Annotated in this window: 42 protein-coding genes, 1 tRNA gene and 2 pseudogenes; 19 read left to right on the forward strand and 26 right to left on the reverse strand. The window is 59.9% G+C overall.

Features of this window, described 5'->3' with window-relative positions; genetic code table 11:
• The 3 genes from BJ928_RS34060 to BJ928_RS34070 form a co-directional block, all read right to left on the reverse strand.
• Positions 1–7869, reverse strand: a 7869-nt coding sequence (locus BJ928_RS34060) for a YDG domain-containing protein (protein ID WP_245432702.1), incomplete at its 3' end; no start/stop codon positions are given.
• A gap of 10 nt (positions 7870–7879) precedes the next feature.
• Complete coding sequence (locus BJ928_RS34065) at positions 7880–9631, reverse strand: ShlB/FhaC/HecB family hemolysin secretion/activation protein (RefSeq protein WP_047636358.1); 1752 nt, start codon at positions 9629–9631, stop codon at positions 7880–7882.
• A gap of 254 nt (positions 9632–9885) precedes the next feature.
• The gene (locus BJ928_RS34070; protein ID WP_245432704.1) at positions 9886–10758 is read right to left on the reverse strand and encodes a hypothetical protein; all 873 of its coding nucleotides are present in this window, start codon (positions 10756–10758) and stop codon (positions 9886–9888) included.
• Between the two features lie 402 nt (positions 10759–11160).
• Here BJ928_RS34070 and BJ928_RS34075 point away from each other — a divergent pair, with 402 nt between their 5' ends.
• Together BJ928_RS34075 and BJ928_RS34080 are read left to right on the forward strand one after the other, a co-directional pair.
• The gene (locus BJ928_RS34075) at positions 11161–12468 is read left to right on the forward strand and encodes an MFS transporter (protein WP_063769485.1); all 1308 of its coding nucleotides are present in this window, start codon (positions 11161–11163) and stop codon (positions 12466–12468) included.
• A gap of 195 nt (positions 12469–12663) precedes the next feature.
• Positions 12664–13260: a TetR/AcrR family transcriptional regulator gene (locus tag BJ928_RS34080; protein WP_047636354.1), complete on the forward strand. Its 597-nt coding sequence runs from the start codon at positions 12664–12666 to the stop codon at positions 13258–13260.
• 354 nt (positions 13261–13614) lie between these two features.
• Here BJ928_RS34080 and BJ928_RS34085 read toward each other — a convergent pair whose 3' ends face one another.
• The 3 genes from BJ928_RS34085 to BJ928_RS34095 are packed head-to-tail and all read right to left on the reverse strand — an operon-like array spanning position 13615 to position 14572.
• Positions 13615–13827 (reverse strand): hypothetical protein, encoded by a 213-nt coding sequence (locus tag BJ928_RS34085; protein ID WP_245432706.1) that lies wholly within the window; start codon positions 13825–13827, stop codon positions 13615–13617.
• Positions 13824–14273 carry a type II toxin-antitoxin system VapC family toxin gene (locus BJ928_RS34090; RefSeq protein ID WP_047636353.1) on the reverse strand — a complete coding sequence of 150 codons (450 nt, stop codon included), beginning with the start codon at positions 14271–14273 and terminating at the stop codon, positions 13824–13826. The genes BJ928_RS34085 and BJ928_RS34090 overlap by 4 nt, the downstream gene beginning before the upstream one ends.
• Positions 14270–14572: a hypothetical protein gene (locus BJ928_RS34095; protein WP_047636351.1), complete on the reverse strand. Its 303-nt coding sequence runs from the start codon at positions 14570–14572 to the stop codon at positions 14270–14272. Before BJ928_RS34095 ends, BJ928_RS34090 begins: the two co-directional genes overlap by 4 nt.
• 59 nt (positions 14573–14631) lie before the next feature.
• On the opposite strand from BJ928_RS34095, the gene BJ928_RS39030 reads away from it, so the two are divergent.
• From BJ928_RS39030 to BJ928_RS34105, 5 genes and pseudogenes are all read left to right on the forward strand, one after another.
• Positions 14632–15081 carry a hypothetical protein gene (locus BJ928_RS39030; RefSeq protein WP_183079495.1) on the forward strand — a complete coding sequence of 150 codons (450 nt, stop codon included), beginning with the start codon at positions 14632–14634 and terminating at the stop codon, positions 15079–15081.
• Entirely contained in the window at positions 15078–15182 is a 105-nt protein-coding gene (locus tag BJ928_RS39565; RefSeq protein WP_245432708.1) for a recombinase family protein, read from the forward strand. Before BJ928_RS39030 ends, BJ928_RS39565 begins: the two co-directional genes overlap by 4 nt.
• Before the next feature lie 15 nt (positions 15183–15197).
• Positions 15198–15920: pseudogene (locus tag BJ928_RS39855) on the forward strand (recombinase family protein); the annotation flags it as partial.
• 57 nt (positions 15921–15977) lie between these two features.
• Entirely contained in the window at positions 15978–16859 is an 882-nt protein-coding gene (locus tag BJ928_RS34100) for a zinc ribbon domain-containing protein (protein WP_348628282.1), read from the forward strand.
• Positions 16860–17021: 162 nt separating this feature from the next.
• Positions 17022–17990 (forward strand): glutathione S-transferase C-terminal domain-containing protein, encoded by a 969-nt coding sequence (locus tag BJ928_RS34105; protein ID WP_047636348.1) that lies wholly within the window; start codon positions 17022–17024, stop codon positions 17988–17990.
• A gap of 27 nt (positions 17991–18017) precedes the next feature.
• On the opposite strand, the gene BJ928_RS34110 is transcribed toward BJ928_RS34105, so the two are convergent.
• The gene (locus BJ928_RS34110; protein ID WP_047636374.1) at positions 18018–18875 is read right to left on the reverse strand and encodes a LysR family transcriptional regulator; all 858 of its coding nucleotides are present in this window, start codon (positions 18873–18875) and stop codon (positions 18018–18020) included.
• A gap of 134 nt (positions 18876–19009) precedes the next feature.
• On the opposite strand from BJ928_RS34110, the gene BJ928_RS34115 reads away from it, so the two are divergent.
• From BJ928_RS34115 to BJ928_RS34130, 3 genes are all read left to right on the forward strand, one after another.
• Entirely contained in the window at positions 19010–20455 is a 1446-nt protein-coding gene (locus BJ928_RS34115) for an MFS transporter (protein WP_052227996.1), read from the forward strand.
• 88 nt (positions 20456–20543) lie between these two features.
• On the forward strand, positions 20544–22019 hold the full coding sequence (locus tag BJ928_RS34120; protein WP_052227995.1) for an MFS transporter: 1476 nt from the start codon (positions 20544–20546) through the stop codon (positions 22017–22019).
• Between the two features lie 455 nt (positions 22020–22474).
• Positions 22475–23404 carry a LysR family transcriptional regulator gene (locus BJ928_RS34130; RefSeq protein WP_047636346.1) on the forward strand — a complete coding sequence of 310 codons (930 nt, stop codon included), beginning with the start codon at positions 22475–22477 and terminating at the stop codon, positions 23402–23404.
• Here the strand turns inward: BJ928_RS34130 and BJ928_RS34135 are convergent.
• Genes BJ928_RS34135 through trbB form a run of 11 tightly spaced genes read right to left on the reverse strand, consistent with a single transcriptional unit; the run spans position 23368 to position 33137 of the window.
• Positions 23368–23628 (reverse strand): DUF2274 domain-containing protein, encoded by a 261-nt coding sequence (locus tag BJ928_RS34135; protein ID WP_047636345.1) that lies wholly within the window; start codon positions 23626–23628, stop codon positions 23368–23370. The two genes, BJ928_RS34130 and BJ928_RS34135, sit on opposite strands and share 37 nt — an antisense overlap.
• A complete protein-coding gene (locus BJ928_RS34140) occupies positions 23625–24833 on the reverse strand; it encodes a TrbI/VirB10 family protein (RefSeq protein WP_047636344.1) in 1209 nt (402 codons plus the stop codon). Before BJ928_RS34140 ends, BJ928_RS34135 begins: the two co-directional genes overlap by 4 nt.
• Positions 24830–25903, reverse strand: a complete 1074-nt coding sequence (gene trbG / locus BJ928_RS34145; RefSeq protein ID WP_047636342.1) for a P-type conjugative transfer protein TrbG — start codon at positions 25901–25903, stop codon at positions 24830–24832. The genes BJ928_RS34140 and trbG overlap by 4 nt, the downstream gene beginning before the upstream one ends.
• On the reverse strand, positions 25900–26583 hold the full coding sequence (gene trbF / locus BJ928_RS34150) for a conjugal transfer protein TrbF (protein ID WP_047636341.1): 684 nt from the start codon (positions 26581–26583) through the stop codon (positions 25900–25902). The genes trbG and trbF overlap by 4 nt, the downstream gene beginning before the upstream one ends.
• A gap of 3 nt (positions 26584–26586) precedes the next feature.
• Positions 26587–27900: a P-type conjugative transfer protein TrbL gene (gene trbL, locus BJ928_RS34155; protein WP_047636340.1), complete on the reverse strand. Its 1314-nt coding sequence runs from the start codon at positions 27898–27900 to the stop codon at positions 26587–26589.
• Positions 27897–28217, reverse strand: a complete 321-nt coding sequence (gene trbK-alt, locus BJ928_RS34160; RefSeq protein ID WP_047636339.1) for a putative entry exclusion protein TrbK-alt — start codon at positions 28215–28217, stop codon at positions 27897–27899. Before trbK-alt ends, trbL begins: the two co-directional genes overlap by 4 nt.
• A gap of 11 nt (positions 28218–28228) precedes the next feature.
• On the reverse strand, positions 28229–28966 hold the full coding sequence (gene trbJ / locus BJ928_RS34165) for a P-type conjugative transfer protein TrbJ (RefSeq protein ID WP_047636338.1): 738 nt from the start codon (positions 28964–28966) through the stop codon (positions 28229–28231).
• Positions 28963–31401 carry a conjugal transfer protein TrbE gene (gene trbE, locus BJ928_RS34170; protein WP_047636337.1) on the reverse strand — a complete coding sequence of 813 codons (2439 nt, stop codon included), beginning with the start codon at positions 31399–31401 and terminating at the stop codon, positions 28963–28965. The genes trbJ and trbE overlap by 4 nt, the downstream gene beginning before the upstream one ends.
• Positions 31402–31408: 7 nt before the next feature.
• Positions 31409–31684, reverse strand: coding sequence for a VirB3 family type IV secretion system protein (locus tag BJ928_RS34175; RefSeq protein ID WP_047636334.1), 276 nt, complete (start codon positions 31682–31684; stop codon positions 31409–31411).
• Complete coding sequence (locus BJ928_RS34180; protein ID WP_047636332.1) at positions 31684–32016, reverse strand: TrbC/VirB2 family protein; 333 nt, start codon at positions 32014–32016, stop codon at positions 31684–31686. The genes BJ928_RS34175 and BJ928_RS34180 overlap by 1 nt, the downstream gene beginning before the upstream one ends.
• Positions 32013–33137 (reverse strand): P-type conjugative transfer ATPase TrbB, encoded by a 1125-nt coding sequence (gene trbB / locus BJ928_RS34185; RefSeq protein WP_245432710.1) that lies wholly within the window; start codon positions 33135–33137, stop codon positions 32013–32015. The genes BJ928_RS34180 and trbB overlap by 4 nt, the downstream gene beginning before the upstream one ends.
• On the opposite strand from trbB, the gene BJ928_RS34190 reads away from it, so the two are divergent.
• A complete protein-coding gene (locus BJ928_RS34190) occupies positions 33081–34175 on the forward strand; it encodes a hypothetical protein (RefSeq protein ID WP_147413969.1) in 1095 nt (364 codons plus the stop codon). The genes trbB and BJ928_RS34190 overlap by 57 nt on opposite strands.
• 15 nt (positions 34176–34190) lie before the next feature.
• On the opposite strand, the gene BJ928_RS34195 is transcribed toward BJ928_RS34190, so the two are convergent.
• From BJ928_RS34195 to BJ928_RS34205, 3 genes are read right to left on the reverse strand one after another with little or no spacing between them, the layout of a single operon-like run.
• Positions 34191–35132: a restriction endonuclease gene (locus tag BJ928_RS34195; protein WP_047636330.1), complete on the reverse strand. Its 942-nt coding sequence runs from the start codon at positions 35130–35132 to the stop codon at positions 34191–34193.
• Positions 35129–35578 (reverse strand): type II toxin-antitoxin system VapC family toxin, encoded by a 450-nt coding sequence (locus BJ928_RS34200; protein ID WP_047636329.1) that lies wholly within the window; start codon positions 35576–35578, stop codon positions 35129–35131. Before BJ928_RS34200 ends, BJ928_RS34195 begins: the two co-directional genes overlap by 4 nt.
• Positions 35575–35877, reverse strand: a complete 303-nt coding sequence (locus BJ928_RS34205) for a hypothetical protein (RefSeq protein ID WP_047636328.1) — start codon at positions 35875–35877, stop codon at positions 35575–35577. The genes BJ928_RS34200 and BJ928_RS34205 overlap by 4 nt, the downstream gene beginning before the upstream one ends.
• 556 nt (positions 35878–36433) lie before the next feature.
• Here BJ928_RS34205 and BJ928_RS34215 point away from each other — a divergent pair.
• Positions 36434–38371 carry a recombinase family protein gene (locus BJ928_RS34215; RefSeq protein ID WP_082012017.1) on the forward strand — a complete coding sequence of 646 codons (1938 nt, stop codon included), beginning with the start codon at positions 36434–36436 and terminating at the stop codon, positions 38369–38371.
• Between the two features lie 99 nt (positions 38372–38470).
• The gene (locus BJ928_RS39570; protein ID WP_052227994.1) at positions 38471–38923 is read left to right on the forward strand and encodes a hypothetical protein; all 453 of its coding nucleotides are present in this window, start codon (positions 38471–38473) and stop codon (positions 38921–38923) included.
• On the opposite strand, the pseudogene BJ928_RS39575 reads toward BJ928_RS39570, so the two are convergent.
• Positions 38804–39856: pseudogene (locus BJ928_RS39575) on the reverse strand (recombinase family protein); the annotation flags it as partial. The gene BJ928_RS39570 and the pseudogene BJ928_RS39575 overlap by 120 nt on opposite strands.
• Positions 39857–39867: 11 nt before the next feature.
• Positions 39868–40080, reverse strand: a complete 213-nt coding sequence (locus tag BJ928_RS34225; RefSeq protein WP_047636327.1) for a hypothetical protein — start codon at positions 40078–40080, stop codon at positions 39868–39870.
• 561 nt (positions 40081–40641) lie between these two features.
• Here BJ928_RS34225 and BJ928_RS34235 point away from each other — a divergent pair.
• The 3 genes from BJ928_RS34235 (at position 40642) to BJ928_RS34245 (ending at position 44284) form a co-directional block, all read left to right on the forward strand.
• Positions 40642–41544 carry an HNH endonuclease gene (locus tag BJ928_RS34235; protein ID WP_047636326.1) on the forward strand — a complete coding sequence of 301 codons (903 nt, stop codon included), beginning with the start codon at positions 40642–40644 and terminating at the stop codon, positions 41542–41544.
• A 380-nt stretch (positions 41545–41924) separates the two neighbouring features.
• Positions 41925–42791, forward strand: coding sequence for a restriction endonuclease (locus BJ928_RS34240; protein WP_047636325.1), 867 nt, complete (start codon positions 41925–41927; stop codon positions 42789–42791).
• Positions 42788–44284: an RNA-directed DNA polymerase gene (locus BJ928_RS34245; RefSeq protein ID WP_047636324.1), complete on the forward strand. Its 1497-nt coding sequence runs from the start codon at positions 42788–42790 to the stop codon at positions 44282–44284. Before BJ928_RS34240 ends, BJ928_RS34245 begins: the two co-directional genes overlap by 4 nt.
• A 1276-nt stretch (positions 44285–45560) precedes the next feature.
• Here the strand turns inward: BJ928_RS34245 and BJ928_RS34250 are convergent.
• On the reverse strand, positions 45561–45752 hold the full coding sequence (locus tag BJ928_RS34250; RefSeq protein WP_047636362.1) for a hypothetical protein: 192 nt from the start codon (positions 45750–45752) through the stop codon (positions 45561–45563).
• 800 nt (positions 45753–46552) lie between these two features.
• On the opposite strand from BJ928_RS34250, the gene BJ928_RS34260 reads away from it, so the two are divergent.
• The 3 genes from BJ928_RS34260 (at position 46553) to BJ928_RS34270 (ending at position 52315) form a co-directional block, all read left to right on the forward strand.
• Complete coding sequence (locus tag BJ928_RS34260; RefSeq protein ID WP_047636323.1) at positions 46553–50350, forward strand: hypothetical protein; 3798 nt, start codon at positions 46553–46555, stop codon at positions 50348–50350.
• A 599-nt stretch (positions 50351–50949) separates the two neighbouring features.
• Positions 50950–51273 (forward strand): helix-turn-helix transcriptional regulator, encoded by a 324-nt coding sequence (locus BJ928_RS34265; RefSeq protein WP_197070155.1) that lies wholly within the window; start codon positions 50950–50952, stop codon positions 51271–51273.
• Complete coding sequence (locus BJ928_RS34270) at positions 51263–52315, forward strand: reverse transcriptase family protein (RefSeq protein ID WP_082012015.1); 1053 nt, start codon at positions 51263–51265, stop codon at positions 52313–52315. Before BJ928_RS34265 ends, BJ928_RS34270 begins: the two co-directional genes overlap by 11 nt.
• A 223-nt stretch (positions 52316–52538) precedes the next feature.
• Here the strand turns inward: BJ928_RS34270 and BJ928_RS34275 are convergent.
• A tRNA-Met gene (locus BJ928_RS34275) sits at positions 52539–52615 on the reverse strand.
• The coding region (locus BJ928_RS39185) for a hypothetical protein (RefSeq protein WP_210211184.1) at positions 52593–52865 on the reverse strand (273 nt) is incomplete at its 5' end. The genes BJ928_RS34275 and BJ928_RS39185, both read right to left, overlap by 23 nt.

Here is a 52865-nt window from a genome sequence, read left to right on the forward strand (position 1 = left end):
GGAGAGCATGTCGCCATTGACAAGGCTCGAGGTTGTATAAGTCAGCGCTGGGTTTGCATTGCCATAGGTCTTCGACTTCGCATCCGCCGTTACCGTTAGCGCACGCGGAGTGACCGTCAGATTAGCCGCATTGTAGGTGATCGCGTAATTGGCGTTACCAAGGCTGCCGAGAGTGATCCCGTAGCTGCCAACATTCGAATACTGCCCCGCCGAAGTCGATAGCGAACCGGAGAGCGTGTCGTTATTCACGAGGCCCGAGGTCGCGTAGCTCAGCGCCGGGTTTGCGTCGCCATAGATCTTCGACTTCGCATCCGCCGCTACCGTCAGCGCACGCGGAGTGACCGTCAGATTGGCCGCATTATAGGTGATCGCGTAATTGGCGTTGCCGAGGCTGCCGAGAGTGATCCCGTAGCCGCCCACGCCGGAATATTGTCCTGCTGAAGTCACAAGCGATCCGGAGAGCGTGTCGTTGTTGACCAAGCCTGAGGTTGTATAGGTCAGCGCCGGGTTGGCATCACCGTAGGTCTTCGATTTCGCATCCGCCGTCACTGTCAGTGCCCGCGGGGTGATTGCCAGGTCGGCACCCGTATAGCTGATGTCGTAGTTCGAGTTAGCAAGCGTGCCGAGCGTGATGCCGTAGTTGCCGATCCCCGACGCCGTCGTCGCGGAGGTAGCCAACGCTCCCGAGAGCGTATCGCCTGCGACGAGGCCGCTCCCGCCGACGGTATAGGTGAAGCCCGGATTGGCATCGCCATAGGTACGGTGTGCGCCGTCGGTCGTGACCGTGATGGCGCGCTTGGCGATGTCGGCAAGTGTCGTGGCCGTGTTGTAAGCAAGCGTATAGTTGCCGGCATCCGCCCCGCCGAGCGACAGGCCGGAGATGGTGACCGTCTTGCCCGTGCCGGCGTTCTTGTCGGAAAAGGCGCCGCTGAAGCCGTTGCCTAGCGAAAGCGTGTCCCCCGGCACCATGCCGCTGAAGACGGCGCCCGCTGTGTTCAGCGTCGCATCCTTCGTACCGTCATAGATCTTGCCGTTGGCGATGATCCCGCCGATCGATGAGATCATAGCCCTGGCGATATCGACCGTATCCGTGCCGCCCGCCAGCGTGTAGTTTGAGGCAAGGCCGCCATTCGTGCCATCGCCCAGAGCCAGTGACGCAAGCGTCACGCCCTTGCCCGAGCCGGCATTCTTGTCGGCCATGGTGCCGGTGCCGGACAGAGTCAGCGTTTCGCCGCCGGCCAGGTTCGACAGCGTGAAGATCGAGGCCTCGAGATCCGTCGAACCGTTATAGGTGCGGCTGCCCGAGAGGTTGACGACACGCTGGCCGATATCGGCGAGCGTCGTGGCCGTATTCGTATCCAGCCTGTAGTTCTGCGCGTCGGCTCCGCCAAGCGTCAGTCCGGAGATGCCGATCGTTTTGCCGGTACCGGCATTGGCATTGGAAAAGGCGCCGAGCGCGGTGCCGACCGTCAGGCTATCGCCTGCGATCATGCCATTGAAGACGGCGCCTGCAGTGTTCAACGCCACATTGGTCGTGCCGTCATAGGTCTTGTTGCCGGCGGTGATGCCGGTGATCGCAGAGATGATGGCAGGGGTTATGGTGCCGTAGCTGGTCGTGTTGGCGATGCCAAGTTGGTAATTGTTGGCGTCGGCGCCGCTTATGTAAAGTCCATCGACGGCGACCGTCTTGGACATGCCGGCATTCTTGTCGGAGAAGTTGGCGCTCGTGTAGCCAACTTGCATGTCATCGCCGTTGATCGGTATCGTGTAGATATTGACGGTGGCTGCGGTCGTCCCGTCATAGGTCTTGGTGTTGACGCTGGTGCCGCCGAAGAACACATAGGCCTTGGTGATGTCGGCCGTGGTCGTCGCCGTATCGGAGGCAAGCGTATAGTTGCCGTTGTCCGCGCCGCCGAGCGTTAAGTCGGAGATGTTAACCGTCTTGACCGAACCGGCATTCTTGTCGGAGAAGGTGCCGGTCGCGGTCGCAACCGTTAGCGTGTCGCCGGCGACGATGCCGGTGAAGCCCGCACCCGCGGTGTTCAGTACGGCAGTCGTGTTGCCATTATAGGTCTTGTTGTTCGCCGTGATGCCGGTGATGTCAGAGATTGTCGCCTTGGCGATATCGGCCGTGGTCGTCGCCGCATCGGAGGCAAGCGCATAATTGCCGACATCCGCGCCGCCGAGCGTCAAGCCGGAGATGGTGACCGTCTTGCCGGCGCCGGCATTTTTGTCGGAGAACGTGCCGGTCGCGGTCGCAACCGTTAGCGTGTCGCCGGCGACGATGCCGGTGAAGCCCGCACCCGCGGTGTTCAGTACGGCAGTCGTGTTGCCATTATAGGTCTTGTTGTTCGCCGTGATGCCGGTGATGTCAGAGATCGTCGCCTTGGTGATATCGGCCGTGGTCGTCGCCGTATCCAGGGCAAGCGTATAGTTGCCGGCATCCGTACCGTTGAGCAGGAGGCCCGAGATCGTCACAGTCTTGCCGGTGCCGGCATTCCTGTCAGAGAAGGCGCCGGTGACGCCATTGCCGAGGGTCAAGCTGTCGCCCGCCGCCATGCCATTGAAGACCACACCGGAAGTGTTCAGCGTCGCGTTCGCATTGCCGTCATAGATCTTGTTGCCGGCCGTGATGCCTGAGATCGACGAGATCGTCGCTTTGGCAATGTCGACCGTGTCGGTGCCGCCGATCAGCGTATAGTTCGAGGCAAGGCCGCCATCACCATTGATGCTGTTACCCAGAGCCAGCGTGCCGAGCGACAGCACCTTGCCGGTGCCGACATTCTTGTCGGCCATGGAGCCCCCGCCGATCAGCGTCAGCGTCTCGCCATTGGCGAGATTGCTGAGCGAGAGACCTGGGGCTGCGACATTGGTTGTGCCGTTATAGGTGCTACTGCCCGAAAGGTTCAGCACGCGCTGCGAAATCGTCAGCGTGCCGCCATAATCGACATAGGCCGTGCGGGAGCCGTTCTCCGTCACCGAGACGATATCGGGGTCGGAATAGTTGTAGGTTCCGGCATTGGTCCTGCCCGTAATCGCGCTGCCCCAGGCAAGCGAGACATTGCCTGTGCCGAGGCCCGACAGCGTCGCGCCGGCGATCGTGGAATTGGCGTCGCCATAGATACGGCTGCCGTTGCCGATCTTGACATAGTCGTCATAGAACCCGCTGCTGAGCGAGCGCAGCATCATATAACCACCATTGGCGCCCGTCGTCGACTTGCCCCAGACGCTGGCGAAATCCCATCCGGCAGTGATGAAGGTGAAGGGGTCCAGCATCTCAGCCGTCGTCAGGCCGGTGATATTGCCGGATTGATTGTTGCCGTCCGAACCGATGCCGGTTGTGGTCCCGCTCGTCGATGTGTCCCAATAGGCGTGGCTGATCGTGCCGACATTTTGGCCGGCGAGACCGCCGACATTGCTGCTTCCGCTGACAGCACCCGTCGCATAGGCGTTGCTGATCGTGCCCCGGTTATAGCCGACGAGGCCGCCGATGGAGCTGAGCCCGCCGACCACACCGACCGCGCCCGTCGCATAGGCGTTGCTGATCGTGCCGCCGTTATAGCCGGCGATGCCGCCGATGGAGCTGCCCCCGTTGACCGTACCCGTGGCATAGGCATTGCTGATCGTACCGACATTTTGGCCGGCGATGCCGCCGACGGTGTTGTTCCCGCCGACCGCACCCGTCGCATAGGCGTTGCTGATCGTGCCGTCGTTTTCCCCGGCGATGCCGCCGACATAGGAGGCACCGTTGGCGATGCCCGTCGCATAGACGTTGCTGACCGTGCCCAGGTTCTGGCCGACGAGCCAGCCGACGTGGCTGTCCCCGCTGACCTCGCCGCCGGTGAATCCGATGTCGCGGATGGTGCCCATGGAATAGCCGATGAGACCCTCATACGCATCTGAGCCGCCAGCAATCGTCAGGTTCGCGACCGTGTGGCCGAGGCCCTCGAACGTGCCGGAGAAAAAACCGTCTTGCGAAATTCTGACAAAGTCGCCCGTGTTGAAGCCGGTCGCGTCGAGATTGCCGGCGAGCGCGTAATTAACGTCGGGGTTCATCAGGACGAAGAGCGCCAAATCCGAGTTGTTGTAGAGCAACTTATAGGCTTGCCCGTTGATCGCGAGCGTGCCGCCTTGGCTTGACGTCGCCGCCGAGCCATCGGCGTTGGCGAAGGTAACACCGCCCTTGAAGCCCGCCGGCGTCAGGCCGAACGAGAGATCGGTGACGGACGGCGTCGTCGTGTTCTGGTCGAAGCCCAGCCCAACGCCGCCTGCACCCTTGACTGTAATGGGCGCATTCACCGTCAGAGCGCCGGCGGCCACAAGCCCGACGCTGCCGCCGTTTTCGATGGTGATGGCATTCGCGACCGTGACCGGCGCGCCGGCGGCGGTCGTCCCTACGAAGAGCGTGTTGGCCGTATCGACCGCTTGATCGATGGTGAAGCTGGCACCGGTTGCGATGAACCCTTGGCCCGTGATGGCGTTGATGGCCGCGCTTGCCGTTGCATCGCCGCCGGCGGCGGTGATGGCGCTGGCCCGCGCGCTGCTTAAAGTGGCGCCGGCCTCGGCGGATGACAGCGTCGTCGCCGAGGTCGCAACGGTCAACGCATTGCCAAAGAGATTGAGGCCGGATTGGTTGGCCGCGCTTGTCGCCGTCATGAGCGTCGCGGAATTGGCCGCGCCGGTCGTTGCATTGGCGCTGGTATAGGCGACGAGCGAATTGCCCGCTGTGATCGAGCCCGCCGCGCCGAAGATGTAATAATAGCCGTTCGCGCCCGTCGTGGCCGAGCCGAAGCTCGTGCCATTGGCAAACGCCGTCACGGAGATAGCGCCATTGAGGCCCAAGCTCGCCGGCGTCCTGCTACCATTGAAGACGCCCGCCGGCGTCAGGCCTACAGTCGTATAAGCACTGCCCGAGATCGCCTGCACCCCGTTCGGGAAGAAGCTGGTGAGATAGGGGTAAAGGCCCGATGTCACGGTGAACGCGCCGCCGAGGCGGGAAGCGGACGAGCCGTCCTGGAACTGCGCCGTCGTCAGGCCGGTCGCGCCCGAGGGGTCGGAGGTCTGGTTCGTGGTGTTGAAGCCCGTGGTGTTGATGTCGTAATAGGAATTGGTGACCGTGGCACCAGAACTCGAATAGCCCGCGAGGCCGCCAAGGCCGAAATAGGCGCTCCCGCTGACCGCACCCGTGGCATAGGCGTTGGTGATCGAGCCGCGGTTGTCGCCCACGAGGCCGCCAACGCCGGCGACATAGGCGTTCCCGATGGCCGCACCCGTGGCATAGGCGTTGGTGATCGAGCCGCCGTTGTAGCCCACGAGGCCGCCAACGTCGGAGTCACCATTGTGCGCGGTGGTCACGCGGGCCGCACCCGTGGCATAGGCGTTGCTGATCGAGCCGTTGTTGTAGCCCACGAGGCCGCCGACGTAGCCGTTAAACCCGCTGACCGCACCCGTCGCATAGGCGATGCTGATCGTGCCGTCGTTTTGCCCGACGAGGCCGCCGCCGCGCTCGCCGACCCCGCTGACCGCGCCCGTCGCATAGGCGTTGCTGATCGAGCCGGTGTTGTAGCCCACCAGGCCGCCGAAAGTGTCGGACGAGGTAGCGATATTGACGGACGGTCTAACCGCACCCGTCGCATAGGCGTTGCGGATCGAGCCGTCGTTTTCGCCGACGAGGCCACCGGCATATTCGTTCCCAATGACCGCACCCGTGGCATAGGCGTTGCTGATCGAGCCACCGGATTGATATCCGACGAGGCCGCCGACGTAGCTCAACCCACCGACCGTGGCTCCGGTGACGCCGATATCGCGGATGGTGCCGGTGGAATCGCCGATGAGACCGACATAATAGCTTCCGCCAGCCATATTGTCTGCGCTACCCGTGATCGTCAGGTTCGCGACCCTGTGGCCGAGGCCCTCGAACGTGCCGGAGAAAACACCCAGAACATAAATGTCGGAATTGCCGCCCGCGATGACGCCGGTCGTATAGCTGTTGCCGGTCGCGTCGAGATTTTGGGCGAGCGCGTAATTGCCGGCGAGGTTCAGCGCGCCATTGGTGCCGTCGAGATCGCTCATCGAATAGAGCAGCGTATAGGCCTGCCCGTTGATCTTCAGCACGCCGCCCTGATCGCTCGTCGCAGCCGTGCCATCGGCATTGACGTAGGTCAGCGATCCGGTGAAGCCGGAATTGGCCAGGCCGAAATCATAATCGCTCGCCTCGATATCGACGGTGCCCGCGCCTTTGACCGTCACCGGCGCGGCAAAGTGGACGATGCCGCCGGAGGAAAGCGCCAGCCCACCCGCGCCGAGCGTGACGGGGGCGTTGATGTTGATATCCGAGGCCGCATTCAGCGTCAGCGTCGAGCCGGAGGTCCAGGCAATCGGCGCGGCCACCGTGATGGTGCCCGCCTGCGGATTGGCCGCATCCGACGACGAGCCGGTTGTCACCATGACATTTGCGGTGGCGAGTGCATTGGTGAGCGTATTGACATTGATGATGCTGCCATTGCCTGACGCGGTGAAGCCAGAGGAATTGCTGTCGGTCGCCGTCGAGATGGTGACGTTGTAGGGATCGAGCAGCAGATTGCCGAAGGAACCGTGGGCGGCTGTCAGGTCCGTCAGGCCGGCATAGGAGAGCCGCGCCTTGCCCGAGACCTCGACCTCGCCGCCATTGCCCGAAAGCGCGCCACCCTTCGCCGTGATCGTGCCGGCAAAGTTCGTCAGGTCGTCCGACCATAAGACGACATTGCCGCCACTGCCCGTGGTGACTGCATTGGCATTGATGACGGTATGGGCGTCGACATCAAGCGTCTCGGCATGCTGCAGCAGGCCCTTCCCCTGACGGTTGCCGCCGATATTGACCGTGCCGCCGCCGGTCTTGCCGGACGCGTTCACCTTGGCGGAGGCAAGCTTGATCGACCGGCCCGTCACGGTGACTTTGCCGCCCTTACCGGCGGCATTGCCGGCATCGAGCGTGCCCGAAACCGCCACTTCGCCGTCGCCGCCGGTGAGCGTGATATCGCCGCTCTTGCCGGAAACGCCGTTGGCCTCGATCGTGCCCGACATGTTGACCGCCTGCCGCGCCATATCCTTGGCTGCAGCGGCGGTGAGCTGCACCGCGCCGCCTCTGGCAGAAATCTTGCCGCTGTTGTCGACCAGCGCCCTACTGCCGCCCGCCTTGGTCGGTACCGCCACCTGCAGGAAGCCGTCGCCGGACAGATCAAGCGTTGCCTGTTCGCCGGATCCCAAGGCTGCCTTACCCATCGGCACGGTGATGACACCGGCATTGGCGACCGTGCCACCGATCAGCGCCATGTAGCCGCCGCGATTGATGGTGATCGCACCGGCGTTCGTCACCGGGGCAGAGGCGCCATTACCAGTAAAGCTCCTCTTGGCGCTCATGAAGTCGTCATCGGAGATGCCGAGTGTCGAGGCGACGAAGGCGCCTGCCTTGACCGTGCCTGAACTGGTGATCGCAATACCGTTCGGATTGATCAGATAGACCTGGCCATTAGCAGTGATCTGGCCTGATATGGTCGAGCTTGTCTCACCGGTCACGCGATTGAGGATGGCCGCATTGGCATCGGGCTGGACGAAGGTGACGCGATTGGCCTTGCCGACATTGAAGCTCTGCCAATTGACGACGGCGCTGCCGCTCGTCTGGTTGATGGTCAAGGCGCCGGCCGACGGCGTCCCGATCGTGGCACTACCCGCTGCCACCTGCCCGCCTGAAGGCAGTGACTGAGCCGGCGCCACCGTCGCGTGGGCAAGCGCCGTCGACGCCAGAAGCGCGACGAGCCGGACCTTGTGCGTCCGGGTTCTGTGCGAAAGCACTCCATTGCTGAACGTCCGACGGTTCGTCTGTGGGGTCATCGCTGCTATCCTAAAACTGAAACGCCGCCGAGACGGTGAAGCGGTTGTCGTTAGAGCCATCGCCGAAGTGCTCGACACGGCCGTATTCAAGATTGACGTTGGTGCTGTTGAAGCTCGCCTGCTCGGCCGCAGCCAGCCACAGGCCGAGGCCATAGGCCGCGCCGCGCGAGAAGCCACTCTCCAGCGCCGTCGGCTGGTAGAGCTTGGCGCCGCCATAGGCGCCGAACAGGTAAGGCGAAACCACCACGCCGCCGCCCGTAGTCGTTCCATCCGGCAGACCGGTTCCCTGCTGCGCCGGGAATTCCGGCCAGCCGAACGGCAAGGTGAAGCTGGCAATGAAAGGGAACTGCGCCTCGGCGCGCAGCACGAAGCCTGAATCGCCCTGCATCGAGCCGGTTGGGAAGTTCGACAGGCCTGAGGAGGAGACGAGGCCGATCTGCTCGGAATTGAGCAGCGGTTGGCCGAAGGAGGTCTGCGCCTTCGCGCGGAGATCGAAGACCAGATGCTCGGCGATCGGCTGGCGATAGCCGAGATTGACCTCGACCTTCTGGAAATCGGCATCCGCGCCTTGGCGTGATAAGGGCGTGCCGCTGCCATCGGCATCGGCCGCGCTGCGTGCCCCAAGCCCATTGATGCCGAAAGACCCAGTCAGGCCGGCGCTGACAAGGGCATCGCCGGATACATACCAGGAAAGATCCGCGCCTGTGCGCAGGATGCGCAGCCGATCCTTCGACAGTGCGACACCGCCGCCATTGAGAAACTGAAGTTCTTCGTCCTGCGCATCGAAGCCGCCATTGAGGTTAAGCGTGAACTCGCGTGAGCGGATCAGCGGGTAGGCAAGCCGGGCCGAATAGCGCGTGAAGTCCGACATGAACTGCAGACCGAATGTGCTCGCCTCCGGCGTCGTGCGCGACGCGGTGGCTTCAAGGTTCAGCGTCAGCCCGTCGATGCCGATCGGCAGGGTTACACCCCCGGCCAAAGACCGGTTGCGCGGCGCGCCGGTGAAATAGCCTTCGTCACCGCCGAAACGCGGCGCACCAGAGGCTCTCAGATAGAAGAGCTCGCCGAAGCCGAACACGGAATTGAAGTCCAGACCGACGCCGGTGTTGTATTTGCCGAGCGCGTCGGTGGAATTGTTGTCGCCCGAGACGAAGCCCGTGACTGGCTTGTAGCGCGCCTCGATCGTCAGCACGCTGCCGCCGGGCTTCGTGCCGCGCGACAGCGTCGAACGCAGCACCGTGCCCGGCAGGTCGCCGGCCAAAAGCAGCCGACGCTCGATCTCATCGTTGGACATCCCCTTCTCGCCCACCAGCGGCGAGAGCATCTTGGCAATGCGTTCGCGGATATTCTCGGGAAGATGCGAGGTGTCGATGCTTTCGACGAAGCCATTGATGACGACGATGCGCAAGGTCGCGCCATCGATCAGGCGCTGTGCCGGCAACACCACACGCACCAGGCCGTATCCCTTGGCGCCGTAGGCCCGCTCGAGCTGACCCGCCGCCTCGAAGAGGGCGGCTGCCGTCACAGGGCTGCCAGTCAGGTTCTTCTTCAGGCGCGCTTCATCCTCGGCAAAGCCTGGAAGCCCGCCTTCGACCTTGACGGCCTTCAGTCGGACGGTGAGCTTCTCCGCCCCCTTGGGGGCGACAGGACCGGACGCTTCGGGAATGACGATGCCGCTGTTCTGCTTCTGCAACTGCGGTTCGAAGCTCTGCGGCGTCACCTGCGAGGCCGTCTGCGCAAAGGCAAGACATGCCGGCGCCATCACTGCAACGCTCGCGGCCAGTCCCAAGGATCGGAAAAAACGGTATCCGAAAGTCAAAATGAACCTCAATCTCAGCATACGCGGTCGTGTTGGAAGAAACTCCGCAAGGAATGGTCGAAAATTGCCAGCACAACCCCTTCCCGCAGCAGGACTAATAAAGTTGGCTACAGAGGTCAGCATCCATTTTTGACTTGGGAGATCTTGAGGACTTTCCGCTGGCAATTGTCGGCAGGTGCCAAGGAAGACAGGCCGTCTTATTCGCAATTGCGGGCTCCTTGAGAAATCGCCGCCCCACCGCTTAAAGCGTTGGCGAGCGCGCCATCGAGGATGATCAGCTTTTGCGCCTGAAACGCCGCATATTCCTCGTAAAAGCCGCGCGAAATCCACATCGGCGAATGTCCCGGCCGCCCAGCCCAGCCAAGTCCTCCAATCGCCTGAGCTTCCGAGATCTTGCGGCTGGTATGCGCGCCAGAAAGACCGGTCGCTCGCGCCAGATATGCAATGGAGCTGACATCCGTAAGATATCGCTCCGGCTGCGGGAAGCTTTGCCTATCGACGCCTGCGATCAGCCGATCCATCACCCAGCCACCCGAATCGATCCAGCTGAAGATCCTGTAGAGCGGTCCTGGCGTGCGCACTTCGGGAGTGAAGAACAGAGCATTCGCCACGACCGGCTGGATCGACGGAAGCAGGCTCTCCCATCGCGTGGAGAATTGCACATATCTTTGTCCGTCATCGAGCAGATCGAGCGCCTGGAAATGCAGATTGTACCAGAGCGCCAGGAGAGACAGGGAATCAGGCGATGGTTTGGCCCGCCCACGATGGCCAGCGACCTGACTATCGATCGCCTGAATGACGCCATACTTCATCGATTCATCAAAGAAGGTATAGGCTGTATTGCGGCTCGCGAGACCAAGGAAGGTTGCCAGAAGGCCAAGACTTCTACGGCTAAGACCCGGCTCTACTTCGCCGATGGGGTTAAAAAAGTGGGCGACTGCGGCATGGCTTAGGAGCCAACGCTGCTGTGTTGCAAACAGCGCTGCGGCACGCGGCGATTGCTTATGAGCCTCGAACATCGCCGAAGCCAGGAAAAAGACGACAGATGGGAAGGCAGCGCGTGAAATCATATCGCTCACACCGCCCCGCAATCGATCGTTTGCTTCCTCGCCTTCAACAGATGGAAATGCGTCCGGAAATTCTATCATCTGTCCCAAGAATGCGATCTCCGGCTAGCGAATCCGCCAACGAAACCATCCGAAGTCCTCGTCAGATCGTTCCGGTCCACTTGCTGACTAGGAGCGCTGCGTCGACCCGCAATTCTTTGGCGAAGTCTAAAAACTTCTCACATTTTAAAAATATGAGAAATAAATGCCGGATCACCCGTCACTTGTCAACGAGAATGTTTCTCATATTATTGCGATCTGAGAAATCGACCGGTGTCGAATGGTGCTCGCGCGCTGAGGCGGAGAATTCTAAAGCGCGCTTCACGTCGTCGCCAAACCACCGGATTGCCGAGAGGACCTGAGCGAATGCCCTTACCAAGACCGATTAATCCGTCGTACACCTTGGGCGTTCTGACCATCGCTTCCACCTTGTCTTATCTCGACCGGCAAATACTTGGTCTCCTGGTGGAGCCGCTGAGACAGGACCTTCATCTGACAGATCTGCAGATCGGCCTGCTGCAGGGTTTCACCTTCGCCATTGTGCTGGCAACCGCTGGATTGCCGCTGGGCCGCTGGGTTGATACCGGAAACCGTGTGCGGATTGCCGCAATAGGAATCGCGCTCTGGAGCATCATGACAGCCGCTTGCGGCTTCGCAGGCAGTTTCGGAGCTCTTTTGCTGTGCCGGACAGGTGTCGCATTGGGGGAAGCAGCCCTCACACCCGCCGCCTATTCCCTGATCAGCGATTTGTTCCCCACCCGGCGACGCGGACTTGCAATAAGCATTTACAGCACCGGCGCATTCATCGGAGCCGGTCTATCGCTTGTTTTGGCAGCGACGGTTCTTCATGAATTGTCGAGCGCAGGGAACATCTTCGTTCTGCCGGGCATGCAGCACATATGGCAGATGGTATTCGTCTTCATCGGACTGCCTGGCATCGTTGTCGCCCTTTGGGCTGCAAGCCTTAAGGAACCCCGCAAGCATTCCGGAACTGTTCCAGCCCCAGTACCGGGCATGGCCGAGATCCGCGCCTATTTTTTGAATAATCGAGTAGAACTCGCGAGCCTTTATTTCTGCCTGGCCTTTGCAGCGACCCAAGCCTATAGCTACAGCGCATGGATCCCCACCGTGTTGATCCGCACCTTTCATATGCCGTTAGTCGCCATCGGCTTTAGCCTCGGACCACTCTTGATTGCCTCGAGTGTATCGGGGCTGATCTTTGGCGCGGTACTCGGCGATAGCCTGGTTCGACGTGGTATTGCGGCGGCTCGCCCCATCCTTATGTGCGGCGCTGCCCTGGCTGCATCGCTGTTCGCTGCGGCAGTACCCTTTGCTTCGACCCTCAACGCCGCGCTTACCTTGATATCTATCGCAACATTTTTTTCCACAGTCATCGTTGCGAACGGTCCTCCTGCGCTTCAGGACATCACACCGTCCCGTATGCGTGGCATCTCGAGCGCTGTCGGCATCCTGATTGTGACACTCATCGGCATGGGCGTCGGCCCCACAGTGGTCGGGTTTGTCAGCCAGAACATCATCGGCGATCCAAACAAGATTGGCGTCGCACTCAGCATCGTATCGAGTGCCGCTCTCGTCGTCTCGTCGGCTTTGGCGTTGGTGGCCATCTTCAACTACAAGCTCGAATCGGACAACACAGCGGCACGCGCGGTATGAAAATCGCGTCTATCGGGACAAAGCCACGTTTGAAGATCAGGATTGTCAGGCTGCTGTCCCGGTTCGCGCCACGAGAACTTTGCATGACGATCAGCAATCCTCAGAGTGACCGTGTACCGAATGCATGCCATTTTTGCTCGATGTTCACGCCGCATCTTATAGATTGACCCGAGAGAATCGTTGAAAGCGCGTTGCATGTCGGCTTACGAAGTCCTGGTTTCCAATATTACCCAGAGTTTTCTCGATCATGGCTATGAAGCCATGACAATGAGCAAACTGGCAAAATATTGCAATATTACGCGCCGGGGCCTCTATCATCACTTCAGCAGCAAGGAAGAAGCCTTTCAGGCAATGGTTCGCCAAAACAACCAACGGACCCGACAAGGCAGTCTTAGCGAAGGCACAAAGCTGTTTTCGGCTGGCGCCGATGTGCTTGATATCGTCACAGCGGTACTGGATGTTCGATATGGCGATACGAGAAGAAAATTGGTGCTTTCACCCTTCGCGCTCGAAGTCAACGACTACGCGTTTCGCCTATGCCGTCCGGAGATGGTCGAAGCTGCAACCGTTTTCCAAGCCGATTTCGCCGCATTGCTCAAACAGCTCATGGCAAACGGCCAACTGACACTTCGGCCTTCGATATCGGTCGAAACTTTGGTGCAACTTCTCTGTGACGGTGCTCGGGGAACCAACCAAAGCTTTTTCGCACCTTCGCCAGAGGAAATCACCGCACGCTACCGGCAGATGAGCCAAGCAATCCTGTTAGGCTGTGCCGAGCCAGTTAAGCTGTGACGGGCTCATGGAAATTCGCAGGGTATATGTTCCGAGCATCTTTGCTCTTGAAAAGAATCGAACCTGCGTCCCATCAATGCTAAGAGCTAAACGAATGAAGTACATGTACTTCGGCTGAATTCGCTTGGATATCCTTTCATCGTCTTTGCTGGTGGGGTGCGCGCGTAACGCGACATTGCCATTTGCCGAACTTTGCAAGGCAAGCCAGCGCTAACGCGTGCCCACGGAGAACTCGCCCTTCGACATGAAGGATCGCCTAAAAGAGTGAGGCTAGCGCTGGTCTGACGGAAGCGATAGCAGCCCGAAATCATGATCGACGAAATTGCAGAAGAGGCCGCTGAAGACGAGCTCCGTCTACTGCGAACTGGGATCTACCGTTCGTTCGTCCGGGTGTTCGTCGAACGGACGTGTGCCGACAATATCCCGCCCTTGGTCGCTTCCCGTCTGGCCGAACCAAGCCAGATCAGTCCAGCCATCGCAAAGATGGTAGGCGAACACGAGGCGTTCGAACTCGCTGCCGCTGAAATCCTCGAAATGAATCGGGCGGACCGTGCGCGCTATCGTCACTTACCCACCTCCCAGCTCTCAGAGCTACGGAGCGGGTTGATAATCTGAACGTCCTCGAAATCCTTTTCATTGTCGGTCACGACGATGCAGTCGTTGGCTTCGGCGACGGCGGCAATGATTGTGTCTAGCGCGCTTCGCGAACGGCCCTTGGCTTTACCGTTGGCCATCAGCCGCGCCCAGATCAAACCCGCCTTGTCGTCGAACGATAGGATGCGGCCAGCGAACAGCGCTTGCGGCCCTTCTGAGCCGAGGAACCAAGTTTCAAGGCTGCTACGCTTCTTGCCTTTCGGCTTCTCCAAGATGCCTCGATGGATTTCGGCGACGGTAAGCGAAGCAATGAAAAGGTCGTCGTCCTTCTGCGCGCCCATCCAAGCCAGCAGCGAGCCCGACGGTTCCGGCTTTATGATGTTGCTGATGATATTGGTGTCGAGGAGATAGCGCGTCACAGATCGATCTTACGCCCATCTTCTCGCGGCCGGCTGAGGTCGAGATCGGCGCCTACCATAGGTGAGCGACGCAGCGCGGCGAGAATACCGCCCGCTTTCGGAGGCTCGCCTGCCACGGCCTGCTGTATCGTCCGGCGAAGTTGCCCAGCTTCCGGACCTTCCTCCGTCAATTTCCGGGCAAGGGATCGGAGCAGATCGCGATCGGCGTCGAGCGCCTGAATCTCGAACCGCGCGATGCCACGCTCAGTCAGCCGGGACCGATAATTCTCAAGGGCTCTCTTCTGCGCGCTGTTGCTCATCGCGTGCCTCCATGCTATATCCAGATATATAGCCGTGTTTTCTTTGGAGTGCAAGGCTGATGGAATTGGTATCGGTCCCTGCAAATGAAGACGGTCCGTCCCACGGATTTGGGGTGCTGGCCATTGCCATCATGACAAGACGTCCCTCTTTCAAGGAAGGCGATGACAAAAATACTATTGCTACGATGGCCATCGACCCGCGCACCGCCGCTACGCTGTCCACCGCCTGCATCCGCTCCGGCGCGAAGCAAGCCATTGATTTAAAATACGTTTTTGCCTTGCCAACGAGCTGTCGCTTGGCATCATTGTCTCGAAGCGGGGTGTTCCGCGCGAGGACGTGGTCGCCGACGCGGCCCGCGAACCGGCTGTGCCTGCGTCCTCGAAGCCAGATCCTCGCCTCGTCAATCTGGTCCGTCTGCTGGCCCGGCAGGCCGCACGTGACTTCGTTCAAGCCGAAACAGACAGCCGGACGCGAGACCGCCTCCCGGAGTAAGGAGGTCGCCTCGTGAAGGTCGCGCTCTACGCCCGCTGCTCATCGGACAATCAGCGAGACGCCTCGATCGAGGATCAGTTGCGGCTCTGCCGCCTGCATGCCGAGAAGCAAGGCTGAACGGTCGTCGACAGCTATACCGACCGCGCGATCTCCGGTGCGTCGCTCCCGCGTCCCGGCATTCAAGAGCTGATCTGCGACGCGACGCGCGGCAAATTCGTCGTCGTGCTTGCGGAAGCGATGGATCGCCTGAGCCGCGATCAGGAAGACATCGCCGGACTGCTCAAGCGCATGGCTTTCGCCGGCGTGCGTATCGTCACGCTATCCGAAGGCGACGTGACGCATCTGCATGTCGGTCTCAAAGGCACGATGAACGCGCTCTTCCTGAAGGACCTGGCCGACAAGACACGCCGCGGGCTGCGCGGCCGCGTCGAGGACGGCAAGTCCGGTGGCGGGCTGTGCTTCGGCTACGACGTGGTGAAGCAGTTCGCGGCAAATGGCGAGCCGATCCGTGGCGATCGGACAATTAACGAGGCGGAAGCCGCCGTCGTGCGCCGTATCTTCGCGGACTACATTGCCGGCAAGTCGTCGCGCTCGATTGCCTTTGAGTTGAACAAGCAAGGCGTGCCAGGGCCGCAAGGCGCCGAGTGGGGACCGTCGACGATTCATGGCAATCCGAAGCGCGGCGTCGGCATCCTCAACAACGAACTCTATGTCGGCCGCCTCGTCTGGAACCGGCTTCGCTATCTGAAAGACCCGGACACGGGAAAGCGGGTCTCGCCTCTTAATCCTCAATCCGAGTGGGTGATTCAGGATGTGCCGGAGATGCGCATCGTTGATCAGGAAGTCTGGGATGCGGCGAAGGCACGCCAGCAGTCGCTCGCCTATGAGACGTCTGAGCCCGGCGAGAATGCGTTGAATGAACGGCGGCGCCCGAAGCACCTGTTCGCCGGCCTCGTGAAGTGCGGCTGCTGTGGCGGCGGCTATACGATGATCTCGAAAGATCTGCTCGGCTGTGCGACGTCGCGGAACAAAGGCACCTGCGACAACCGCCTGAATATCCGGCGAGACGCGCTGGAAGCCTCGGTGCTGAGCGGCTTGCGGACGCATCTCATGGAGCCCGAACTCTTTAAGGAATTCTGCGACGAGTTCACCCGCGAGGTGAACCGGCTGCGGATTGAGCGCAGCGCCGACATCATCAGTCAGCGCAAAGAGTTGGAGCGCGTCCAGCGGGACTTGGATAGAGCGATCCAAGCCATCCTGGATGGTGTGCCTGGCGCTCAGCTCAAGGACAAGATCGGTGGTCTTGAAGCTCGAAAGGCCGAATCGACAGAGCTGCTGGCAAACGCTGAGGAGCCACCGCCCCTTTTGCATCCGAACATGGCGGAGATCTACCGCCAGCGGATCGCGGCGGTCTATGAGAGCCTGCAGAGCGAGGACGGCAAGGCCGAGGCGGCTGAGGTGTTTCGGACGCTGGTCGATCAGGTAACGCTCGTGCCCGACGAGACCGAACTGGCGATTGTGCTGCGCGACGACCTGGCGGCGATCCTGCGGTTCGCCGCGAACAAGACAAACCCCGACGTCCTTTCGGAAGCCGGGGTTTTGGGTGCCTTGCTTTCACAAGAATCGTTGGTTGCGGGGAGGCGCAACACCCGATCCCGGCGAAATGGGTCTGAACATGCAAAAACCTCCGCGGCGGGGCCAGCGGAGGTTTCGCAAGAATCGTTGGTTGCGGGGGCTCGCAACACCCGATTCTTACGATTGGTCGAGAGAGCAGTTCCCAAGCTCGCCGCTTAGCACTCACGACCTAGAGTACGGCCATATCACTCTGATATCTCAGAAATAACAGTTGCCCAGCTTCAACATTGAACGCGAGCGAGCGACATTGTGCTTTGAAGTCAGTGCTGGCGGTAATCCAAATCGTCCGCGCTTGGCGCCGCTCTAAGTGATGGAAGTTCCATGAAGCTCATGATCGATGGCATCTGGCGAGGTGATATCGCCCCCCCTGCGGAATTGGCGGCCAAACGCATGATCCATGACGGAAGTTTTCGCTACAGGATCACCAACGATGGTTCATCGGCGTTTCCGGCGGAGCCGGGCCGCTATCACCTCTTTGTCTCCTATGCCTGTCCCTTCGCCCATCGCACCCTAATCGTGCGAGCGCTGAAACGGCTTGATGACATCGTGCCCGTGTCCATCCTGCATCCGATCTGGGACACGCCCGACGGTTGGGCATTCGGTGATACCCAGCTTTCGACGCCGGGCGGCGCAGGCAGCGGTTTCCGCTTCCTCCACGAAGCCTACCGGGCAGCCAATCCCGCCTTCACTGGAAAGATCACCGTTCCTGTTCTGTGGGACGAACGCACGCGACAGATCGTCAACAATGAGTCCATCGAGATCGCGGAGATGCTGAACGATGGGTTCGACGCGGCCAGCGCTGACCAAACGGTCGATCTCTATCCATCAGTGCTCCGGCGCGCGATCGACACTATGAATGCGCGGATCGCGCAGAGTCTGTCCAGAGGCGTCTACGCGGTCGGACAGGCCAGGAACCAGATCGAATATAATGCGACCATGAATGAACTTTTCGGCTTTCTCGACGAGATCGAAACGCTTCTTGCTGACGGTCGAGCATTTCTCTTCGGAGACCAGCCGACCCTTGCGGATGTGCTGATCTTCACGCCGCTCGTTCGCTTCGACGGCGTCTACAATCCGCTGTTTCGCGCCAGCCGAAAGCGCCTTGTCGATTATCGCTACCTCGCCGAACTCACCCAGCGCATCTACGACCTGCCGGGTGTTGCCGGCACAGTGCGGTTCGATCACATCCTGACGCATTACTATGATGGCGATTGGGCCGTCGCCACCCGACGCGGCATCGCACCGGAGCCGCCGATGATCGATTTCCGCAATGTCGGCGCTTGCGGCTGAGAGCGACGATCTATTCGAGATCAACGTTCACGAAGACGGCGCGCGGTGTTCGCGAAAGGCAGCGGCCAGTGTTCGCAAGGCGCCGCGTGAACGTGCGTCCGACAAACTGGAGTGAAGCACGATCTCGGATGAAGGAAGCGCGGGAAGTCCGAGCCGTTCTCCAACCTCGACAATGCCGACCGGCACGACACGATGCGCCAGCGCGGCAACCGCGAGACCGGCCGACACGGCGGCGATGACAGCCGTCATGCCGCCGCCCATGAAGACCTCGATCCAATTCACGCCGGCGGAGTCAAGAGTTCGGGTGGCGATATTGCGGACACCGCATGAGGCCGCCAGCGACGCCAGCCGAAGCGCTTCGCCCTCGCGATGCACGAAGCCCGGTGATGCAAACCAGCCGAAGCGCTCCTGCGCCAGAACCTCGCCATCGCGGCGATCGTCCTCGCGGCGAACGATCGTCGCATCGAGCACACCGCGATCGAAGGAATCCAGCAGGTTGCGTGACGCCTCGATCTGCACCTCGATCAACAAAGCGGGGTCGTAGGCATGCAAGCGGGCCAACAGGATGGGGAGTTCGGGGCCAGCCACCTGATCGGCGATGCCGAGGGTGAAGCGGCGCGGCGCCGAAGCGAGGCCGGCGACGGCGCGCTCATGCGCCGCGATGAATTCGCGCGCGACGCCCAGGAAGGCAGCGCCACGCGCCGACAGGCGCACCAGCCGCGGAGTCCGCTCGATCAGCTTTTCGCCCAGCCGATCCTCCAGCCGCTTCAGCTTCACGCTGATTGCAGCCTGGGACGTATCAAGCGCCTCGGCCGCGCGGGTGAAGCTCTGAAAATCAGCCACCAGAACGAACGCCTGCACGGCATCGACATCCAGGCTCGCCATGACAATCATACCAAAATGTTATCTCTAATATAGATAAACATCCTATTATCGTATGGTCAAGCTCTCCCTATGTTGGTCATCACACAATGTGGGGATCGGATCGGCGCTATCGCGCGATCGATCGGAGGGAATTGATGACGACGCAAACCGACGACCGTGCAGATCAGACGATCCCTGCCGCCGAGATTGATATGCGCGGGTGGTTCGCCCTGCCGGTCCTGCTCGCGGGCGCGTTCCTGCCGCCGCTCGACTTCACCATCGTCAATCTGGCGCTGCCGGCGATCCGGCAGGATCTCGGCGCGACGTCGAGCGATGTGCAGTTCGTGATCTCCGCCTATGCCGCCACCTACGCCGTGTTTCTCATCACGGGCGGACGCCTCGGCGATCTCTACGGACGCAAGCGCATGTTCCTGACCGGCGTTGCGGGTTTCACCTTCGCTTCGGCGCTCTGCGGCGCAGCCTGGTCGCCGGCCGCCCTGATCGCAGGTCGTATCCTGCAGGGCGTCATGGCGACAGTCATGGCGCCGCAGGTGTTGGCGTCGATCCGCGTGCTGTTTCCCGGCGCGGCGCAAGGACGGGCGCTCGCATTCTACGGCGCCACATTTGGCCTGGCCAATCTCTGCGGTCAGGTTCTCGGCGGCGTTCTGGTCTCGTCGCATCCCTTCGGTCTTGCCTGGCAGGCGATCTTCTTCGTCAATATTCCGATCGGGCTCGCGACCCTGCTTGGCGGGATGGCCTTCCTGCGTGACTCGCGGTCGGAGCATGCGCAAAGCCTCGATGCCGGCGGTGTCGTTCTGTTGTCGCTGACTCTGGGCCTGTTGATCTATCCGTTGATTGAGGGCCGCGAGATGGGTTGGCCATGGTGGGTCGTGGTCATGCTCGTGACCTCGCCAATCGCGCTGGCAATCTTCGTCCTGTTCGAGCGGCAGCTGGCAAAGCGCGGTGGTTCGCCGCTGGTGGAGTTGGCGCTGTTCCGGGACAAGCGCTTCGCCACGGGCATCGTCATGGCGCTCGCCTTCTACATGCAGAACGCCTTCTTCCTGACCTTCTCCGTCTTTCTGCAAAGCGGGCTCGGCATGACGCCGATGCAAGCCGGTGTCGCGACGCTGCCCTATGTCAGTGGAAGCTTCGTCGCCTCGCTGGCATCGTCTTATCTCATGCAGCGCCTTGGCTCCTACGCGTTGACGCTCGGCTTTGCCCTTCAGGCGTTCGGTTTCCTCATCATGGCGTTGGCGGTCGAGCGGGTGCTGCCCGGGGGTCTGGACTTCGGACTCGTGACCGCGGGAATGGGCTTCGGCATTATCATGCCCTCCGTCATCAAGGCGGTCATCGGCAGCGTCGAGTCCCGACACGCCGGACTGGCGTCAGGCGTCGTCATCTCCGCCCTGCAAATCGGCTCCGCGATCGGCATCGCGATCATCGGCGGCGTGTTCTACAGCGCGCTCGGAGACGGGCAAACCAGCCAGGCCTATCCGTTTGCCTTCTCACTCGCGCTCGGCTGCATCGTGGCGGTGCTGGTGCTCGGCGGCGCCCTTTCCGTCTCGGTGGCCAGAGATCCCGCGCCATCCGCCAACCCGTGATGACAACCCGCGAATCCCACACATCCCATTTAGTACGAACAGAACGTCCGCGCGAAAACAGCGGCGCGGCAGCGATCAGGAGCAAGCCATGAGCGCAGAGGCCGGAGCATTGGCGAAGGAAAGCATCCTGCAGGCAGAAGGCGATCCGCGGCGATGGTTCGCCCTGCCCATCCTTCTGACCGGCGCATTCCTGCCCGTGCTTGATTTCAACGTCGTCAATCTGGCACTGCCGGCCATTCGTCAGAATCTAGGTGCAACCTCGAGCGACCTGCAATTCGTCATCTCCGCCTACGCAGCAACCTATGCAGTCTTCCTCATCACCGGCGGCCGGCTCGGTGATTGGCTCGGCCGCAAGCAGATGTTCATGCTGGGTGTCGCGGGCTTCACCATCGCGTCCGTGCTGTGCGGAACGGCGTGGTCGCCCGCCATGCTCATTGCCGGCCGCATCCTGCAAGGCCTGACCGCAACCGTGATGGCGCCGCAGGTTCTGGCCTCGATCCGCATCCTGTTCCCCGCATCCGAACAGGGAAAGGCGCTGGGTCTTTACGGAGCCACCTTCGGCCTCGCCAATATCGCGGGCCAGATCCTCGGCGGCGTGCTGGTGTCATCGCATCCGTTCGGATTCACCTGGCAGGCGATCTTTCTCATCAACGTGCCGATCGGTCTCATCGCCGTCGTTGGCAGCTTGCTCTTTCTCAACGATTCACGCGCCGATCACGCCCAGAAGCTCGATATCGGCGGTGTCGTGCTGCTTTCGGTGACGCTGGGCCTTCTGGTCTATCCGCTGGTCGAAGGTCGTGAGACAGGCTGGCCGCGATGGATCGTCGCCATGCTTGTGATCTCGCCTGTCGTCCTGATCGCCTTTATTCGATTTGAACGTCGGCTGACTGCACAAGGAGGCGCACCGCTCGTTGATTTCTCGCTTTTCCGAGAGCCCGGATTCGCGATCGGCATCGCGATGGCGCTCGTCTTCTACATGCTCTCGTCCTTCTACCTGACCTTCTCGGTCTATTTGCAGGGTGGTCTTCATCTGACGCCGCTTGACGCCGGTCTGCGGACACTGCCGTTCGCGTTTGGCTATTTCGCGTCCTCGTTCGCCTCCGCCGGCATCATGCAGCGCCTCGGGCCGCGCGCCCTGACGCTGGGTTTCATCATTCAGATCATCGGTTTCAGCACGGTGATCCTCTCGGTCTTCGGCGTTACACCGGGATATATCGAAATCGCGCTTCTGGTGGCGGGTCTCGGATATGGCATTGTGGTCCCCTCCGTGATCAAGGCTGTGATCAGCGGCGTCGATCAACGTCACGCCGGGCTCGCATCGGGCATGGTCATTTCGACCTTCCAAATCGGTGCGGCTCTCGGCGTTGCCATCGTCGGCGGTGTCTTCTTTACCGTACTCGGAAGCGGGCAGGACCTCGCCGCCCATGTGCACGCATTCGCTATCGCACTCGGCTGTAACGTTGCACTTCTCGTTCTGGGTGGTGTCCTTTCGCTGTGGCTGCCTGACAACAAACGCACAACAACTCGCCGGCCAGCACGATCGCGCTCGCCTTCTGAGCGCTAACCCGACCTGACACCCGAAATCCAAACGCCAGAAATCTCGGCCTGACCGATGCGACAGGAAGATAGAGCCATCTCCGAAACATCTAGCGCGACCCCACAATCACAGCCGGCTGTTTCCGCTGTTCAGCAGTGGATGGCGGTGGTTGGGCATCGCGACATTCACCATCGTCGCGACCACATTCGCCCCCACCCGTCTGCTGTCGTCGATCGCCACCGATCTGGGCCGCAGTCCCGCCACGGTCGGACTCATTGTGACCAATCTATGCCTGGCTCGGCGCAGGCAGCGCTCTGGGGTCTGCCGTGCTGCCTAGTCACTTCCCCGCAAACCCTTGCTGGTTGGATTGATGCTGGTGCTGGCGTGCGTCATGATGCGTGACTTCCATCATCACCTGATCCAACCGAGCGTGCAGGAGTTTCCAAAGCCGCTTCGGCCGTCCCTGCCACGATAGGCTCGTGATGGACGCTGTAGTAGCTATAGAGCTTCGGGATTTAAGGTGGGCGCTCGTTGCTGCTCGACACCGAAGCCTGAGGCAGGCTGCAGAGACCTTGAACGTCCGCCAATCGACCCTCAGCCGCCGGCTGCGCGACCTGGAATATCGTCTGGGCGCCATCCTGTTCGAACGGACCAACGGCGGCACACGGCCAACTATCGCGGGACAGGAATTCCTCGAGACCGCGCGCCGCATTATCGAAGAGACCGACACCGCCTTCGCCAGGCTGAAGACCAGATGCCAGGGCGAAAATGGTCGGTTGAAGATCGGGATTTATGCCTCGCTCTCCACGGGCAATCTGCGTGCCACGCTGGCGGAGCATCACCGTCTCTTTCCTGATGTGGATGTGCATACGGTCGGCGGCGGGCACGAAAGACTACTGGGCGACGTGGCTGCCAACGCCATTGACGTCGCCATCATGACCGCATGCTGTCCAGGCTGGGATGACCGAAAACTGGCCTTGTGGAGCGAACGGGTCATCGTCGCCATGCCGGCCCAGCACCCGATCGGCGACCAAGGCGTGGTTCATTGGCCCGAGCTTTCGAATGAGCGGATATTGCTACCGCACCGCGGCCCCGGTCCTGAACTTGAACATTTGCTGACAACCAAGCTTCATTACTTCGGCGCTCAGCGGATCCTGTATCAGGATGTCTGCCTAGATCGGTTGCTCAGCCTCGTGAGCACCGGATACGGCATCTTGCTCGTCCTCGAAGGAGCGACGGGCGCACGCTACGATAATGTCGTCTACCGCGAGGTCCATGACGATGATGGACCGACCCGCCTCAACTTCACGGCTTATTGGCGACAGGCGAACAGCAATCCAACCCTCGTGCCATTCCTCGACCTCCTCCGCGAACGCTATCCGGACCTCTCGGTCGACCCTGCCGGAGGCTGAACGCCGAACCCACGTCGCGCTTTTGCAAAGGCTCGATCAGTTGCCATGAAGCGCTCGATCATCGGCACAATCAACTTGGCAGGCTCGATCGGGAGCGCCGCACCCCCGCTATGCGCAAGAATCTCGGCGTAGCTCCGCAAATCCCGAAAGATTGCCGCCGGTACTTCAACGGTGAGTTTCACCGGCTTCTCGTCGGCGAGCGGTCCGAGTTTCAACTTAGTCATGGCGTTTCTCCCCTTCCATAAGGCGTCAACACCAGATCGCGCGTAACAATAACCCGCACAGGAAAGCCCGGCCGGATAGTGAGGGTCGGCTGGATATTGAGCTGACGCTGGACGATCTGCTGCCCCGTCTGGCTGATGCTATTTGACGCGCCACTGCGAATTGCCTGCACCAGATTGTTTTCGTCCTGACTCGTGCCGGCCTCCGCGCCAACGCTCAGCAGAGTCGAGAGGACGGCAGCCTTGAACAACATGCCCCAATGGTTGTCGACCTCGTCCTCGAGCCCGGCATAACCGCCGGTATCTGCGCCTGGCTGGCGCTCCAGCACGATCGAAGCGCCGTCCGGCATGATGAGACGTGTCCAGACCAGCAATAGACGAGACTGCCCGAAGGCAACCGAGCTGTCGTATTGGCCTATCAGCTTCGCCCCCTGCGGAATAAGCAAATATCGGCCGGTCGGCGAATCATAGACCGCCTCCGTCACTTGGGCGGTGATTTGACCCGGAAGGTCGGAACGAATGCCGGTGATGAGCGCGGCGGGGATAACAGTGCCCGCTTGCACGACATAGGGCGAGGCCTTGGCCTGGAGCCGGTCCGGACTCACCGTTCGCTTGTCCGTCGCCACATTGAGAAACGCGCTTTTCCGATCCTGCATGTTCTGCGCCGACCCGGCATCGACCGGCGGTGTGGGATTTGCGGCGGCATCCGTTCCCGCCGTGACGGGCTGCACGACAGGTGCAACGCCCTGGGGCTGTTGGCCAGTCTGGGCGAACAGCCGGCTGACACGCGCGGCTTCCTTCTCCTGCGCCAGACGCTGGACTTCGGGATCGGGCGTCGTCGCCGGCGCCACGGTGTTGGGCGCCGCCCCGGCGTTGAGGATGGGCCGGCCGAGATCGCCGGGCAGTGGCGGCCCCAAGGGCGGAACCTGGCGCGGCAAGCCGGTATAGTCCTTCGGCAGGCCGGCGAGTCCGTCGGCCGAGGGACGGTTCTGAGTGCTGAGCAATTCCTGCCCTGCCCCGCCCCTGTTTCTGGTTTGGAACGCATAGCCAAGCGCGCCCGCGATAGCGAGCGCGGAGACCCCGGCCAGCGCGATCAAGACCCGGCGCGACAGGCGGGTCACGCGCGGTTTCTCGCCGCGGAGCCGCAGGTCCGGCGGCACAACTGGCGTGGACGCCTCGTCCTTTTCCTGGTTGGGCTCCTCCGTCATGACCGCGGCCTTCCATCGGTGCGGACGATACGGACGCGCCGCTCGCTGTCCTTGTCGCCGAGACGCAGTTCGGCGGCGCCAAACAGGCGATCGACAATGTAATAGTTGCGGCTGACGCGGTAGTTCACCAGCTCGGAGCCACCGGCGAGTCCAATGACGAACAGCGGCGGCATCTCGCCCTGACGGATGCCGGACGGGAATTCGATGTAGACTTTCGATCCGTCGTCGAAGGCACGCAGCGGTCGCCAGGCCGGATTGTCGCCCTGGATCGCATAGCGGAAATTGATCGCAGCGAGATCGATGCCGGCGGCGATCGGGGCCGCCGCCTGCGCTTCCTGGTTCTGCCGACGCAACGCGATGAGCTGATCTTCCGGATATTGCCAGGAAACCGAGGCCATGTAGGTCTTCTCTGTGGAGCGTAGTTCGAGAAGATAGGTGCGGCGATCAGTGTTGATGATCAGGTTCGTCACCAGTTCCGCCCGGGTTGGCTTGACCAGGATGTGAATCTTTTTCGTCGCCCCCGCCCCGCTCTCGGTATCGCCGATGATCCAGCGCACGGTGTCGCCCGCGGCGACAGGACCGGAGCCGACAAGCTGTTCGCCTTCCTGCAGGGCGACGTCGGTGATCTCGCCAGGTGCCGTATAGACTTGATAGAGCGCACCGCCGGTGAAGGGATAGACCTGCACGGCGTTGATGAAGCCAGCCCGCACCGGCTGGATGCGCGCGGCGGCATTGGCCTGGTCGACGCGGACATGCGGATCGGCAACCTCTGGCGACGGTTTGCCACTCGGCAGCGGCTTCAACTGGCCGGGGAGTGGCAGCGGCTTCGGCAGCTCGACGATCTTGACCGGTGCGGGCGGATCGGCGGTGAGCGTCGCGGGCTCAGCGCTGTCATAGTTGATGTCGGGTGGAATGAAGTTATGCGCGCAGCCGCCGAGTGCGGTGACGGACATCAGTAGAACCGCTAATCCTCTTTTACGGAAAAACGCATGTCCGCCTTTGCGGGGCCGCTGCTTTACGAGAGTGCGTGAAGCCGGACCGCCGGCTTCGAAAGAAATCGGCGGGGTCATTGTCCCAACTCCTTCGACCAATTGATGGCGTTGACGTAGATGCCAAGCGGGTTCTTGCGCAGCCGGTCGGCATCGGTGGGCGGCTGGATCGCGACCGTGAGAATGGCGGTCCAGCGGGTGGTGTCAGCGAGCGCGCCGTCCTGATAGCGCCGCTCGACCCACGCGACGCGGAACGAATCCCGCGAGGCACGGATCACGCTGGAAACGTCGAGGGCGATCTGCTGCTTGCCGAGCTTGCCGAACGGATCGTTGGCGCGCGCATAGTCGTTCAGTGCCGCCGCTCCCGTCGTCGTCGTGAAGTCATAGGCTTGCAGCCAGTTCTGCCGGACAATGACGGGATCGGCCGGCAGCGAGCGGACCATCTCGATGAAACGGGCGAGATACCAGGCAATCTGTGGATCCGAGGGCGTGTAGTCGGCCGTCGCAGGGGCGGTCGCCTGCGCCTCGCCCAACTTGTCAACCTGCACCACCCACGGGACCACTGTGCCGTGGGTCGATTGCCAGACGAGACCACCGGCCAGCCCCATCGACAGAGCGAGCGACCCGAAGGCCATCAGACGCCAATTCTTCGCCTGCACACGGGCCGAGCCGATGCGCTCATCCCAGGCTTGAGCGGCTTTTTGATAGGGTGTTTCGGGCTCGGGGGTGCGCCCATAGCGCACCGTGGGTCGGCAGAACATGGGCTACTCCCTTTCGGATAGATCGACGGAATGGCCGCCGCCACGGGCGTCACCCGATTTGATGGCGTCGGCGGCGGTTGAAGCGCCGCGCTTCATGCGCTGCGCCCAGGCTGGCGAGGACGACGGATTAGCGTTGCCAGCAGCAGCCGTATCGGATTTGGCAGAAGCGCCCGCGTCACCACCGGCAGATTGGGCACCTGATTGATAGCTTTCGCTCAGGCTGCTGGCTGCACGCGAGGCAGCACGTTTGAACGGCGCTGTCGCGGCTCCGCCAGCGGCACGGCCGACGCCACCAAGCCCGGAAGCGACGCCGGCCGCGCCCGATTGTCCGGCCGAGCCGAGGCTATAGGCGGAGGACGCCGCACCAGCGCCAAAGGAGGCTCCTCGCGCCGCTGCGGCCCCGCCGGACAGAGCCGCGGCTCCGCCCCTGGCGGCCATTCCAGCGCCGGCGGCGCCGGCCATGGCGACGCCGGCAACCGCGAGGCCGGTGCCGGCAGCGGCGCCCGCACCAAGTTGTGGAGCGCCCGAGACGAGACCTGTTGCAATACCGGGGCCGAAGATACCAAGGCCAAGCATGGCGAGCGCCGCGAGCACCACGGACAGCGCCTGCTCGATGGTCGGCTGGCCGCCGGCGTAGGTCTGCGTGAACTGCGAGAAGAGCCCGGTGCCGATCCCGACGATGACCGCAAGCACCATCACCTTTATGCCGGACGCGACGATGTTGCCGAGCACCTTCTCGGCCAGGAACGCTGTCTTGTTGAAGAGCGCGAAAGGAATAAGGATGAAGCCGGCGAGCGTCGTCAGCTTGAACTCGATCAAGGTGACGAAGAGCTGGACCGCCAAAATGAAGAAGGCGATCAGCACCAGAATCCACGACACCATCAACACGGCGATCTGAATGGCGTTGGTGAAGATCGCGACAGGCCCGACCATCTGGTTCGCCGCATCGAGCAGCGGCTGACCGGCATCGAGCCCGACCTGGGCGAGCCGACCGGGCCTCAGGAAATCAGCGGTCGAGATCGAGGAGCCACCGGCTTTCAGACCGAGGCCGGCGAAGCTGTTGAAGACGATGCCGGAGAGGTTGTTGAAGTTGGTGATGATGAAAGCGAAGAAGCCGATATAGAGCGTCTTCTTCACCAGACGCTGGATGACATCCTCATCGGCGCCCCAGGCCCAGAACAGGCCAGCCAGGGTGATGTCGATGACGATCAGGGTCGAGGACAGATAGGTGACATCGCCCTTGATCAGGCCGAAGCCGGAATCGATGTAGGTCGTGAAGGTGTTGAGGAAGGTATCGATGACGCCGACATTGTTCATCGCCGGTCTCCCCCTGCCGAGTTCGTTGCTGTGGGGTTGGCCGGCGCGGCCATTGGCGGCAACGGCCGCGCCGGCCTGCCGAAGAACCGGCGGCGGTTCTCCTCCCAGACCGCCTGGCAATGTGGATCTTCGGCATCCTGTTGGCCGAGCGAGCTGCACCGGCGCAGCTCGGCCGAGAGATCATCGGGAGCGGATGCCAGCGGGGCGTCCGGTACGGCCGACGGCGTGGACCGCCGGTTGATCGCCGCGAGTGTCGCGATGAAGACACCGATCAAGGCGACGATCGCCAGTGCACGGAAGATGTCGGACCGCCCCATCGTCCCAAGCCTCAATTACCGTGGAACATGGTGACGTTGCCGGGCTGATAGCCGGAGCGCGTCGAGAAGATCTTGTATTGCTGCTGGCCCTGCGATTCCGTTGCGGCATCGCGCGCCTGTTGCAGCGCATCGGCTCGCCCCTTGGCGGCGAGTACAGCCACGAGATCAGAGAGCTGCTGCGATTGTAGTGCCAGAAGCTGATTGCCGGCCTGAGCGGCCTGCAATGCACCGGTTGCCGACTGGCTGGCCGTCACCAGCGACGACATGGCGGAACTGTTGGTGCCGATATTGCCGACAACACCGGCCTGCACCTTCAAGCTGTCCTCGAAGGCGCCCACCGAGTTCTGCCAACGCGTCTGCGCCAGCGCGAACAACGAGGCGTTCGATCCCGACGTTGGCGCGGCGCCATAGGTGCTCGAATAAGCTGTCTGAATCTGCTGGACGTTGAAGGCGACGTTCTGCGCCTGGCTGAGCAACGATTGCGTCTGGGCGATGGACGATTGAAGCTGGGTCAGCGTCGACATCGGCAGATTGGCAAGGTTGCGCGCCTGGTTGACCAGCGACGTCGCCTGATTGGTCAACATCTGGATCTGATTATTGATCTGTTGCAGTTCGCGCGCGGCGGTGAGCACGTTCTGGCTGAAGTTGGTCGGGTCGTAGACGATCCACTGCGCAGAGGCCGGTGGAACAGCAATCGCAAGCGTCAGTGCGACGGTGCTCACCGCCGCGAGATGGCGAAGCTTGATCATGACGGTGTCTCCAGATTGGTGAGGTCGGGAATGAGGTCGGCCGCCCAGAGCAACTCGCGGTCGGCGAGCCAAGCGGGCGTGAAGGCGTCGCGGCCATGTTCGGCGAGCACACGCTCAATGGCGGCGTGATCGGTTTTCGAGGAAGCGGCACAGAAGGCGAGCGCGACGGGGCCGAGTCCCAGCTCGAACAGGCGGTTGCCGCGCCGTGACTGGCAGTAATAATCGCGCTTGGGTGTCGCCCGCGTGAGGATTTCAATCTGGCGGTCGTTCAAGCCGAACCGGCGATAGATGCCGGTGATCTGCGGCTCGATGGCGCGCTCGTTCGGCAGGAAGACGCGGGTCGGGCAGCTCTCGACGATCGCCGGCGCGATCGAGCTGCCGTCGATGTCCGAGAGCGATTGCGTGGCGAAGACGACGCTGGCGTTCTTTTTCCGCAGCGTCTTCAGCCATTCGCGGAGTTGCTGCGCGAATGCCGGATCGTCGAGGACGAGCCACCCCTCATCGATGATCAGCAAGGTCGGGCGGCCGTCGAGCCGGCCTTCGATGCGGTGGAACAGGTAGGTGAGCACGGCGGGCGCCGCGCCAGCGCCAATCAGACCCTCCGTCTCGAAGGCCTGGACGGACGCGGAGCCCAAATGCTCGGCCTCGGCGTCGAGCAGCCGGCCGAAGGAACCGCCGACGCAATAGGGTTGCAACGCCTGCTTCAGCGCGGTGGATTGCAGCAGAACCGCGAGCCCGGTGATCGTCCGTTCCTGAACGGGCGACGAAGCAAGCGAGGTCAGTGCCGACCAGATGTGCTCCTTGACGGTCGGATCAATCGTGACGCCTTCCTTGGCGAGGATCGCCGCCACCCATTCGGCGGCCCAGGCGCGCTCGGCCGCGTCATCGATGCGCGCCAGCGGCTGGAGCGACACGCTGTCCTCCGATCCTGCCGACAGGCTACCGCCGAGATCATGCCAGTCGCCGCCCATCGCGAGCGCCGCGGTCCTGATCGAGCCGCCGAAGTCGAATGCGAAGATCTGGCTGCCCTGGTAGCGCCGGAACTGCATCGCCATCAGCGAGAGCAGCACCGACTTGCCGGCGCCGGTCGGGCCGACGATCAGCGTATGGCCGACATCGCCGACATGAAGAGAGAAGCGGAACGGCGTCGATCCCTCGGTCTTGCCGAGGAACAGTGGGGGCGCCTGGAAATGCTCGTCCCGCGCCGGACCGGCCCAGACCGCCGAGAGCGGGATCATGTGGGCCAGGTTCAGCGTCGAGACCGGCGGCTGCCGGACGTTGGCATAGGCGTGCCCGGGCAACGAGCCGAGCCATGCTTCCAGCGCGTTTACCCCTTCCGGCATACAGGTGAAGTCGCGGCCCTGAATGACCTTCTCGACCAGGCGCAGCTTCTCGGCCGCGATACCCGCATCCTTGTCCCAGACCGTGATGGTGGCGGTGACATAGGCCTGGCCGACATCGTCGGAACCCAGTTCCTGTAGCGCCATGTCTGCGTCGGCTGCTTTGTTGGCGGCGTCGGAATCCACGAGGGTCGAGGCCTCGTTGGTCATCACCTCCTTGACGATGGCGCCGATCGACTTCCGCTTGGCGAACCATTGGCGCCGGATCTTGGTGAGCAGCTTCACGGCTTCCGTCTTGTCGAGCAGGATGGCGCGGGTCGACCAGCGATAGGGAAAAGCGAGCCGGTTCAGCTCGTCGAGAATGCCGGGATGGGTCGTCGTCGGAAAACCGACGACGGTGAGCGTGCGCAGATGGGACCGTCCCAACTGCGGCTCCAGCCCACCGGTTAGAGGCTCGTCGACCAGCAGCGCGTCGAGATGCATCGGCGTCTCGGGGACGCGGACACGCTGCTGGCGTGTCGAAATTGTGGAATGGAGATAGGTCAGCGTCTCGCCATCATCGAGCCAGCCGACCTCGGGCATGAAACCCTCGACCAGTTGCAACACCCGGTCGGTGCGATCGACGAAGCCGCGCAGCAACTCCCACGGATCGACGCCGGTCTGCGCGCGGCCCTCATAGAGCCAACCTTCTATGCGCGAGGCGTCCTCGGCCGGCGGCAGCCAGACGAAGGTCAGGAAATAGCGGCTCTCGAAATGTGCACCGGCTTCTTCGAATGCATCCTGCCGTTCAAGATCGACCAGCGCCGACGCCGCATCCGGAAAGCTGCTATGCGGATAGGTCTGTGCCGCGACGCGCTGCGCCTCGACGAAGATCGCCCATCCCGAACCGAGGCGGCGCAGTGCATTGTTGAGCCGCGCGGTGACGCCGACCAGCTCGGCCGGTGTGGAGCTATCGAGATCCGGCCCACGAAACCGCGCCGTGCGCTGGAAGCTGCCGTCCTTGTTGAGAACGACGCCCTCGGCGACCAACGCGGCCCAGGGCAAGAAGTCGGCGAGGCCGGCGGGACGGTTGCGATATTCGGCGAGGTTCAGCATGGGAGCCTCACGCGCCGAAATAGGACGGGTAGCGCAGATGGCGGCGCACGACGTCGACGAACTGCGGATCGCGCTTCGCCGCCCAGACGGCGGCGGCGTGTCCCACTGCCCAGATCAGCGCGCCGGGAATCCAAAGGCGCAGGCCGAGCGCGATGGCGGCTGCGAGCGTCCCATTCGCGATTGCGACGGCCCGCGGTGCGCCGCCCATCAGGATCGGGTCTGTCAGCGCGCGGTGGACCGGCGCGAAAAAGCCCGGGACATCCGGATCGATGATCCCCGCCATCAGATCAGCGCCCCGCCCGAAAAGCTGAAGAAGGACAGGAAGAAGCTCGATGCGGCAAACGCGATCGAAAGGCCGAAGACGATCTGGATCAGACGGCGGAAACCGCCAGACGTATCGCCGAAGGCGAGCGACAGGCCGGTGACGGTGATGATGATCACCGAGATAATCTTGGCGACCGGTCCCTGCACCGATTCCAGGATGGTGTTGAGCGGCGTCTCCCAGGGCATCGATGAGCCCGAGGCGTAAGCCGCCGGGGCCAGCGCCAGACTGACGAAGGTGATGGTGGAAAGCGTCGCGATATGGCGACGGATGCGCAGCGCGAACCGGATCATGCTCTGTCTCCTTGAGGGATGGTCTCGCCGCCCGCCGCGGCAGGGATGACGCGATAATCGCCGGTTGCAGGATCGAGCCCGGCGACGAGGGCGAGTTCGGCAAGGCGCCGCTCCGAACCGCGGCCGGAGAGCACGGCGATGCAATCGATCGTCTCGGCGATCAGCGCGCGCGGGACGGTGATGACGGCCTCCTGGATGAGCTGCTCGAGGCGGCGGATCGCCCCAAGCGCGGTCCCGGCATGGATGGTGCCGATGCCGCCGGGATGGCCGGTGCCCCAGGCTTTGAGGAGATCGAGTGCTTCAGGCCCACGCACCTCGCCGATTGGAATACGGTCGGGCCGCAAACGGAGCGACGAGCGGACGAGATCGGACAGGGAGGCGACACCGTCCTTGGTGCGCAGCGCCACCAGGTTCGGCGCCTTGCATTGCAGCTCGCGCGTATCCTCGATCAGCACCACGCGGTCGGTGGTGCCGGCGATCTCGGCGAGCAGCGCATTGGTCAGCGTCGTCTTGCCCGTCGATGTGCCGCCAGCGACCAGGATGTTTTTGCGCGCGGCGACGGCCCCACGCAGTGCGGCCGCCTGGCCGGCGGTCATGATGCCGGCGGCGACATAGTCGTCGAGCGTGAACACCGCGACGGCAGGCTTACGGATCGCGAAGGCCGGGGCCGCGACCACCGGCGGTAACAGCCCCTCGAAGCGTTCCCCGGTCTCGGGCAGTTCGGCCGAGACACGCGGCGCGCCGGCGTGGACCTCGGCGCCGACATGGTGAGCGACGAGGCGCACGATCCGCTCGCCATCGGCGGCCGACATGACGCGCCCGCTATCTTCCAGGCCGCCGGACAGCCGGTCGATCCACAACCGACCATTGGGGTTAAGCATCACTTCGACGATCGAGGGGTCTTCGAGGAAGGTCCCAGCCCGGTTTCGCCGCACTTTGTTGCCCCGCTTGCCGTCGAAAATCTTTTGTTCGGGCCAATAGCGCTTGCGGCTGCTGTCGCTCGAACGGCAACGACGTGGGATGACGCGCCTGCAGAACTGTTGGACGGTCTGCAGAGGAGCGCATTGATTGAACTGGAGACGCTCATCGAAGGCGGTCGCACCTTCGAGCTGAAACCGCATTTTCGATTTCTGGCGGATACGCACCGGTCGCAGTTTGCTGCGCGCGTCGGCGCGGGGATGACCGACCTCTACATGAATGCGCTGGGCTACACATGGAGAGCCAACGCGGTTTGCCTTTCCTCGACGCTCGATCCCCACGCCGACTTCATCTACGATGGCGGCAATGTCGCCGGCCACGGCGTGGTGCTGGCCGAAGCGCACGGATCGTTCGCTGCCGGCGCATCCAGCCAAAGCGTCAACCGTCAAGCCAGGCGAAAATACGCGAGGCAGGTGAAGCCCTATATCGCTGCTACGTCGCCGTTCGGCAAGGTAATCCACGGCTACTCGGTTGCGTTCGGTTCGGCGCCGGGCACGACTGGTGGCTTCTTGAGCCTGTCGGAGACGAGGATAACTAAGCGGCGCGGGACTCGTGGCGTTCCGCCGCCGGCCGCTGAAGTCGGAGGCCGGCCGGACGGTACACCGACGCCTATTGTGCTGGCAGCGCACCGCTCGAATTTTCTTCTCATGGGCTCCGCGAATGTTGTCGAATGGATTGACTGGATTCGATCAGGCGGCTCTGTTGCACCTGAGCCCGAGGCTATCGAATTCATCCGACTGCAATATGCGGGCCGCGACTATCTCGCTTCGGCGCCATGGTCGTGGCGGTCTGACTTCCCCCCTTGGTGGGAAGAAGATTTCTTTGGGCACCCTGGGTGGTGGCGCCATATGTCAAGCGCACGCCGAAGGATGATATCTTCAAACGGAGCGCGCTTCGGCTTGTTCGTCATCGAGGAGAAGGCCGGCGCCGAATTCCTGAGTGCGCTCACCAGAATCATTCGAGGCGGTGAGCGAGCGATACCGCCCAGGCTTCAATTACCGACCTTTCAGCCGATCGGGTTCGGCCTTCCAGACAGCGAAGGCCTTGCCGTGAGCCGCGAAGGGGGCGACTATCGGTATGCCCTGTTTCGTGACGGCCTGGCGCTGCTCGGCGATCCGTTCCGCGGTCGCCTCCGCGATGTCGTGATCTGGTCACCAAACGAGGGGCTATCTTTGCGCTGAGCCGCTTTGGCGACGTCATTCTAGGACGACATTGAAGTTGGGATGCGACCGCCGAAAAGCCGCAAGCACTCGATCGCGCGCTCGGTCCATCTCTCGAGCTGCTGCATCGGTGAGCATGAAGGTTGGGCAAGTGGGATTGCCACAGCCGCAGGGCCTGATTTCGCCGGAGGACAAGAGCATTTTGAATCGGCGGCGAAGCTGATCCAGTTCACGGACTGTTAGTTCCAGCGCGCTGCGGATGCCGGCATCGCGGATGTGGTGGAGCGAGGGAAGTCGATGGATTTCGACGCCCTCTCTCGTTTGCCAGATGCCTGTGCTGAGCACTCGGATAGTGTCGTCGATGGCCTGTTGGAAAGCATTGAGATTGCTCTCCTGCTGAAACGGCGTCCGAAACGCCGGCCGGTCGAAGGCGCGGGCGAGCATTGCAAGCGCCTGCTCGTCGTCGACGTCCGGAAACGTATCGACGAAATTGCGCAGCTCGACTTCGCTGTCGGGAAACGGCACGCCCTCAACCAAGCGCTGCAGAAGGAATTCAGCTCGAAGCCGGAGATGCTCCTCGAATTCCGCGCCGGACCAGATCGCTACCTTGGGGACACCCAGTTTCGCGGCGGCGGAGCGAACCTCATCGCGACGCTGGGCCGAGACATTGCCGCGACATACGAACTTAAAGGCGTCAGGTTTGCCGGTCACCGCGTTCACCGCTGCGGCCATATCCTTCTCCGCCTTCGCTTGGGTCAGGCTGCCGCGATTGACGCATTGAATGACAGTGCGCTCGTCCGGTTGGTCGTCGAACGGACGTGTGCCGACAATGTCCCGCCCTTGGTCGCTTCCCGTCTGGCCGAACCAAGCCAGATCAGTCCAGCCCTCGCAAAGGTGGTAGGCGAACACGAGGCGTTCGAACTCGCTGCCGCTGAAATCTTCGAAATGAATCGGCCGGACCGTTCGCGCTATCGTCACCTGCCCGCCTCCTGGTTCTCAGAGCTACGAAGCGGGTTGATAATCTGAACGTCCTCGAAATCCTTTTCATTGTCGGTCACGACGACGCAGTCGTTCGCTTCGGCTACGGCGGCAATGATTGTGTCTAGCGCGCTTCGCGAACGGCCCTTGGCTCTACCGTTGGCCATCAGCCGCGCCCAGATCAGACCCGCCTTGTCGTCGAACGATAGGATGCGGCCAGCGAACAGCGCTTGCGGCCCTTCTGGGCCGGCGAACCAAGTTTCAAGGCTGCTACGCTTCTTGCCTTTCGGCTTCTCCAAGATGCCTCGATGGATTTCGGCGACGGTAAGCGAAGCAATGAAAAGATCGTTGTCCTTCTGCGCGCCCATCCAAGCCAGCAACGAGCCCGACGGCTCCGGCTTTATGACGTTGCTGATGATATTGGTGTCGAGGAGATAGCGCGTCACAGATCGATCTTACGCCCATCTTCTCGCGGCCGGCTGAGGTCGAGATCGGCGCCTACCATAGGTGAGCGACGCAGCGCGGCGAGAATACCGCCCGCTTTCGGAGGCTCCCCCGTCACGGCCTGCTGTATCGTCCGGCGAAGCTGCCCAGCTTCGGGACCTTCTTCCGTCAATTTCCGGGCAAGGGATCGGAGTAGATCGCGATCGGCGTCGAGCGCCTGGATCTCAAACCGCGCGATGCCCCGTTCAGTCAGACGGGACCGATAATTCTCTAGGGCTCTCTTCTGCGCACTGTTGCTCATCGCTTGCCTCCGTGCTATATCCGGATATATAGCCATGTTTTCTTTGGAGTGCAAGGCTGGTGGAAGTGCTATCGGTCCCTGCAAATCAAGACGGTCCCTACCAGACATTTGGGATGCCGGCCGTTGCCATCGTGACGAGACGCCCCTCTTCCAAGGAGGGCGATCACAAATATATTATTGCTACGATGGCCATCGACCCGCGCACCGCCCCTACGCTGCCGCCCGCCAGCACCCGCCCTGGTGCGACGCAAGCCATTGATTTACAATACATTTTCTCCTTGCCAAGGTGCCGTCACTTGGCATCTTTGTCTCGAAGCGGAGTTTTCCGCGCGAGGACAAGGACGCGATCGTGGCGCGACCAAGACGTACAACAGCCGACAAGCTTCGTGTGGTCGCCGACGTGGCCCGCGAACCGGCTGCCTCTGCGTCGTCGAAGCCCGATCCACGCCTCGTCAACTTGGTCCGGCTGCTGGCGCGACAGGCCGCGCGGGACTTCGTTCAAGTCGAAACAGACAACCGGACGCGAGACCGCCTCCCGGAGTAAGGAGGTCTCCTCATGAAGGTCGCGCTCTACGCTCGCTACTCATCGGACAATCAGCGAGACGCCTCGATCGAGGATCAGTTGCGGGTCTGCCGCCTGCATGCAGAAAAGCAAGGCTGGACGGTCGTCGATAGCTATACCGACCGGGCGATATCCGGCGCGTCGCTGCTGCGACCCGGCATTCAGGAGCTGATCAGCGATGCGATGCGTGGCAAATTCGTCGTCGTACTTGCAGAGGCGATGGATCGCCTGAGCCGCGACCAAGAGGATATCGCTGGACTGTTCAAGCGCATGGCCTTCGGCGGCGTGCGTATCGTCACGCTGTCGGAAGGCGACGTGACGCATCTGCATGTCGGCCTCAAGGGGACGATGAACGCCCTCTTCCTGAAAGACCTGGCCGACAAGACGCGCCGCGGGCTGCGTGGCCGCGTCGAGGACGGCAAGTCCGGTGGCGGGCTGTGCTTCGGCTATGACGTGGTGAAGCAGTTCGCATCGAATGGTGAACCGATCCGCGGCGACCGAACGATCAACGAGGCCGAGGCCGCCACCGTCCGCCGTATCTTCGCGGACTACATCGCCGGCAAGTCGTCGCGCGCCATCGCCTTTGAGCTGAACAAGCAAGGCGTGCCTGGGCCGCAGGGCGCCGAGTGGGGGCCATCGACGATCCATGGCAACCCGAAGCGCGGCGTCGGCATCCTCAACAACGAACTTTACGTCGGACGCCTCGTCTGGAACCGCCTCCGCTATCTGAAAGACCCGGACACGGGCAAGCGGGTGTCACGCCTCAATCCCGAATCCGAGTGGGCGATTCAGGAAGTGCCGAAGATGCGCATCATCGACCAGGAAGTCTGGGATGCGGTGAAGGCACGTCAGCAATCCCTCGCCTATGAGACGTCCGAGCTTGGCGAGAATGCACTGAACGAACGGCGACGTCCAAAGCACCTGTTTGCCGGCCTTGTGAAGTGCGGTTGCTGTGGTGGCGGTTACACAATGATCTCCAAGGATCTGCTCGGCTGCGCGACGTCGCGGAACAAGGGCACCTGCGACAACCGCTTGAATATCAGGCGAGACGCCCTTGAAGCCTCAGTGCTCAGCGGCCTCCGGACGCATCTGATGGAGCCCGAACTGTTCAAGGAATTCTGTGACGAGTTCACCCGCGAGGTGAACCGGCTGAGGATTGAGCGTAGCGCAGACATCATCGGTCAGCGCAAAGAGTTGGAACGCGTCCAGCGGGACTTGGATCGAGCGATTCAAGCCATTCTGGATGGTGTGCCCGGCGTTCAGCTCAAGGACAAGATTGGGGGTCTTGAAGCCCGTAAGGCAGAACTGACCGAGCTGCTGGCGAACGCTGAAGAGCCTCCGCCCCTCCTGCATCCGAACATGGCGGAGATCTACCGCCAGCGGATCGGGGTGCTCTATGAGAGCCTGCAGAACGAGGATGGCAAAGCCGAGGCTGCAGAGGTTTTCCGGACGCTGATCGATCAGGTAACGCTTGTGCCCGACGAGGCCGAGCTGGCGATCGTGCTGCGCGGCGACCTGGCCGCGATCCTGCGGTTTGCAGCGAACAAGAAAAACCCCGCCGTCCTTTCGGAGGCGGGGGTTTTGGGTGCCTTGCTTTCGCAAGAATCGTTGGTTGCGGGGACACGCAACACCCGATCCCTGCGGAACGGAACCGGCGATCCCGAAAATTCGGAATCGCCGGGATCGTTGGTTGCGGGAGGGCGCAACACCCGACCGCTGCGAAACGCAAAAGGCGACCCTTCCGGATCGCCTTTGCTGGTATCGCAAGAATCGTTGGTTGCGGGGGCGCGCTATTGCCGCTGGCATAGTTTCGCCAGGACTTCGACTTTCCTCGCTCCTGACGAAGTCGAGAATACCGAACAACTCGCCGCACAGAGTGGCGTGAACCTCCCCACGCTTACCACCGGGCGTGAGGACGATGTCGCCGATTAGCGAACGTAAGGCCTCTGCTGCCTGACGTCCGCCATCCGGGTCGTTGAGCGCCTCTGTTAGACGCTCGACGCGACGGCGGTAGAGATTGGCGATATTCGGATGCACATCGGGAATGTCTGCTGGTGCTTCCCGCTGACGGGCCATGATCTCCACCTTCTGCCGTTCAAGATCATCCATGCGTGCCTTCATCGACGGCTGATACATGCCGTCCTCGATCGCCGCCATGATCCCGGCAATGGCACGCTCGATCTTTTGAAGCGCCTTTTGGTCGGTTGCCGCCTGCGCTCGCCGGTCGTGGTTCAGCCGGTTCATTTCCTCGGCATAGGCACGCACGGCTTCGGTGACTGCCTCGGCGGAAACAAGGCGATCCTTGAGGCCGGCAAGAACACGCGCTTCGATCTTGTCACGGGTGATAGAATGGCCATTCTCGCAGGTGCCGCGCCGGTGGTGATTGAGGCAGGCATAGCGGTTCGGGACTATGATCCCGAACTTGCCGCCGCAGCATCCGCAGGTGAGAAGGCCGCTCAGAAGAGCGGTGGGACGGTTCGCTAGGTGAAGACGCTTCATCCGTCCTTCACGGGTATTGGCTGGGTTCGGCCCGAAGAGGGCGGAGATTTGCGTCTGTCGGGCGCGGGCGGCATTCCACAGATCGTCGTCTACGATTTTGAGATGCGGTACCTCGGTCCTGATCCATTGGCTTTCCGGGTTGGGGCGCGATACCCGCTTGCCGGTGCTTGGGTCTTTCAGGAAGCGCTGGCGGTTCCAGACGAGAACGCCGGTATAAAGCTCATTGTTGAGTATGCCTGTGCCGCGTGAGACATGGCCACGAATGCTGGTGTCGCCCCATGCGCGACCAAGCGGGCCGGGTATGCCCCCATTATTGAGATCGATAGCAATGGCCTTTGGGCTTTTGCCGGATGCGAACTCACGAAAGATACGGCGGATGGTGTCGGCCTCATGGGGAATGATTTCCCGATCGCCCCGGATCGGTTCGCCATTGACGTCGAACTTCCGAACGACCTTGTAGCCATAGCAAAGGCCGCCACCGGCTTTGCCCTTCTCTACCCTGCCCCGCAGGCCGCGATGGGTCTTCATCGCAAGGTCTTTCAGGAACAGGGCATTCATCGTGCCCTTAAGACCAACATGCAGTTCCGAGATCTCCCCTTCGGCAAGCGTGACGATGGTGATGCCGGCAAACTTCAAATGCTTGTAGAGCGTCGCCACGTCCGCTTGATCGCGACTGATGCGGTCCAATGCTTCGGCTACGACGATAGTGAACTCGCCACGTTGGGCATCACGGATAAGCCGCTGAATACCACGCCGCAAGACCGTACTGGCTCCCGATATGGCCGCATCCTCATAGGATCCGGCGATCTCCCAGCGTTCCCGGAGGGCATGCTCACGGCAAAGCCGGAACTGGTCCTCTATCGATGCCTCACTCTGCTTGTCGTCGGAATAGCGAGCATAAAGCGCGGCGCGGATCATGGGAAACCTCCTTAAACGTCTGGCTCTTCACCGCCAACGGGAAAAGTAACGCGTCGCAGCGGTGCTTCGAGACGGCGTGCAATTTTCCTGCGATTCCTTTCGCGAATCGCGAGAACCTGCTGAACGCGGGAAACGGAAATGTTGAACTCCAAAGCGATGGATTTCATCGTCGCGCCTTCCTGGCGCCTCTTCTCGATCAAAATGTTTCGAGCTGCCTTTGCCATTTCCACGCATTTCCCCAGTAAATTCCGGTGACCATCTCCGGACCCCACAGAAATGTTTCACATTTGTTCCCAATAGGCAACGTGTGAGCCACAGCTCATGCTTAGCTCTTACGTGCCGGGTCACCTCGCTGATTGTCATTGCTAGCTCGTATCCGTTCGAACTCCTCACGGGCCAGTTGCCTGCCAATCAGCCGAGCAATATCGAACACCACTCTCTCCAACCGTTTCGTAGGCTCCAGGGCATCGCCGCCCTCTTCCTCTACCGGCCGAGACTGATTATCGTTGGCCAATACCCTTCCTCCCGGTAGCTTTTCCCGGTCGTCTTCCATACGGCTACCCCGCAAATTTCCTGAGACAAGTAGGCATGAAGCGGCAGTACAGTCAGATTGCAAAGCCAAAAATCCACTCGCAGAACCCTGGCGCGCAAAGACTTGCATTCGGCGGTCCACGTTTTCAGATAGTGCTGATCCTATAAGAATCCGCTGCCTTTGCTCAGGGACGCGTTGACAACTCCAGGTTAGAAAGTGTGACTTCTGCGAGGCCAGAGTTGGAGGAAGCACCATGCTATTTAAGGAACTTGTGACTGACAGTGATCAACTTATGGGCGTCAAGGCCGTCTATGGGCGCTCGACTGTCAGCTTAATCGCCTTCGGCCCTCGCGGCGGTTTTGACAAGGAGCCCAACAAATTCTTCATGCTGGGCCGTACGACAGCGGAGGCCTCGTTGAACGCACCGTATCTGATAAGTATCGGTGGTGGAGCGGAGGTTTCAGACGAATGGCGAGGTCGTGTGTTGGAAGTGATGAGGGTCACCGGCGTCTACGGTAAAACCTCCGATTTCGTCACCGACGAAGCTAATCTAGCCCGAATGAAGCAATGGCCGATTGCTACCGTATTATCCGAGGTCTACACAATCGAAGGCGAACCCCTTCTCGTTGAAGACCTTGGATTTCCAGACCGTCGAATACTGGAGAACGCTTATGATACAGTGCGCCGAGATCCAGAGCAGATCGTCATCCTCTGGAATGCGTTGAAAGATCGAAAGATCGCGAGGCGTCATGAAATCCTGCCTCCTTCCGGCTTTATTGATCGCGGAAAGCTAGTCCATGTCGGCTCTATATATCCACAGGTGAACCCGAAATCGAAAGAAGGCGAGCGCATTTATAAGCGTATGCGGGAAATCGAACGGGATCGACGTCTTAGCAAATCCAAGAAGGAGATAAACAGGTCGGAAAATGGCGGCCGGATAGCATGCGAAAGCTGCGATTTTTCCGATGAAAATTCAACGATGTTCGATGTACATCACCTTTATCCAATCCATGCCGGAGTACGAGAGACAACATTGGCTGACCTTGCAGTTCTGTGTCCTACTTGTCATCGCTGGTCACACGCTAAGGGCGTCGATCAGCTAAATCCGCTTTCGATTGCGAACCTCTCACAGCAACGGAGCGCAATGTCCTTGTAACTTCTAATGTAAATGCAACAAGGGTTGAAAGGCTGCTACAGGGCAGGGAGATCAGCCCCTGGTCAGGCGTGCTGGTCGGGGTTGCTAAGCCTGTCCGGGGGCGGATGGCGACGCTGAAAAGATGGTCTGCTCCGCGCCCTCATCGCGGACGTTCGCCACTATAGTTAGAAATTCCCGAAAGCGGTTGTTCGAGCCCGGCGAGATCCACGTTCTCCACGTCTAAAGAAACCAAAATTTACCCGTCTTGCGGGCACACCAATCACATCCTGATTGCCTATGCAGACCATTAACCGTGCACCCGACTTGCACGATGCCAGATACCCACAGTAGATTGTAGTCGAACATGTTTCCCGTTCTGGTCAACAGCGCTACGATATGGCATGCCCAACCTCAAATCCACGCAGATGCTGCTTCTCGACGACGTTTTCCGCATGGCTGGCGGGTACGTCCTTAATTTCTCGGACAAGACTTTCGGAACGTTCTTTCGTGAAGAAGTCGGGATCGACATTGACCTTCCTTGTTACTCGGTCGAAGGCGGATCGAAAGCCAAGCGCTTCCGCTATTTTGTCCAGAATGAAAGCCTGCCGGCCGTCGTTAAGGCTATCAAAGCTCTGTGGGAATACCGCCAGGCCCTTATGGAACGGGATGGCGAAAAGGAAACACTGGTCAATATCGACACCCGCATGGAGGCCTTGGTCTCAAGCATTGGTGGCCAGTGGGACAAACCGACGACCGCTGCGCCGCCGTCGTCTGCCGTGGTGCTGGATTCTACAAAAATTGCGGATTTCACCAAGCGTCTGCTTAATCTTGGCTCATTAGCCCCGCATCCGCGGGGCTATGCATTCGAGGAATTCTTACACGACCTGTTCGACGCCTATGGGTTGGAAGCACACAAAGCGTTCAGGAATCGGGGCGAGCAGATCGACGGGAGCTTCCAACTGGACGGCCAAACTTATCTGTTGGAGGCGAAATGGCAGAATGCACCGTCGGACGCGGCTGACTTGCATGTGTTTCAGGGCAAAATCGGTGAAAAATCTGATTGGTCGCGGGGCCTATTTGTCAGCTACGCAGGCTTTTCAGCGGATGGTTTGATTGCCTTCGGACGCGCGAAACGGATCATTTGCATGGATGGTTTGGACATGCATGAAGCCCTGACGCGGGGAATATCCCTCGACAAGCTACTGCGTGACAAAGCCCGGAAAGCCGCCGAGACGGGATTACCTTACGTGCGAGTAAGCGATCTATGAAAAAGCTGACCGACCTGACAGCAGCCGAGGCCAAGGCGCATTTTCTAAAGGACACAAGCTATTTCAATGGGGACTTTCCCGATTACCTGAATTTCGGCCCGATCATCACGGACGTCGCAGCCGCACTCAAGGATGGTCATTTTTGGGGTGTCAAAAGCTCGAATCCGGACCATTTGTCGGACGTGAATTACATTTTTCTCTCCAACAAGGATGGACGGTTTGCGTGGCGTCCTTTGGAACTGATCCATCCGGTCATCTACGTATCGCTGGTCAACTTGATCTGCGACGAAGGCAATTGGAAGCAGATCGTCGCGCAATTGGCCAGTTGTGAGGGCGGGGCCGTCGACTGTTGTAGCGCTCTGGTAATGTCGGTTGACAATCAGTCCGACCAGGCTGCGCAGATCCAGAACTGGTGGCAGCAGGTCGAACAGAGTTCGCTGCTCCATTCCCTGGACTTCACCCATATTTTGCATACTGATGTAACGGACTGCTACGGCTCCCTCTATACCCATAGCATTGCCTGGGCACTGCATGGGCTCGAGGCGGCGAAAAAGGGCAAGACCGATAAAAAGCTCTTAGGCAACCAGATCGACGGCCATATCCAGGCGAGCCGCTACGGACAAACCAACGGCATACCCCAAGGCTCCGTTCTGATGGATTTCATCGCCGAGATTGTTCTTGGGTATGTCGATCGCCTGATCACTGAAAAACTGGGTCCGCCGACTGATTTCAGGATCCTGCGTTACCGCGACGACTATCGCATTTTCACCAACAGCGACGAGCATGCTGAGAGAATCCTTAAAGTCGTCAGCGACACCTTGCGAACCGTTGGCATGAAGCTGGGCGAGTCGAAGACAATCACGGCCACCAATGTCGTCGAAGGGTCGATCAAGCCGGACAAGCTTGCCGGAATCGACCTGCAGGATCTCGGCGAGGCAAACGCGAAAACTATCCAGAAGCAATTAATGCGCTTGCATGCTTTCGGTCGCCGTTTCCCGAACAGCGGCGCCTTGAAGCGCTTGGTCGGGGAAATGCATACCAAAATCGCCAAGCAGAAGATGACGCCCGACGATCTCGGCGTCCAGGTTGCGATTGCCACTGATATCGCGATGGTGTCGCCAGGGACGTTCCCGGCCGTGGCTGGCATCTTGAGCCACCTTATCTCCGTCGCCCCACAGGCCGAAAAGGAAGCCTTGTGGGGCCATGTGCACAAGAAGATGTCCCGGCTCCCCTATAATGGCTACCTTGAAATCTGGCTGCAGCGGGTGACCAAGCCAAAGGCCGTGGGATTGGAGTTCGTCAGCGAGGAGCCAATATGCCAGATCGTGAACGGGAAGCCAGAACCGCTGTGGAACAACGATTGGATCGGTTCGAAGGATGTCCTGAAGGCGCTCGACGTTACCAAGATCGTTGTTGCCGACGCCGCCGACACCAAGGAGACGATCGAGCCTGAAGAGATAGAGCTGTTTATCAAGAATGCGTGGTCGTATTGACCTTAGGTCAAAGCGAGCGGTGACTGCATCCGACGGCTATTCCATCTTGAGCGCCTCAAACCGGATAGTCAGCAACCGGCCCCATAGGCGACTTCGACGACTGCTGGATCGCGCTACGATTATCTAGAAGAAAACAAAGCGCCCGGTCCGTCCGAGGTCACCGATCAGACAAAGCTCGCACTGGTGGCAAGGCTTCCGTTGCTTAATCACCGCGACCGGATGGAGGCGAGTCTCCTGCCCCTACTCGCGTAGCGCCCATCTTAAAACCCGGCAATGTTCAAAATGGTGAAGAAAATCCGAAACATAGCATTCAGATGCACATTGCAGCTACAAGGCGCACATTGCTCCACACTCTAAATAACCCAACAAAAACAATCGAACGACCGAAGCACAATGTGCGCCCTTTTATCCTGCCCTCCTAATCGGTCGTACCTACTCCCTCTCCCAGCACCTCCTCCTGATAGCGCAAAATCGCAGCTTGTGGGATTCTCTCGCAGCATAGAGGATCACATATGAATTTGAGAGCTTCGGGGAACAAAGTGTGCCGGCCCTGGCTCTCAATGTGCACCGAACGCGGCTATAAAGCGTACTGACGCCGGCGGATTGTTGTCAATGACATCGACTGTCGAAGGGGCTGCCGGATTGCGAACTGACGCTTTGGTGGGCAAGAATGCCGCCCTTAGGCAAACAGAATATTTGATGCAATAGCGCCGCCAGCTGAAACACTAACTTCGAAAGAAGCACTGAAAGAGCCGCGTGTAACTTCACTTCGGGGTGAGCACGGATGTCCGCAACAGCACTCTTCAGGCGGTCTAGGCGATGCATATAGAGGCGATAAACTGAGGCTGGATGTGCGTTCGCGAGTACGCGGCAGCGATCCAATTGTCGCCGACAAGCCTGCGCAAATGGCGCACCATCTGAAGGAGAACGAAAGGGAAATAGACTGGCGGGCTCATCCGCAACGAGGAAAAGGGTGCCATCACGCACGAAACCAATGAGCCCGGCGTCACAGTCTCGGTCGTCACACAAAGCGCAGGATCGCCACCGGCGTGCTGTTCCGATGGCGGGCGAAGAGAAGCGGCCCGTCTGGCAGCCGTGGCGACTGCCGACAAGCCGGAAAGTGTTGCCGTCCTGCGTGATCTGTTACAGCCGTGGGACAGAATGATGACGTTAAACTGACGGGCAGACGGCAAGTCTTGTACCGGAAGGCAGCGATGTTGATGCGCGACGTCCGCGAAATGTCCGGCGAATGAGAATGGCAGTGAGCGCCTAATCCCTAAGCCCAGCCAACATGCTCTCGCTGGATCAATTTGAGAAACAGTGCAAACCAAAATTGGTATTCTGGATCGCCGCGATCGCCCCAACTTTCAAGTGCACAATAGGCGACGGACGTGGTTCCGTCTTCGCCATGTCGGTCGATCGCCGCTTCGATCGCCTCGGCTTCGGTCAAGATTTCCCAGTCCTCGATAACAAGGTAGTCCATACTCACACCCATTCTCCTACCATCAACCGACCGGTTCCGCCCATTTTAGGCCTAACGGCTATGCGATCTCCTCATAGGCGTAACGGCCAACTCGATCAGAGCATGGATACGAAATCCACGGCCGCTAAACGACAAAGAGCATGCGGGGGTTCATAGGTCGCCGCCGACGCGCGTGCTCTTTATTGCCACCGCGCCTCGCGAAAGATAAGTTATACAACAATAACACCATTAACTTTTGTTTTCAATACCAAACTTTCGAAAAAAGAAGGTTTATGCTCAAACCATCTCAGTGTCGCGCTGCCAGAGCGCTATTGAACTGGACGCAAAACGACCTCGCTGGCCAAACAGCCATAAGCGCGGTCTCAATACGCGCGTTCGAGAAAGGCGGCGATATGCGAGAAAGCAATCTTCGGCTCCTCAGGCTGACCTTCGAGGCCGCTGGGGTTATTTTCCAAAATGAAGGTGAAATGGTTCAAGGCGGAGTCGGGGTTCGACTGCGCGCTTCCTCTGATGGGAATTCCCTTTAGGCTCAATTGATCTGATTGAGGAGGCGAATTTTTGGACGCTGGCTTTGCTCAAGCCAACCACCGAGGAGCCCATGTTGGGTCTTCAAGCAGGTCGTGAATTGGAAGTGGCCAATGGCCACGCGAAGCGAGAAGTACACGATTAACGAGCAATTCATCTGAGTCGCTTCTTGCGCTGCCGTTCTCTTTGTGTTCTCTTCTGGACTGAAAAGCCTCGAAGACTAACTTCCAATCGACCTAGCCGCGAGGAAGCAACCGCCATTGACTACAATCCAAACAATCGGCGAACTACTTGGACAGCTGCCGTCAGCATTCAGCTTTGGCGAAATATCATTGGGGTCGATAGCTGCTGAACAGCGCGAACTGCTTCGTGAGATCGAAAACTTTGACCCGCTGAGGCTAACGGCCTGCTTCAGCGGTCTACTGACGGTTCCCGAGCTGCAGAGCAACTGCGTACGGCTGGAAGTGCTGACGCATCTCTGCTTCTCATTGGCGCGGGGCACACGCAAACCCACAGAGAAAATCATTGCGCGCTTGTTCAAAGCTGTCGGCGGCGGTGTGAGCGGACGCTTAGAAGACCCGGCAGAGGATGTCTTTGTGTCGCTGATCGTCACACAACGTGGCAATTTTCGTGTACTTGAAGGTATCTGGGAATCTGCCGGCTTTCACACCCAGCGCATTGTGAACGCGTTGGAGATGGCAGTGAACATTGACGCGGAAGCATTCATGCCGATGCTCGAATGCGTTTACGCGCTACTAAGGTTGTCGGATCTCGTCTGCGAACGCGCAGCCTTGCAGCGTTACACAAGCGGCAATGTCAGGCCAGAAGAGAAACTTCCGTCGAAAATCCTTGAAAGCGCCCGATTGTTGCGTCAGCGCATCCGCTTCACGGAAGAAGAGCTGATTGCAGCCGGGATTTCCGCTTTAAAGCTGGCGGAATTTGGTTTCGATCCGCGATCGCGCTTCAAGCTGACGTCTGACCGCATTGGTCACTCCGCTTTGGAGCGGCACCCAGTCGTCTTTCGCAATGGCGAATTTTACCTACTATTGCCAACCGCCGTGACTGCGGCGATCCGGCGATTCGTCATCGAGCGCATGGAACAGATGGGCCTTCGCGACTTTTTCGCTGGATTACTCTCACATGAAATCGCCATTGCTGCAAACCGCATCCCGCTTCTTGGCGGCAATACGGGCGCGCCTGTGGAATTCAGGAAGACTGATAACGGCCTGATCGCGGGCGTAATGTTTATGGCCGACCGTGGGCGCTTTATGAACTTTGTGTTCTTCGGTGACACGCTACAAGACTTCGATGCCAATGGCGGGCTAATTGGGACATACCCGACGAAAAATGCCGCGGGCCTTACAGCCGATATTGAGAAATGGATAAGCCATGCTCATGAGACGGCGCGAAGAGCGCCGGATTTTAGAGACGGCATCACGTTGCTCGTCGGGTGCGGCGTTGGGCGGGGCATGCTGGATGTGACTCCGAAAAGGGAATATGAGAATTGGAAGGTCGAGCCTATCAGCGCACCCGACCTTTTTACCCTAAGCTCATTGTCAGACTTTAAGCCACTGTCACTATGGCGACTGCTGAATGGCCGTGACAGTGTTGAAGCGCTCGGCGTAAATTTTTTAAATGTAAATGGACTTTTGAATCTCGTTGCCTGGGCGCGCGCGCTCGGTGGACATCTTGTTCCTCACGCCAGCATGCCTGCGGAATTCGGAAACGGCGAAGGCGAAGGCGAAAAAATGATTCTGGTCGAACAGAACGCTTTGCTCAAAATCCGCCAAGAGGTTGCAGAGAAGGATGACAAGCACGCGCTGCTTGCTATAGACGGAAAATGGATTCCGACGCAGCGAGACGGCCAATCTATTTTCAAGGAAGATTTGGGTCGCCCATTTTACGTTTCGGAAACATCCAAAGAGCGTTGGCCCATGGCCGTCTACGAGACAACGATGCGACCTTGGTGGGTTCAGTTGGAAACGACCGATAAGACCATCGGCAACTTCGCCTATCAGCGCTATCAAATGTTGCGTACTTGGCTTTGCTTTGCCGCTCCCGTGCTAGACACCGCCTTCCCACAGATTCCGCCAGGCCCAATTCTGTGGAAGGTGAGGTTTGAGGGAGATCTTGGCGACCGAGCGGCTTCACACGAAGGTCAATTCTTGACTATCGAACAAACTTTGACGTTCCTAGATGTCGAAGTTACTTGGTCCACAATCTCAATTGACGTCGGTGCCGAGTTCGAAGACGCCATCTATAATCCAGTGAACGTCGCTGAACGCGCATTGGTGACGCGATTTGTTGAAGGCGTCGCGAGACTTGCGAACACACCACTTGACGACGCGACACTGGATTCACTTGTCACGAAAATCGTTCCAAGTCCTGAAGCCAGGCAAAGTCATGCATTCAGTGCGCAGGGCTTCCGTGATTTCGTGAAGCGATCGACTTGGCGGTCACCTGTCAAGATCGACGTGGATGACGGTGCGGCGATAAAGCTGGGTTTGGGTTGGCGCAACCGCCCGCGATCAGAGGGCGGCGAAATTATAGGGCGCGAAGCTTGCACAATATATCTCAACGGCATTGTGAAGCTCCTCGAGAATGAAATCTGCACGGACCTGCGCGAATTTGACCGGCGCTCCGTTATCGTGTTTGCGCTCATGAACCACGAAGCTGCAGCGTCGGATCGTGATAATTGGCGGCGCACGGCATCGGCGGTCGTCGCTCTGCATAAGGACAGGAACGCTACCATTAACGCAATCGCAGAGCACGAAGCCGAGTTGAACACAGTATTTCAAGCCACTCGCTTAATTGTGGAGTTTGCGATCTGTGAATGTCCTCTTGAGGGTGGCATGAAACCCGGTGAACTCGATATGTCGCGCATTATGGCAAAAATCATCCTGACCTGCGGACTGGGCGGATGGTCGGACTCCATTCGCTGGCAAGCAATGAAGCCGCTTGTTCACATCACACCGCTTGGCGATATCCATGCTAACGTCGATTTTCAGGAGGAAATCCTAACCCCATACGGGCGGACGATGACAGGGGCGGTCGTTCAAGAGAACATTGAAAACTACGCCCGCAACTTGCTTGAACCAACGGTTACTCCAACCGATGGGTCGCGAATTGACGGCAATTTCATCGCAGCATTTGAAGAGCAATTTGGTGCCCCAATCGATGTCGCCCGCAAATTCATCGATGATATCGAGGATATGGGCATCAAACAGGAGAAACCGGTTTTGGCGCTAAAGCGAAGTGATGTACTTGCTTTGGGCGATGGCAAGGACGCGCCTTATGCGGATGGAATCAAGCGGTTGCTTGAAGTCCTGACGCTGAAAAGCAGGCCGTGCTGGCGCAAGGTGCCGGAAGGGTATCTCGAAAAAGATCTCTTTCCGTGGCGTTTCCGGCGGCGACTATCTATGCTTCGCAAGCCGTTCATTCAACTTGATGATACCGAAGACCCCAAGCTCATCGTAGCACCCGGCATCTTGCGCGACGGCTTCGCTTACTCCTTTAGTAATTATTACAAAGGGGATTTCCCGCTCTGGCAGCTAACGCCCAAGATGAAAGTTTGGGCTGGCAAAGCCCGAGACAAAATGGGCAAGAAATTTAGTACGGAGGTTGCGGCTCGGCTCAAGGAACTTGGTTGGAACGTCGAAACCGAAGTTCGCATCACAAAACTCCTCGGTAAGGGGTTTGCTCTGGACTATGGTGACATCGATGTGTTGGCTTGGAAAGCAGAGTCTGACCGCGTACTTCTAGTCGAGTGCAAGGACGTTCAGCACCGTAAGACCGACGGCGAAATTGCCGAACAACTTTTGGACTTCCGGGGTGAACTAAGCGAAAATGGAAAACCGGACCTTCTACTTAAGCATCTGCGGCGCGTTGAACTGATCAACGCGCACGTGCCAGAGGTCAAGAAGTATTTGAAACTTACCGCGCAACCTAAGCTGGAAGGCCACTTCGTTTTCAAGAACCCTGTCCCCATGAAATTTGCGTGGGACAGGATGAAAGAACGAGCCCAATTCAATCTGTTTAGTGAGCTACAAGAGCTCTAATGAGAAGATTGTCCACACTGAACGACCTGTGTACTGATTATGGATCAGTTCCTCTTCCTTGAATGATGGATCATGATACTCGATGTTCTCGGAAAGGTGGGTCATCCATAATCAACATATAGGCATTTGTTACTGCATCCCGATAATTTATCGCTGTTAGCGATTTTTTATTTGACAATCGTCCATATCGGTCCTATTTTGATCATCGTGATGGTTGCTCAAAGCTGAACCCGTCAATGTATGGGGCCGGAGGCCCTGTGGGGATGAAAATCCCCGATTCAATCCCGTCGTCTGGCTAGGGACCGTGGCATGCGCGCCGCACCCGTCGGGCCCGGGTGCGGCATGTTCGAGGTCAAACGTCGCTGAACAGTCGTCCTGTTTCCACGGGCGCCGACAATCCCGTCGGCGGAAACATAGGACACACTTACAATGAGCACAAACAGTCATCACCAGCGGCGGCGTCGCATGTTGAACGCGGTATTGATCTTTAAGATCTTCACCGCGTTGGGTCAGGCAGCAGTCGCTGCCCTGCGCCTTTGGTCTTGGTTTTCAGACCGGCAATGAGCGGCGACCTCGGAAATAGCCCTAAGGAGCACGTTATGAATATGACCAAGCGTCCGCTGATAAACGATGCGCTGAGACTGCTGCGTCTTTATCTCGGCCTGTCACAGAAGGAATTGGCAACCGAGTTGGAAATTTCGCAATCGATGGTGTCAGAAGTCGAGAGCGGTACAAAGGCGGTTTCTATGGAACTACTGGAGCGCTACAGCGAGAAATTCGACGTCCGCATGTCACAGCTGCTTTTCTTCGCTGAAGAGCTCGACGGCCAACCAATTCCCAAGAGAGGCAAATTGATTGTAGCTAGCGGTGTGCTTACGCTACTCGAAAAGCTCTCGCCTCGCGACGTGCCGCATGCGTCGTAAACCGGCTCGTCCACCAATCGAAAAGTACGAACTGGGGCGCTCACCATTTGCGCAGCGACCAACTCAAAGAGACGTTGGTAAGCTCCTAGGCGTTTCGCGCGATCATCTGCGGTTTCTTGTGACGCATAAGGAACATTTCATCGTGCGCCGTCAGGAAATCATCGGAAAGAAGCAGAAGCTCCGTGATCTGAAGTATCCGATGGCCGATTTGCGAGGCGTTCATGAACGCCTAAAATTCCATCTCAATAAGATTAAGCAACCCAGCTACCTGTTCAGCCCTCGTAGAAAGCGTGGGCAACGTGATAACGCTGCTTTGCATCTGGGCCAACACCAGTATCTGACCCTCGATCTAAAACAGTTTTACCCGTCAACCACCGCCGCCATGGTGCGGCGCTGGTTTCGAGACGAGATGGGGATTTATCCAGATGTTGCCGGGCTACTTACCCACTTGTGCACAATCGACGGCCAAGTGTCGTTCGGCTCACCATTAACACCTGTACTGTGCACTCTTATCCATCGATCGATGTTCGATCAGATTGCCGATCTGTGCGAACATCACGGTTTACGCTACTCCCTGTGGGTAGACGACCTGACCATATCGGGAAAGTTTGTGCATGGCGATGTCGTGCGCGAAATTCGCCAAATTATCGCAAGTGCGGGCCTGAGATCGCATAAAATCCGTTTTCGCACAGGAAGCCGTCCGGTTTTTATCACCGGTATCGGCATCGTCGGGCGGGAGCTGGTTGCCCCTAACGCCCTTAATTTGCGGATCAAGGAACTCTGGGAAAGTTACCATGTCGCCGAGACAATTGACGAGCGAGACGTTTGTATCCAGGCACTGCTCGCTCAGCTCGGGACGCAAAGGCATATAAGCGGACCCTCCTCAGATTTGGGGCGCAGGGCCGCTGATCAGATGAACTCGCTTCGTCAGAAGCGCAACAAGATGTATATCGAGGCGTCCGTCAAAGCCTCAGCTGATCGCCTAACGCGGTCGTTGACCGTATTGCATGCTGCAGAAGACGCGCCGTTTGACCTTGCTTAGATAGCCATCCACGAAAATGAGTTTCGGTGGGTTTTAGCGCTCCAGTGCGCTGGATCGCGATTCTCCGCGACGGTGTAGTGTAGGAATTAGTATCCGTGGTACCGGCAACATCGCCGGGCGAACGGCCATCTGCAGCAAAGACGCTAGCACGGGTGGCGCCGCCAATAGACACAGCAGCCTATTGAGGCGTCAAATCATTACATTGATTGAAGTATGTAGGAACTGGTTGCGGGGGCAGGATTTGAACCTGCGGCCTTCAGGTTATGAGCCTGACGAGCTACCGGGCTGCTCCACCCCGCGCCATCTCGAGCGAACTGCTTTGCAGTTCGTCTCGACGAAGCAAGTCGGCCTCGCCGGCTTGCGTCATCAGCGTAAACCCGAAGGGTTTATCGCGTGTAAGGTAGGCACCCTTATTATGGATTCCTACAAAATTCCAGAAGCGTTTTCCTGCTTCCTTCAGAAGCGACAAAGGCCGCTTGGAGCGGCCTATTGTAACACGGCTTGGCCGTTTGAGCGTAAACCTTTTGGGTTTATCGCGTGTGATCAGAGA

The organism is Rhizobium sp. WW_1 (assembly GCF_003610155.1).
GTDB lineage: Bacteria > Pseudomonadota > Alphaproteobacteria > Rhizobiales > Rhizobiaceae > Rhizobium > Rhizobium tropici_A.

Coding starts and splice junctions, on each gene's coding strand:
- BJ928_RS34245 (WP_047636324.1), top strand. CDS start 42,788: ATGAAAAAGCTGACCGACCTGACAGCAGCCGAGGCCAAGGCGCATTTT.
- trbG (WP_047636342.1), bottom strand. CDS start 25,903: ATGACCCCGCCGATTTCTTTCGAAGCCGGCGGTCCGGCTTCACGCACT.
- BJ928_RS34070 (WP_245432704.1), bottom strand. CDS start 10,758: ATGATTTCACGCGCTGCCTTCCCATCTGTCGTCTTTTTCCTGGCTTCG.
- trbE (WP_047636337.1), bottom strand. CDS start 31,401: ATGCTGAACCTCGCCGAATATCGCAACCGTCCCGCCGGCCTCGCCGAC.
- BJ928_RS34095 (WP_047636351.1), bottom strand. CDS start 14,572: ATGAGCAACAGCGCGCAGAAGAGAGCCCTTGAGAATTATCGGTCCCGG.
- BJ928_RS34105 (WP_047636348.1), top strand. CDS start 17,022: ATGAAGCTCATGATCGATGGCATCTGGCGAGGTGATATCGCCCCCCCT.
- BJ928_RS34135 (WP_047636345.1), bottom strand. CDS start 23,628: ATGACTAAGTTGAAACTCGGACCGCTCGCCGACGAGAAGCCGGTGAAA.
- BJ928_RS34240 (WP_047636325.1), top strand. CDS start 41,925: ATGCCCAACCTCAAATCCACGCAGATGCTGCTTCTCGACGACGTTTTC.
- BJ928_RS34225 (WP_047636327.1), bottom strand. CDS start 40,080: ATGGCAAAGGCAGCTCGAAACATTTTGATCGAGAAGAGGCGCCAGGAA.
- trbB (WP_245432710.1), bottom strand. CDS start 33,137: ATGCGGTTTCAGCTCGAAGGTGCGACCGCCTTCGATGAGCGTCTCCAG.
- BJ928_RS34235 (WP_047636326.1), top strand. CDS start 40,642: ATGCTATTTAAGGAACTTGTGACTGACAGTGATCAACTTATGGGCGTC.
- BJ928_RS34270 (WP_082012015.1), top strand. CDS start 51,263: ATGCGTCGTAAACCGGCTCGTCCACCAATCGAAAAGTACGAACTGGGG.
- BJ928_RS34205 (WP_047636328.1), bottom strand. CDS start 35,877: ATGAGCAACAGTGCGCAGAAGAGAGCCCTAGAGAATTATCGGTCCCGT.
- BJ928_RS34130 (WP_047636346.1), top strand. CDS start 22,475: ATGGACGCTGTAGTAGCTATAGAGCTTCGGGATTTAAGGTGGGCGCTC.
- BJ928_RS34065 (WP_047636358.1), bottom strand. CDS start 9,631: ATGGCGCCGGCATGTCTTGCCTTTGCGCAGACGGCCTCGCAGGTGACG.
- BJ928_RS34120 (WP_052227995.1), top strand. CDS start 20,544: ATGAGCGCAGAGGCCGGAGCATTGGCGAAGGAAAGCATCCTGCAGGCA.
- trbL (WP_047636340.1), bottom strand. CDS start 27,900: ATGAACAATGTCGGCGTCATCGATACCTTCCTCAACACCTTCACGACC.
- BJ928_RS34080 (WP_047636354.1), top strand. CDS start 12,664: ATGTCGGCTTACGAAGTCCTGGTTTCCAATATTACCCAGAGTTTTCTC.
- BJ928_RS34180 (WP_047636332.1), bottom strand. CDS start 32,016: ATGATCCGGTTCGCGCTGCGCATCCGTCGCCATATCGCGACGCTTTCC.
- BJ928_RS34265 (WP_197070155.1), top strand. CDS start 50,950: ATGAATATGACCAAGCGTCCGCTGATAAACGATGCGCTGAGACTGCTG.
- trbF (WP_047636341.1), bottom strand. CDS start 26,583: ATGTTCTGCCGACCCACGGTGCGCTATGGGCGCACCCCCGAGCCCGAA.
- BJ928_RS34110 (WP_047636374.1), bottom strand. CDS start 18,875: ATGGCGAGCCTGGATGTCGATGCCGTGCAGGCGTTCGTTCTGGTGGCT.
- BJ928_RS34140 (WP_047636344.1), bottom strand. CDS start 24,833: ATGACGGAGGAGCCCAACCAGGAAAAGGACGAGGCGTCCACGCCAGTT.
- BJ928_RS34175 (WP_047636334.1), bottom strand. CDS start 31,684: ATGGCGGGGATCATCGATCCGGATGTCCCGGGCTTTTTCGCGCCGGTC.
- BJ928_RS34215 (WP_082012017.1), top strand. CDS start 36,434: ATGAAGGTCGCGCTCTACGCTCGCTACTCATCGGACAATCAGCGAGAC.
- BJ928_RS34075 (WP_063769485.1), top strand. CDS start 11,161: ATGCCCTTACCAAGACCGATTAATCCGTCGTACACCTTGGGCGTTCTG.
- trbK-alt (WP_047636339.1), bottom strand. CDS start 28,217: ATGGGGCGGTCCGACATCTTCCGTGCACTGGCGATCGTCGCCTTGATC.
- BJ928_RS39030 (WP_183079495.1), top strand. CDS start 14,632: ATGGAATTGGTATCGGTCCCTGCAAATGAAGACGGTCCGTCCCACGGA.
- BJ928_RS34115 (WP_052227996.1), top strand. CDS start 19,010: ATGACGACGCAAACCGACGACCGTGCAGATCAGACGATCCCTGCCGCC.
- trbJ (WP_047636338.1), bottom strand. CDS start 28,966: ATGATCAAGCTTCGCCATCTCGCGGCGGTGAGCACCGTCGCACTGACG.
- BJ928_RS39570 (WP_052227994.1), top strand. CDS start 38,471: ATGCACATCGGGAATGTCTGCTGGTGCTTCCCGCTGACGGGCCATGAT.